At 67.6% G+C, this 44,530-nt stretch carries 47 protein-coding genes, 1 tRNA gene and 1 pseudogene; 41 read left to right on the top strand and 8 right to left on the bottom strand.

Annotated features, from left to right (window positions below):
- Positions 1 to 63 precede the first annotated feature (63 nt).
- Positions 64 to 513 (bottom strand): MarR family winged helix-turn-helix transcriptional regulator, encoded by a 450-nt coding sequence (locus tag ASE31_RS19025; protein ID WP_057203395.1) that lies wholly within the window; start codon positions 511 to 513, stop codon positions 64 to 66.
- Between the two features lie 219 nt (positions 514 to 732).
- On the opposite strand from ASE31_RS19025, the gene ASE31_RS19020 reads away from it, so the two are divergent.
- Complete coding sequence (locus ASE31_RS19020; protein ID WP_057203394.1) at positions 733 to 1,455, top strand: class I SAM-dependent methyltransferase; 723 nt, start codon at positions 733 to 735, stop codon at positions 1,453 to 1,455.
- A gap of 13 nt (positions 1,456 to 1,468) precedes the next feature.
- Positions 1,469 to 1,864, top strand: coding sequence for a VOC family protein (locus ASE31_RS19015; RefSeq protein ID WP_057203393.1), 396 nt, complete (start codon positions 1,469 to 1,471; stop codon positions 1,862 to 1,864).
- A 41-nt stretch (positions 1,865 to 1,905) separates the two neighbouring features.
- Here the strand turns inward: ASE31_RS19015 and ASE31_RS19010 are convergent, their stop codons facing one another.
- From ASE31_RS19010 to ASE31_RS19000, 3 genes are read right to left on the bottom strand one after another with little or no spacing between them, the layout of a single operon-like run.
- Entirely contained in the window at positions 1,906 to 2,298 is a 393-nt protein-coding gene (locus tag ASE31_RS19010; protein ID WP_057203392.1) for a hypothetical protein, read from the bottom strand.
- A 60-nt stretch (positions 2,299 to 2,358) separates the two neighbouring features.
- On the bottom strand, positions 2,359 to 3,390 hold the full coding sequence (locus tag ASE31_RS19005) for a tripartite tricarboxylate transporter substrate binding protein (protein WP_082604256.1): 1,032 nt from the start codon (positions 3,388 to 3,390) through the stop codon (positions 2,359 to 2,361).
- Between the two features lie 60 nt (positions 3,391 to 3,450).
- On the bottom strand, positions 3,451 to 4,596 hold the full coding sequence (locus ASE31_RS19000) for a M20 aminoacylase family protein (RefSeq protein ID WP_235514647.1): 1,146 nt from the start codon (positions 4,594 to 4,596) through the stop codon (positions 3,451 to 3,453).
- A 312-nt stretch (positions 4,597 to 4,908) separates the two neighbouring features.
- Here ASE31_RS19000 and ASE31_RS18995 point away from each other — a divergent pair, with 312 nt between their 5' ends.
- From ASE31_RS18995 to ASE31_RS18830, 34 genes are all read left to right on the top strand, one after another.
- Positions 4,909 to 5,883 (top strand): LysR family transcriptional regulator, encoded by a 975-nt coding sequence (locus tag ASE31_RS18995; RefSeq protein ID WP_235514623.1) that lies wholly within the window; start codon positions 4,909 to 4,911, stop codon positions 5,881 to 5,883.
- Between the two features lie 173 nt (positions 5,884 to 6,056).
- Complete coding sequence (locus tag ASE31_RS18990; RefSeq protein ID WP_157412561.1) at positions 6,057 to 6,869, top strand: SHOCT domain-containing protein; 813 nt, start codon at positions 6,057 to 6,059, stop codon at positions 6,867 to 6,869.
- Positions 6,870 to 7,044: 175 nt separating this feature from the next.
- A complete protein-coding gene (locus ASE31_RS18985; protein ID WP_157412560.1) occupies positions 7,045 to 7,557 on the top strand; it encodes a hypothetical protein in 513 nt (170 codons plus the stop codon).
- A 175-nt stretch (positions 7,558 to 7,732) separates the two neighbouring features.
- Positions 7,733 to 9,196 (top strand): hypothetical protein, encoded by a 1,464-nt coding sequence (locus ASE31_RS18980; RefSeq protein ID WP_057203388.1) that lies wholly within the window; start codon positions 7,733 to 7,735, stop codon positions 9,194 to 9,196.
- A 27-nt stretch (positions 9,197 to 9,223) separates the two neighbouring features.
- The gene (locus tag ASE31_RS18975) at positions 9,224 to 10,423 is read left to right on the top strand and encodes a hypothetical protein (protein WP_157412559.1); all 1,200 of its coding nucleotides are present in this window, start codon (positions 9,224 to 9,226) and stop codon (positions 10,421 to 10,423) included.
- Between the two features lie 59 nt (positions 10,424 to 10,482).
- Complete coding sequence (locus ASE31_RS18970) at positions 10,483 to 10,791, top strand: hypothetical protein (RefSeq protein ID WP_057203386.1); 309 nt, start codon at positions 10,483 to 10,485, stop codon at positions 10,789 to 10,791.
- Between the two features lie 243 nt (positions 10,792 to 11,034).
- A complete protein-coding gene (locus ASE31_RS18965; protein WP_057203385.1) occupies positions 11,035 to 12,123 on the top strand; it encodes a hypothetical protein in 1,089 nt (362 codons plus the stop codon).
- Between the two features lie 100 nt (positions 12,124 to 12,223).
- Positions 12,224 to 13,216, top strand: a complete 993-nt coding sequence (locus ASE31_RS18960) for a N4-gp56 family major capsid protein (protein ID WP_057203384.1) — start codon at positions 12,224 to 12,226, stop codon at positions 13,214 to 13,216.
- Between the two features lie 67 nt (positions 13,217 to 13,283).
- Complete coding sequence (locus tag ASE31_RS18955) at positions 13,284 to 13,625, top strand: hypothetical protein (RefSeq protein WP_057203383.1); 342 nt, start codon at positions 13,284 to 13,286, stop codon at positions 13,623 to 13,625.
- A gap of 18 nt (positions 13,626 to 13,643) precedes the next feature.
- Positions 13,644 to 14,342 (top strand): hypothetical protein, encoded by a 699-nt coding sequence (locus ASE31_RS18950; protein ID WP_057203382.1) that lies wholly within the window; start codon positions 13,644 to 13,646, stop codon positions 14,340 to 14,342.
- Positions 14,339 to 16,387: a hypothetical protein gene (locus tag ASE31_RS18945; RefSeq protein ID WP_057203381.1), complete on the top strand. Its 2,049-nt coding sequence runs from the start codon at positions 14,339 to 14,341 to the stop codon at positions 16,385 to 16,387. Before ASE31_RS18950 ends, ASE31_RS18945 begins: the two co-directional genes overlap by 4 nt.
- A 21-nt stretch (positions 16,388 to 16,408) precedes the next feature.
- Entirely contained in the window at positions 16,409 to 16,852 is a 444-nt protein-coding gene (locus ASE31_RS18940; RefSeq protein ID WP_057203380.1) for a hypothetical protein, read from the top strand.
- Between the two features lie 5 nt (positions 16,853 to 16,857).
- Positions 16,858 to 17,166, top strand: a complete 309-nt coding sequence (locus ASE31_RS18935; RefSeq protein WP_057203445.1) for a hypothetical protein — start codon at positions 16,858 to 16,860, stop codon at positions 17,164 to 17,166.
- A gap of 241 nt (positions 17,167 to 17,407) precedes the next feature.
- Positions 17,408 to 18,169, top strand: coding sequence for a beta-ketoacyl synthase chain length factor (locus ASE31_RS18930; protein WP_082604254.1), 762 nt, complete (start codon positions 17,408 to 17,410; stop codon positions 18,167 to 18,169).
- Complete coding sequence (locus ASE31_RS18925; RefSeq protein WP_057203378.1) at positions 18,162 to 18,938, top strand: 1-acyl-sn-glycerol-3-phosphate acyltransferase; 777 nt, start codon at positions 18,162 to 18,164, stop codon at positions 18,936 to 18,938. The genes ASE31_RS18930 and ASE31_RS18925 overlap by 8 nt, the downstream gene beginning before the upstream one ends.
- Positions 18,925 to 19,185, top strand: coding sequence for a phosphopantetheine-binding protein (locus tag ASE31_RS18920; protein ID WP_057203377.1), 261 nt, complete (start codon positions 18,925 to 18,927; stop codon positions 19,183 to 19,185). Before ASE31_RS18925 ends, ASE31_RS18920 begins: the two co-directional genes overlap by 14 nt.
- Positions 19,186 to 19,214: 29 nt before the next feature.
- On the top strand, positions 19,215 to 19,475 hold the full coding sequence (locus ASE31_RS18915; RefSeq protein WP_057203376.1) for an acyl carrier protein: 261 nt from the start codon (positions 19,215 to 19,217) through the stop codon (positions 19,473 to 19,475).
- A gap of 23 nt (positions 19,476 to 19,498) precedes the next feature.
- Complete coding sequence (locus ASE31_RS18910) at positions 19,499 to 20,050, top strand: hypothetical protein (RefSeq protein ID WP_057203375.1); 552 nt, start codon at positions 19,499 to 19,501, stop codon at positions 20,048 to 20,050.
- A gap of 54 nt (positions 20,051 to 20,104) precedes the next feature.
- Entirely contained in the window at positions 20,105 to 21,817 is a 1,713-nt protein-coding gene (locus ASE31_RS18905) for an AMP-binding protein (protein ID WP_057203374.1), read from the top strand.
- Positions 21,814 to 22,590, top strand: coding sequence for a glycosyltransferase family 2 protein (locus tag ASE31_RS18900; protein ID WP_057203373.1), 777 nt, complete (start codon positions 21,814 to 21,816; stop codon positions 22,588 to 22,590). Before ASE31_RS18905 ends, ASE31_RS18900 begins: the two co-directional genes overlap by 4 nt.
- Complete coding sequence (locus ASE31_RS18895) at positions 22,587 to 23,579, top strand: acyltransferase (protein WP_057203372.1); 993 nt, start codon at positions 22,587 to 22,589, stop codon at positions 23,577 to 23,579. Before ASE31_RS18900 ends, ASE31_RS18895 begins: the two co-directional genes overlap by 4 nt.
- 45 nt (positions 23,580 to 23,624) lie before the next feature.
- Complete coding sequence (locus tag ASE31_RS18890; RefSeq protein WP_057203371.1) at positions 23,625 to 24,065, top strand: thioesterase family protein; 441 nt, start codon at positions 23,625 to 23,627, stop codon at positions 24,063 to 24,065.
- A complete protein-coding gene (locus ASE31_RS18885; protein ID WP_057203370.1) occupies positions 24,062 to 24,715 on the top strand; it encodes an outer membrane lipoprotein carrier protein LolA in 654 nt (217 codons plus the stop codon). The genes ASE31_RS18890 and ASE31_RS18885 overlap by 4 nt, the downstream gene beginning before the upstream one ends.
- Positions 24,712 to 27,063: an MMPL family transporter gene (locus tag ASE31_RS18880; RefSeq protein WP_057203369.1), complete on the top strand. Its 2,352-nt coding sequence runs from the start codon at positions 24,712 to 24,714 to the stop codon at positions 27,061 to 27,063. Before ASE31_RS18885 ends, ASE31_RS18880 begins: the two co-directional genes overlap by 4 nt.
- Positions 27,063 to 28,340, top strand: coding sequence for an NAD(P)/FAD-dependent oxidoreductase (locus ASE31_RS18875; RefSeq protein ID WP_057203368.1), 1,278 nt, complete (start codon positions 27,063 to 27,065; stop codon positions 28,338 to 28,340). The genes ASE31_RS18880 and ASE31_RS18875 overlap by 1 nt, the downstream gene beginning before the upstream one ends.
- Positions 28,337 to 28,921, top strand: a complete 585-nt coding sequence (locus tag ASE31_RS18870; protein WP_082604253.1) for a DUF3261 domain-containing protein — start codon at positions 28,337 to 28,339, stop codon at positions 28,919 to 28,921. The genes ASE31_RS18875 and ASE31_RS18870 overlap by 4 nt, the downstream gene beginning before the upstream one ends.
- The gene (locus ASE31_RS18865) at positions 28,918 to 30,117 is read left to right on the top strand and encodes a beta-ketoacyl-ACP synthase (protein WP_057203444.1); all 1,200 of its coding nucleotides are present in this window, start codon (positions 28,918 to 28,920) and stop codon (positions 30,115 to 30,117) included. The genes ASE31_RS18870 and ASE31_RS18865 overlap by 4 nt, the downstream gene beginning before the upstream one ends.
- 17 nt (positions 30,118 to 30,134) lie before the next feature.
- Positions 30,135 to 30,605, top strand: coding sequence for a dehydratase (locus ASE31_RS18860; protein ID WP_057203443.1), 471 nt, complete (start codon positions 30,135 to 30,137; stop codon positions 30,603 to 30,605).
- A 62-nt stretch (positions 30,606 to 30,667) separates the two neighbouring features.
- Complete coding sequence (gene fabG / locus ASE31_RS18855; protein ID WP_057203366.1) at positions 30,668 to 31,438, top strand: 3-oxoacyl-ACP reductase FabG; 771 nt, start codon at positions 30,668 to 30,670, stop codon at positions 31,436 to 31,438.
- Positions 31,435 to 32,688, top strand: a complete 1,254-nt coding sequence (locus tag ASE31_RS18850) for a beta-ketoacyl-ACP synthase (RefSeq protein WP_057203365.1) — start codon at positions 31,435 to 31,437, stop codon at positions 32,686 to 32,688. Before fabG ends, ASE31_RS18850 begins: the two co-directional genes overlap by 4 nt.
- 3 nt (positions 32,689 to 32,691) lie before the next feature.
- Positions 32,692 to 33,114, top strand: coding sequence for a hypothetical protein (locus ASE31_RS18845; RefSeq protein WP_057203364.1), 423 nt, complete (start codon positions 32,692 to 32,694; stop codon positions 33,112 to 33,114).
- A gap of 84 nt (positions 33,115 to 33,198) precedes the next feature.
- Complete coding sequence (locus tag ASE31_RS18840; RefSeq protein ID WP_057203363.1) at positions 33,199 to 33,627, top strand: hypothetical protein; 429 nt, start codon at positions 33,199 to 33,201, stop codon at positions 33,625 to 33,627.
- A gap of 60 nt (positions 33,628 to 33,687) precedes the next feature.
- Positions 33,688 to 34,155, top strand: a complete 468-nt coding sequence (locus tag ASE31_RS18835) for a hypothetical protein (RefSeq protein WP_057203362.1) — start codon at positions 33,688 to 33,690, stop codon at positions 34,153 to 34,155.
- Positions 34,152 to 34,937, top strand: a complete 786-nt coding sequence (locus ASE31_RS18830) for a 4'-phosphopantetheinyl transferase superfamily protein (protein ID WP_057203361.1) — start codon at positions 34,152 to 34,154, stop codon at positions 34,935 to 34,937. The genes ASE31_RS18835 and ASE31_RS18830 overlap by 4 nt, the downstream gene beginning before the upstream one ends.
- Positions 34,938 to 34,979: 42 nt before the next feature.
- Here the strand turns inward: ASE31_RS18830 and ASE31_RS18825 are convergent.
- A tRNA-Arg gene (locus ASE31_RS18825) sits at positions 34,980 to 35,056 on the bottom strand.
- A gap of 179 nt (positions 35,057 to 35,235) precedes the next feature.
- On the opposite strand from ASE31_RS18825, the gene ASE31_RS18820 reads away from it, so the two are divergent.
- Positions 35,236 to 35,700 (top strand): hypothetical protein, encoded by a 465-nt coding sequence (locus ASE31_RS18820; protein WP_057203360.1) that lies wholly within the window; start codon positions 35,236 to 35,238, stop codon positions 35,698 to 35,700.
- A 13-nt stretch (positions 35,701 to 35,713) separates the two neighbouring features.
- On the opposite strand, the gene ASE31_RS18815 is transcribed toward ASE31_RS18820, so the two are convergent.
- Positions 35,714 to 36,283, bottom strand: coding sequence for a hypothetical protein (locus tag ASE31_RS18815; protein ID WP_157412558.1), 570 nt, complete (start codon positions 36,281 to 36,283; stop codon positions 35,714 to 35,716).
- 156 nt (positions 36,284 to 36,439) lie between these two features.
- Here ASE31_RS18815 and ybaL point away from each other — a divergent pair, with 156 nt between their 5' ends.
- Positions 36,440 to 38,179 carry a YbaL family putative K(+) efflux transporter gene (gene ybaL / locus ASE31_RS18810; protein ID WP_057203358.1) on the top strand — a complete coding sequence of 580 codons (1,740 nt, stop codon included), beginning with the start codon at positions 36,440 to 36,442 and terminating at the stop codon, positions 38,177 to 38,179.
- A gap of 282 nt (positions 38,180 to 38,461) precedes the next feature.
- Here the strand turns inward: ybaL and ASE31_RS18805 are convergent, their stop codons facing one another.
- Complete coding sequence (locus ASE31_RS18805) at positions 38,462 to 39,406, bottom strand: LysR family transcriptional regulator (protein ID WP_082604252.1); 945 nt, start codon at positions 39,404 to 39,406, stop codon at positions 38,462 to 38,464.
- A 50-nt stretch (positions 39,407 to 39,456) separates the two neighbouring features.
- Here ASE31_RS18805 and ASE31_RS18800 point away from each other — a divergent pair, with 50 nt between their 5' ends.
- The 3 genes and pseudogenes from ASE31_RS18800 to ASE31_RS31120 all read left to right on the top strand — a co-directional run bounded on the left by ASE31_RS18800 (position 39,457) and on the right by ASE31_RS31120 (position 42,802).
- Positions 39,457 to 41,100: an amidase gene (locus tag ASE31_RS18800; RefSeq protein ID WP_157412557.1), complete on the top strand. Its 1,644-nt coding sequence runs from the start codon at positions 39,457 to 39,459 to the stop codon at positions 41,098 to 41,100.
- Positions 41,101 to 42,493: 1,393 nt separating this feature from the next.
- Positions 42,494 to 42,592 (top strand): annotated as a pseudogene (locus ASE31_RS33160) (hypothetical protein); the annotation flags it as partial.
- A gap of 66 nt (positions 42,593 to 42,658) precedes the next feature.
- Positions 42,659 to 42,802 carry a hypothetical protein gene (locus ASE31_RS31120; RefSeq protein WP_369819473.1) on the top strand — a complete coding sequence of 48 codons (144 nt, stop codon included), beginning with the start codon at positions 42,659 to 42,661 and terminating at the stop codon, positions 42,800 to 42,802.
- Between the two features lie 640 nt (positions 42,803 to 43,442).
- On the opposite strand, the gene ASE31_RS18790 is transcribed toward ASE31_RS31120, so the two are convergent.
- The gene (locus ASE31_RS18790) at positions 43,443 to 44,468 is read right to left on the bottom strand and encodes a methionine synthase (RefSeq protein WP_057203354.1); all 1,026 of its coding nucleotides are present in this window, start codon (positions 44,466 to 44,468) and stop codon (positions 43,443 to 43,445) included.
- Between the last annotated feature and the right edge of the window lie 62 nt (positions 44,469 to 44,530).

Below are 44,530 nucleotides of genomic sequence, written 5' to 3'. Positions count from 1 at the left end.
CCCTCCCGACTCGCGCAGCGAGTCGAGAGAGGGGTGAAGGCGCGAAGCGACTCAGGGGGTGCTTCACTGTGCGGCGATGCGCGCCTCGATGCGCTCGAAGGCGCGCAGCATCGCCAGCGCGTCCTGCTCGCCGATGTCGGCCAGCAGCTCCGACTCGATGGCCTGCAGTTGCTTGCGCAGCGCGGCCACGGTGCGCCGGCCGGCGGGCGTCAGGTGCACCAGCTTCACGCGGCGGTCCTCGGGGTGGGGGCGGCGCTCGATCAGCCCGCGCTCCACCAGGATGTCGAGCAGCCGCACCAGGCTGGAGCCATCAAGCCCCACGGCCGCCGCCAGCGTGCTCTGCGATACATCGTTGTCGCTGCCCAGCTCGTGCAGGTGCATCAGCGGCGCCCAGGTGGCATCGCTCAGGCCGCTGGCGGACAGCCGGGCATCCAGCGCCTGGCGCCAGCGGCGTGCCAGGCCCACCAGGCGGATGCCGATGCGGTGGCGTGGGTCGGGCAGGGCTTCTTTCATAAGAAGCGATTTTACCACAATCATTTGAATTCAAATGATTGTGGTGCAATGGGGATTGCGGCCCAGGGGCCGACGCCTGTTACCGTTCCATGAACCAGGGGATAGGGGGCTGGGCCTTCTCTTGACCTATCATCTATTGGAGAAAAGCCGCCCGATGTGACAACTGTCCTCCGGCTCGCCCACCAGAACATCGCACAGGCCCTGCGCCAAAGCCCATCCATGCCTTCTCTTTCGTCCCCTCCGGCCGCAACACCGGCACACGCCTTTGTCCCCGAGACCCGCTTCGGCCTGTGGTTCCTGTCCACCGCGACCTGGCGCGTGCATGTGCTGCAGCGCGCCCTCAACGACCTGCAGCGCCTGGCACCCGACCTGCCCAAGGGCGGTGCCGTGCTGGACATCGGTACCGGCCTGGGCCACTCCATCCCGGAGCTGGCGGAGCGCTTTCGCCCCAGCCAGATCCATGCCCTCGATCCCGAGCCGGACTTTGCCGAGCGCAGCGCAGCGATGCGCCAGACGGTCAGCCCCCCCGTCACGCTGCACCATGCACATGCCGAGCACATCCCGCTGCCCGACGCATCGGTGGACCTGGTGCTGTGCCACCAGACCCTGCACCACATCGTGGACCAGCAGGCCGCGCTGGCCGAGATCTTTCGTGTGCTCAAGCCGGGCGGCCACCTGCTGCTGGCCGAGAGCACCCGCGCGTACATCCACAGCCTGGCCATCCGGCTGCTGTTTCGCCACCCCATGCATGTGCAGCGCAGCGCGCCAGAGTTTTTGGCGATGCTGGGCGAAGCCGGCTTCGAGGTGAAGCCCGAGCACATCAGCATGCCCTACCTGTGGTGGAGCCGCAAAGACCTGGGCGCCCTGGAATGGATGGGCTTTGGCGTGCCCAAGGATCGCGAGGAAACCCTGCTCAATGCAGTAGCGCGCAAACCGCTTTGAGGAGCTGACCACCATGCAGATCAAACTCGCCAGCGTCCTCGTGGACGACCAGGAAAAGGCCCTGAAGTTCTATACGACCCAGCTTGGGTTCGTGAAGGACAAGGACATCCCCATGGGCACCTTCCGCTGGCTCACCGTTCACTCGCCCGATGGGGTGGAGGGCGTAGAGCTGGTGCTCGAACCCATGGCTTTTCCGCCATCGGCCGTGTACCAGCGGGCCCTGTTCGAGGCGGGCATCCCGGCCACGGCCTTCATCACCAAGAACCTGGCGGGCGATTACGCGCGGCTCAAGGCCAATGGCGTGCAGTTCCGCGGCGAGCCCATGCGCGCGGGGCCGATCACGATGGTGCTGCTGGAGGATACCTGCGGTAATCTGATCAATCTCGTTCAGCCCGATGAGGCTGGCTGAACTGCACCGCAGGAAGCGCCCCTGCGAGCCCAGGTGCAGTCCTACCCCAGCGCCTTGATCACCGCCGCATGCGCCATCGCCAGCTCCGGCGAGGTGTGAAAGTGCCGCTGGTAGTGCCCTGAAAAATCCGCTTCGGCCGAATGCTCCAGCTTGAGCATCTCGCGCACGCGACCTGCCACGATGTGGGGTGCCTCGGCGGCATCGGCGTTGTCGGGCTCCATGGCCTCGTCGAGCATCACGATGAGGCGGCTCAGCGGCTCCAGCCAGCGCATGGACTCGGCATAGGCCATGACCTGCAGGAACTCGCCGGCCGACTGGCGGCCGTGGACTTTCTCATAGTCGCGCCGCTCCAGCTCGATCAGGTGGCGGTGCAGCGCCAGCAGCGCGGTGCGCAGGGCGGCGCATTGTTCGGGGGTGGCAGTAGTGGTCGTCATGGGCAGGCCGTTGGAAGAACAAATAGGTCTGCCGCATGATCGCACGCACTGACTAGGCGGTCAGTCTTTCATCTTGGCAAAGTCCACCAGCTTGGCGTACTGCGCCATGTCGTCACGCATCAGCGTGGCCAGGTTGGATTGGGGGGTGGGCAGCACCATGCCGGCGTCTTCGAGGCGGCGCCGCACGACCGGGTCCTGCAGGGTGGCCTTGAGGCCCTGGGTGAGCTGCTGGGCCAGGGCGGGCGGCAGGTTGCGCGGTGCGGCCATGGCGAACCAGCCGACCAGGTCATAACCCTTGAGCAGCGGGTGCTCGGCCAGGGCGGGCACGTTGGGCAGGGCCGGGCTGCGCGCGGCGCTGGTGATGGCCAGGGGCACCAGCCGGCCGCTCTGGATGAAGGGCAGGGCGGCGGTGGGCGACAGCATCGCAAAGTCCAGCGTGCCGCCGGCCAGGTCGCTGGTGAGCGAGGCGGTGCCGCGGTAGGGGATGTGCGTCATGAAGATGCCGGCGCGCTGCTTGATGAGCTCGCCCGCGAAGTGCAGCGTGGAGCCCACGCCCGAGCTGCCGTAGCTGAACTTGCCAGGGTTGCGCTTGGCCAGGTCGATGAACTCGGCCAGGGTCTTCACACCCGTCTTGGGGCCGGCCACCAGCAGCACGGGGGCGGTGGCGATGAGGCCGATGGGCGCCAGGTCCTTGAGCGGGTCGTACTTCTGCGCCGGGTTCACCAGGCCGGTGGCGGCCATCTCGTTGCTGGAGCCGACCAGCAGGGTGTAGCCGTCGGCCGGGCTGCTGACCACGCGCTGCGCGGCAATGGCGCCGGCAGCGCCGCCCTGGTTGTCCATGACCAGCGTGGCGCCGAGCCTGGGGCCCAGCGCGTCGCCGATGATGCGCGCGGCCTGGTCCACCGAGCCGCCCGGTGGGTAGCCAATGACGATCTTCACCGGCTTGGTGGGCCAGGCGGGCGCGCCCTGGGCCACGGCGGCGGGCGCATGGCACGCCCATGCCGCCGCAGCCACGGCAAGCCCGAGGGCGCCCCGGCGCGTGTGCCGCGCGGCGAGGAAGGGGGTCAACAGACGGGAGGTGGGCATGTACATGGTTGGGGGCCGTGGAGGTGAAGGGTTGCGAACAGGGTAAGGGGGCGAGGCAAGCAGGGATCAGGCCGGCGTTGCCAGGAAGCGCTCGGTCAGCTTGACCCAGTAGGTCGATGCCAGCGGCAGGCAGGCGTCGTTGAAGTCGTAGCCGGGGTTGTGCACCATGCAACCGCCGCTGCCATGCGCATCACCCACGCCGTTGCCCACGATGAGGTAGCTGCCGGGGCACTGCTCCAGCATGAAGGAGAAGTCTTCGCTGCCGGTCAGGGGCTGCAGGTTGGGCATGAGACCTTCATCGCCCAGCCAGTCGAGCGCGACCTGGCGTGCGAAGTCGGTGCTGGCTACGTCGTTCACCAGGGCGGGGTAGCGCCAGTGGTAGTCCACCTCGGCCTGCACGCCCAGCGTGGCGGCCTGGGCCTGCACCAGGGCGGTGATCCGCTCGCGCAGCATGGCGCGGATCTCGGGGCGGTAGGCGCGCACCGTCAGGCGCATGAGCACGCTGCCGGGGATCACGTTGGGGGCATCTCCGCCGTGGATGGCGCCGACCGAGATGACGGCCATCTCGCGGGGGTCGACATTGCGCGAGACGATGGTCTGCAGCGCCAGCACGATGTGCGCGGCGGCCACCACCGGGTCGGCCGCCAGGTGCGGTGCCGAGCCGTGGCCGCCGCGGCCCTTGACGGTGATGCTCACCGAGTCCGACGAGGCCATGAAAGGCCCGCCCATGAAGCCGAAGGTGCCCACCGGGTGGCCGGGCATGTTGTGCAGGGCGAAGATGGCGTCGCAGGGGAACTGCTCGAAAAGGCCGTCCTCGATCATCTTTCGGCCCCCGCCCAGGCCTTCTTCAGCGGGCTGGAAGATGAGGTGCAGGGTGCCGTCGAAGCTGCGCTCCTTCGCCAGGTGGCGCGCCGCGGCCAGCAGGATGGCGGTGTGCCCGTCATGCCCGCAGGCGTGCATCTTGCCCTGGTGGGTGCTGGCGTAGGGCAGGCCGGTTTCCTCGTGGATGGGCAGGGCGTCCATGTCGGCGCGCAGGCCCAGCACACGCGGGCTGCTGCCCAGGCGCAGCGTGCCCACCACGCCGGTGCCACCCAGGCCCCGATGCACCGTGTAGCCCCACTCGGCCAGGCGCTCGGCCACCAGGTCGCCGGTGGCGAATTCTTCGAATGCCAGCTCGGGGTGCGCATGGATGTGATGGCGCAGCGCCACCATCTCTGCCTCGATGGCGCGGATGCCGGGCAGCACCGGGTCGGTGGCGCAGGCGCTGCCGTGCGCATGGGCGTGCGCATGGACGTGCTGGTGCGGCTGCTGTTGTTCTTCGTTGTCTCGTTCGGTGACCTGGTTCATGGCGGTTCTTGGTGTGGTGTGCGGTATGCAGGCAAAGTCTAGAAACCGCACCCTCTCGGCGGCAGACAGGGGTTGCCTTGCACCGCATGGCGGTGCTTGTCTTGCTGTTGTCACGGGGTTGTGCTGGGGCGGGGGTGCAAGAGCGGCCGGGGCCTGCGGGCACCCATAATGGCCAGCATGAAACTGCACCAGATGCGCTACATCGCCGCGGTGGCTGCGCACGGCAGCATCCGCGCGGCGGCGCGTGCGCTGGGCGTGACGCAGGCGGCCGTCACCCAGGGCATGCGCGAGCTGGAGGCAGACTGCCAGCTGGCGCTGTTCACCCGGCACAGCGGCGGCATTGGCCTCACCCCCGCCGGGCGCGACCTGGTGCAGCACGCCCAGCGCATCCTGGAGCAGATGCACCAGGCCGAACAGGACCTGGCCCGCCACCGCGACGCGGGCGCACCGCAGCGCCTGTCCATCGGCATCACGCCCTGGGTGGCGCAGACCCTGCTGGCGCGCGTGCTGCCGCCGTTTCGCGCCGAGATGCCGCATGTGCAGCTGGAGCTGTTCGACGGCTTCTCGGCCTTGGCCTACCCCAAGCTGCGCGAGGGCAGCCTGGACCTGATGATCGGCCGCATCGCCGCGCCCGACGAGATGCTGGGCCTGCAGTCCACACCACTCTTTACCTACGAGGCCACGGTGATGGCCCGTGCCGGCCACCCGCGTGCGGGCGCATCGTCGATCCACGAATTGCTGGGCGATGACTGGGTGCTCAACTTCGGCCCTGGTGGTGAAAGAGAATTGATGGACCAGCTCTTCACCCAGCACGGGGCCGCCGTGCCGCGCCACCACATCCACCTGGCCCAGTCGGCCTCGCTGATGCTGACCCTGGTGCAAAAGACCGACATGCTCACCTTCTGCCCCTGGCCGCTGGCCGAGACCGCGTCGCTGCGCGGCAGCATGGTGGCGCTGCAACTGCGCGAGCAGTTCGCCCCGCGCACCGTGGGCATCATCCGCCGCAGCAACGAAACCCCGTCGCTCGCCGCACAGCGCTTCCTGGCGCACTTTACCGAGCAGGTGCAGGCCAGTGTGCAGTCGGACGACGCGGAGCTGCGGCGGGTGTTCTATTCGGTGGAAATGGCGCCAGGCGTGGGCGCCGGGGTGTGATGCCGGGCAAGGCGGGGTTGCCTCTGCATCGGCCCTGCGCGGGCGCGGCCTTTGTCCTTTTGGTTCCTGTGTCATCCGCCGCCGCATCTGTGGCGTTGCTGTAGGCAGGTTCTATGATCATGCGGCTGCCTGGTGAGAGCCGGGCCCACACAACAAAGTCGAGAGGGAGACCCATGCAGGGACTTGCAAGAAATCTGGCCGTGGCCACCATGGCGCTGTGCGCCGCTGCGGCCTTTGCCCAGCAGGCCACGAACATGGAGGCCATGAACCGGGGCGTGTTTTCCGATACGCCTGCACCGCCGCTCGGCGGCAGTGTGAAGGACTCAGCGGCCAAGAAGCGCGGAGCCCTCCAGCCGGGTACTGGCGATTTCTACCGCTTCGCCAAACTGGAGGCGCAGCCCGTCAGCCGCGAAGCCGGTGCGATGGACGTGCGGCGCTGGACACTGTCGGCCCTGGTAAGCAAGGCCACGGGCGACGTCGACTTTTACGTGCACTACTACGAGATCTACCGCGCAAGCTCCTGGAAGGCGCTCTCGGTGGCGCAGACGGATGCGGGCGAAAGCCTCAAGCTCGGCCGCCTTGGCGCACGGGTTGTGTCGTGCCGCAACGGCTGCTCCTACGCGGAAGAAATCTTCATCGACCTCACGCCCGCCGCCGTGGAGCGGGCCCGCACGCAGCCCCTGCGCATACAGCTGTCGGGCCTGGGCGCCAACCCCGCCCCGATCGAGATCGATGCGCAGGTGGTGAACGACCTGGTGGCCCAGGCGGGCGTGGAGGCTGCGAAGTACCGTAAGGTGGGTGCTCCGGCTGCGGCGGTGATGCCGGTTGCGGCACCCGTGCTGGCACCGCCAGCCGCGCAAGCGCCTGCCGCTGCGCAGCCGGTTTCGGTGGCCGATGAGCTGCAGAAGCTGGGCAAGCTCCGGGCCGATGGCACGATCACCGAGCTGGAATTCCAGAACCTCAAGGGCAGGCTGCTGGCGAAGTGAACTCGGGCGGGTGCGCCGAGCCGGCCATTGTTTTATTGCACCTGTGCCACCTGCCCCTATGATCCAGGGATGGCAGTAGATCGCATTTCCCACTTCACGCACCGTTGCACCGCACCCTCGCAGGGCGCCGTGCATGGGCTGCTGCTGCCAGCGCAAAAGAGGGCGGACACCTAGCATGCCGTCCCCGGTGCCCCCTGTGGTGCCCAAGCGTCTCAGTACCTTTCCGACGTTGTGGGCGTTTCTGTTCAGCCGCCAGCGCTTCGCCGACATGGCGGCCGCGCATGACCTGGCCATCATCATCCAGCCCGCAGACCAACTGGCGCGCTACAACGCGGGCGCATGGAGCACCGGCACCGAGCTGGAGGCCATGCGCCAGGCATCGCTCGCGCGCCTGCTGCGCACGCGCACCCAGTTCTGGCGCTCGGGCCTGGCCATCGTGGGGGTGTTCATGCTGTTGGTCATCATGTACTCGGGCCTGGGCCGGCCGCTGGAGCTGATCTTTCCGGACGACATGGGCAAGGTCCTGGCCGCCCTGGGCGCCATCTTCGCCACCTGGGGCTCGGTGATCCAGCTCACTGGCGTGGAGTCGTGGTCCGGCGAAAGCGCGGACGAAAAGCTGCGCAGCATGCTGTTCCAGACCATGTTCGTGCTGGGCGGGGCGTTTGCGCTGATTGGGGTGCTGTGGTGATGCCCGGCCGTTTGTGACCTCCGCCCTCAAGTAGCCCGCCCTGTGCGGGCTTTTTTTGGCTGTTTCCTTGGGGTAATGGAGGCCTTGCCCGCGCATAAATGCGGACCCTGTGCGGCCGGCCGGCCTGGGCAGACAGTGGCGATCCGATCCACTTGTTCCCGCCGAAGGGCCGCCGATGAACCTTTTCCAGCTGGCCTGGCCTGGCGCTGCCGATGACCAGGAGGATATGTCCGAGCAGCAGGTCATCACGTCGGCCCACGCCTGGCGCGGCGCCGGTGGAGGGCGGGGGGTTGCTTCGGGCATGCGGCTTGATACCGACGCTGGCCAGCGCGAACTGGCGCTGGAGCAGGAGGTGCAGCGGCTTGTGGAGATCAACCCTGCCAGCCGTGAGAGGCTGCGCGCGCTGGCGCAGTTCAACCTGTCCCAGCCTGCCATCGAGCACAAGCCTGCGGACCGGGAGGCGCAGTACATGGCGCTGGGCTATGCGGCTGCCGATGCCGCTGGCAACGCGCGGTTCGACGCCAATCTGGAACAGCGCCTGAATGCGCGGACGCAAAAGGCGCGCCCCGACGCCGTGACAGGCGAGCGCATCGTGCAGCGCTACAGCCCCAATTCTGAGCGCGAGCGCGTGGCCGCCGAAGAAAAGGAAATGCGTGCCTTGCGCGCCGATGCCCGCCAGCGCGCCGCAGCGCAGGAGATACCGTCCGTCGTACGAGGGCTGGCGCAGGGGGCGGGTGGGCTCTATGCCACCGCCATGGGCGCGGCCGGCCTGGCGGGTGAATTGACCGGGAGCGAGGAACTGCGCGATTGGGGTCTGGAGGGGTACCGGGAGACCATGCGCGGCGTCAACAACATCAGCCTTGCGCCGACCTTCACCGGTATTCGCAGTACAGGTGACGCGTTGGAGTGGGCGTTGGAAAACAGCGGCTACGCGGGCTTTCAGGCGGCAACCACCATTCTCTCGGCCGGCATGGGCGGCCTGATTGCCAACACGGTGGGCAAGAAGGCCCTGGGAGAGGTTGTTGGCATTGCCTTGAACAGCACGATGCAGACCTTTGGCTCTGTCTACGCCGATGCGGCCGAGGAGGCGCGCAGGACTGGCAAGCTGCTCGACCTGCCAACGATGCTGACCGGTGCCACGGTCTCCACGGCCATCGACACGCTCGCGAACAGGATTGGCCTGGATGCCTTGACCGCCAAGACCTTCAAGGGGAATGCACTGGAGCGCCTGGGCAAGTCCATGGGCACCCAGATGGCCGTGCAGGGCGGTACCGAGCCTGTGCAGCGTGTGCCCGAGGAGTGGGGGGCCGGCCGTGATCCGTATGGCCAGGGCCAGGTGGCTCAGTACCTCGACGAAGCTGCTGCAGGCGCACTGTTCGGCATTGCGTCGGGCGCCAGGGGGCGAAGGCGCCCCGGGAGTGTCGATGCTGTGGCGTCCGTTTCTGAAGACGATGTTCCCGGAGGTGATATTCCGCCCGAGACGCCGTATCAGCCATCGCCGCACCTGCCTGCCCCCGAGCGTGAGAGTTCGGCAGGACCGAAGGAGTTGGGTGGCCATGGCCGCAGTCGGCACGGTGGTCCCAATGAAGCACAAGGTCGTGAGGCAGGCTGGCCACGTACCGACGATCTGCCCTTCTAGGCGCCGCAGGCCGCGACAGCGAGCGCCATGAAGTCCACGCCTGTGCAGGCGGATTCGGTGCAACGGGAGCGGGGCGCGCAAGACTCGCCGTCTGCAATGGCCGCCATATCCCGGATGGAGGTGCTGGACAGCGGTACCTTGGCCGTGCGGGGGGACCCCGTCCTCGTAGGTGAAGCACTTCAGCAGGCGGGAATAGCGCTCTCGGATATCTTTGCAAGTCCAGGCGGGGTGATGGTGGAGCCAGGCAGCGCGAGGCGAGCGCAGGAGGTTTTGTCGTTGTTGCCTGGGAAGCTTCTTGCCAGCAGGCAAGAGGTGTCTGAGCCGGCCGAACGCTCCTTCGATCCGTTGGGCGGCGCCGACGGTGCTGCACCGGCGTTGCCAACGCGCATGAAGTTGCTCAGCGAAGGGACCCTGTCGGTGGTGAGCAACGGGCAGTCGGCATTGGCACGGCTGAGAAAGGCTGGAATCCCCGAAGGCGATCTTCTCGAGATGCCTGGCAACCAGCTGCATGTGGCACCACGCAGCGCGTCGCGTGCAAAGAAAGTGCTGGCTCAGGAACAAGACGTCCCATTACCCGCCTTTGCGGAAAGGGCTGCGCCCCTTGGCGCGCAGGTGGCGGAATCCATGCAGTCCGGCATGGCTGGTGGGTATGCTGGATCGGAAGATCTCGCGATGCCGGATGTGGGCGATAGAACAGGCCCATCGATTGAAAGCGGTGAGGCGCAAGCCGATTCTCGCAAGGCGTTGTGGCCCAAGATGGGGGCTGACGGATTGCCCTGGGCTTCCCACGCCTACACGGTAGCTTTCGAGATGAAGTTGAAGCTGGAGGACTTTGGAAGAAGCCGGGCGGTGCATTTCAATCGCGCCAATGCGGCCCTTGATGGCGCCTTTGTTCTCGATCCTGAGTTTGCACAGATGATGGAGCGGCTGATCCCGGGTGTGATGGGTGCAGTGTCATCGACGGGGGGGCGCAAAACTCCTGCGGGTTGGGTGTGGGAGCATGCCTCCAGGTCGGCTGCTCATGGCGAGGCCGGTGTGATGCGCTTGGTCCCTCAGGAGCAACACACCCCTGGCTCGCCATTTTGGCGAGCTCTTCACCCCGACGATGGAGCTCGGGGTGGCTATTCGGAATGGGCAATCCCTGCGGGCGCGCCAGCCAACAAAAAGAAAAAGCCGAAAAACCGTGGAGAAGGGCCAGTCAATGGCCAGGCTTTGCCGGAAAGATAGTAAAAACAAGGCTCCGCTCACGACAGAGCTGAACCCCGATAAACCCAAGGAGGATTGAGATGGATCGCTACGCAGGCAAGCCCTTTCTGAGGCTGCTGGACAGCTATTTTCTGGACGTGATCGGCCAGTTGGGAGAGGCACAGAACGCTGCGTTGGTTGCCATGCAGCCGCGACTGGCCGCAGTGTACCGCGATCAGGGGTCGTGGCAGGAGATCGTGGCCAGGCAGATGGATTTTCCACCGGGCGTGACCGATCGGGTGCAGATGTTCTGGAGGAGCTACCAGGAGGTATGCCAGATCGACCGGCTGCAGCCCGATGCGCTCGCCTTTGTGGAGTCTTTCGTCAGCCAGAATTTTCCCGACATCTGATGGGAATCCGATAAATCAAGCCCGCCGAGTGCGGGCTTTTTTTTCGCTTGGCGTGCCGTGAAACGCCACCATCTTCATCACTCCTCTCGACTCGGAGGGCCTCTGAAACGGCGGCATATATGCCACCCCTTCAGCGCGGTCGCCTCTTCGCGGACATTGCTTTCACGGGCGATGTGCCCGGTGTCAGCAACCACCACTGCCTCTGGCCCGCGCGGGCCATGCCGAAGAAGGATAGACCGCACCATGAACGCCACCGACAGCAGCAGCAACAGCAACCACTCCACCTCCGCCGCCAGCCTGGAACCCGGCGAGGGCGCCGCCAGCGCAATGGATGCCGAGGACCAGATGGCACAGGCGCTGGATGCGCTGCGCCAGGAGCGTGTGGAAACGGGTGGTGATGCACAGGTGCCCACCTCCGCCATGCCGGCAGGCCCCGATGGGGACTTGCCCGCAGCAACGGCGATGGGCGCCGAAGCCACGGGCACCGATGCCGCGCAGGCCCGTGCGCGCGCACCTGCATCCAGCGCCGCGCAGCACACCGAAAGGGCCGGCAACCCCGACCCCGCCGAGCTGCTGCGCCGCACGCAGGAAGAGCTGCACAAGGCGCGCAGCGAGATGGGCCGCGTGGGCCAGCTCAACCGCTACCTGAACCAGGCGCGGGCCGAGCGCGACCGCCTGCTGCAGGAGAACGCCCAGCTCAAGGGCAGCGGCAAGGCCGCGCCGGGCGCTGCCGCGGATGGATCCGCCGCCGCTGCCCGGCTGGCCGAGCTGTCCCAGAAGGTGCAGCAGTTCCCCGAGCTGCATGGGCTGGTGGGCGCCGTGCAGCAGGCCCTGCAGGCCGTGGATGCGCAGGCCGCGACGGTGGCCGAGCAGACCGCCGCCCGCATGGTCGAGCCGCTGCACGGCCTGCGCGCCGAGCAGGAGCAGCGCGCGCAGGAGCAACGCAGCGCCGCCTACGAGGCCGCGATGCAGACCTTCCAATCCACCTACCCGAATGCCGTGGAGGTGGTGCGCAGCACGGACTTCAGCGCCTGGATCCACACCCAGCCGCAGCCCATCCAGGCGGCCTTCTACCAGGGGCAGGACCCGGGCGAGGCCATCGCGGTGATGGACGCCTACGACGCGCACCTGCGCCGCGCGGGCCGTGCGCCCATTGCCCACTACCCCCAGCAGCCGGCCGCCCAGCGCGCGAGCGCCAATGCCGCGCGGCTGCAGTCGGCGGCGGGCCTGCCTTCGCGCGCCAGCGGCGCCAAGGGCGGCCTGCCCCCTGAGGACGACTTCGAGGCGTCGCTGGACTTCTTTAGGCGCCAGCGCCTGACGCGCGCGGGCTGACGCAAGGCCCGGCGCCCCCATGCGCTCCATAGACGGGCGCTGCGGCCACCCGCAGCGCCTGGACACCCACACCCAATTTTCCCGATGAGGAGCAATCGATATGACCGTTTACGGTGACATCACCCCCCGTACCGCCGCCTATGCGGTAGACAAGATGCTGGAGCGTGCCCAGCCCTCCCTGAACATGGCCAAGTTTGCCGTGGTGACTGCCGTGCCCAAGGGCAAGACCAAGGTGGTCAAGTGGCGCCGCTATGGCCGCCTGGCGCCCACCACCACGCCGCTGACCGAGGGCGTGACGCCCGTGCAGGGCAACATCACCAGCACCGACGTGTCGGCCAACTTGGAACAGTATGGCCAGCGCGTGCAGATCACCGACGTGATTGCCGACACGCACGAAGACCCGGTGCTCAGCGAACTGAGCGCCTCGCTGGGCGAGACCGCCGGCCAAACGCAGGAGCTGATCCTGTACAACACCATCAAGGCCGGCACGCAGGTGCTGTACGCCAACGGCGTGGCGCGCAACACGGTGAACACGACCATGACGGCCAACGTGGCGCGCCGCGCGATCCGCCAGCTCAAGGCGCAGGACGCGCGGGCGCTGACCACCGTGCTCAACGCCACCGACGGCGTGGGCACGCTGCCCATCCCGCCGTGCTACGTGTGCTTCGTGCACCCCAACGTGGAGATGGACCTGCAGAACCCCGCGTTCTTCCCGGCCGGCTACACGCGCATTCAGAACTACGGCACCTTCAAGCCGTTGTGCGAGAACGAGATCGGCTCGTTCGAGAACATCCGCTTCGTCTCGTCCACGCTGTACGCGCCGCTGGTCAACGCCGGCAATGCCACGCTGAACGGAATGCTGGGCGGCACGGCGGTGGATGTGTACCAGTCGGTCATCGTCGGCAAGGAGGCCTATGCCACGGTGAACCTGTCGGCATCGGGCTCGGGCCTCACGCCCATCGTGGTCAACCCCAAGCCCAGCGACAGCGACCCCATGGGCCAGCGCGGGCACGTCGCTTTCAAGATGTGGTCGGCGGCGGCGATCCTGAACGACGCCTGGATGACCCGCATCGAGCACGGCGTGTCCGCCTGACCTTCGCTTCACATCGCAACCCAGGGGCCGGCACGCTGCCGGCCCCTTCTTTGGAAGGAACACCCCCATGGCAAAAGCACAACCCAAGGCCGCCGCATTGGCCGAACCCACCGCCGGCACAGACACCGACATCGACGTGGCCGTGCAGCAGCACGGCTTCTCGGGCCAGACCTGCGAGATCAAGCTCTTCAAGGGCGAGTTGCACGAACCGCAACAGCCGTTCTTCGGGCTCAACAACTACCAGATCCAGATCCAGCGCGAGCGCTGGGTGCGCGTGCCGGTGGAGATGGCCGACCACATCGAAGGCCTGGCCTACACGGTGCGCGAGGCCGACCCCGAAGAGCCCGAGAACATCGACAGGATGCGCTGGGTGGACAAGCCCCGCTTCCCCCTGCAACGCAAAAGCTGAGCGGGGAGGGCGCGCACCATGAACTTCCTGCAACTGGCCCGGGCCGTCAAGCGCGAGAGCGGCTTGTCGGGCGGCCCGCCGGCCTCGGCCACTACGGCCAGCGGCGACGATGCCCGCGTGTTCGAGTGGGTGAACTGGGCCTGGCGCGACATCGCGCTGGCGCACGAGTCCTGGTTGTTTCGCCGCGGCGAGGCGCTGGGCCAGGTGGCGGCCGGTGCCCTGCTGATGGTGCCCGAGGCTGCGGCCCCCGGCTTCGCCCTGGCCGACTTCGCCGCCTGGAAGCCTGCGGCCGACGGCTACCGCCCCAGCGCCTGGCGCGTGGCCGACGGGCAGGTGAGCGAGCATGCGCTGGCCTGGCTCGACTACGAGGCGTTCCGCCAGCGCTTTCTGGTGGGTGTGCATGCGCCGGGCGCGCTGCAGTGCTGGAGCATTGCGCCCGGCGGCGAGCTGCTGGTGGGGCCCACGCCCGACGCGGCGCACATGGTGCGCGCGGCCTATGTGAAGGATGTGGTGGACATGGTGCTCGACGCCGACGAGCCGGCCCTGCCGGCGCGCTTTCACAACCTGATCGGCTGGCGCGCGCTGCGCGAGTACGGCGGCTTCGACGCGGCCAGCGAGGTCTACCAGCGCGCCGAGCAGAACTACAGCATGGGGTTTTCGGCGCTGGCGCAGTCGCAGCTGCCCAGGCCCGGCTTCGGTGCGAGGCCCTTGGCATGACCGGCGAGATGCGCATGCCTGCGCTCAAGACCCAGTACTTCCCGCTCGCGGGCGGGCTCGATGCCGAGTCGGCGCAGCTCACCCTGCGCCCCGGCATGGTCACGGGCGCGATCAACTACGAAAGCTCGGCTCTGGAGGGCTATGAGCGCATCGGCGGCTACGAACGCTTTGACGGCCGGCCCCGGCCCAGCGATGCGGCCTTCAAGTGCCTGCGCGCCGCCACCGCCTTCACGGGCCTAGCCGTGGGGCAGACGGTGGCGGGTGCCACCTCGGGGGCCACGGCCCTGGTGCTGGCGCTGCGCAATGCGGCGCAGATGGTGGTGACCAAGCTCACGGGCGCATTCGCCGTGGGCGAGCCGCTCACGGTGGCGGGCAGCGCTGTGGGCGTGTTCGATGGCGATGCCTCGGACATCGACGGTTTTGACGACAACGCCTTTGCGGCGCTGGCCGCCGACCACTACCGCGCGGCCATTGGCGCCGTGCCGGGGTCGGGGCCGCTGCGGGGCATTGCCGTATTGAATGGCACGGTCTACGCCTGGCGCGACAACGTGGCCGCCACGGCCTGCAGCATCTACAAAAGCTCGGCCACCGGCTGGATGCCGGTGTTCCATCACCACGAGCTGGCCTTCACCGGCGGCAGCGGGGCAGAGCCGGCCGTGGGCGCCAACATCACCAAGGGGACCGTGTCCGCGATGGTCAAGCGCGTGGTGGTGGAGTCGGGCACCTGGGCGGCCGGCACGGCCAAGGGGCGCTTCATCGTCACGGCGCCGTCGGGCGGGCCGTTCACCGCAGGCGCCTTCACGGCCGGCGTGGCCGCCACCGCCAGCGGCGCCGAGGCGGCCATCACCCAGTTGCCCGGCGGCCGGCTCGATGCCGTGGTCTACAACTTCAACGGCCGCGCAGGGCAGCAGCGCATCTACGGCGCCGATGGCGTGAACCGCGGCTTCGAGTTCGACGGCGAGGTGCTGGTGCCCCTGGCCACCGGCATGGCGGTGGACAAGCCCGTGCACTGCGTGGCGCACAAGAACCACCTGTTCTTCAGCTTCGAGGGCTCGGTGCAGCACAGTGCCGTGGGCGACCCCTGCCGCTGGTCCGCCGTGGTGGGCGCCGCCGAGATCGCGGCCGGCGATGTGGTCACGGGCTTCCAGGTGCTGCCGTCGGATGCCGAGGGCGGCGCACTCATGGTGTTTGCCGCCGAGCGCACCTGGGTGCTGTACGGCAGCAGCAGCGCGGACTGGCGCTTCGTGAACTTTGCCGACGACGTGGGCGCCCAGCGCGGCAGCGTGCAGAACCTGGGGCGCGTGCTGGTGTTCGACACCCTGGGCGTGGCCGTGGTCAGCGCCACGCAGGCCTTCGGCAACTTCGAGCGGCTGCCGCTGTCCTCGCGCATCCAGCGGTTGCTCAAGGCGCGGCAGGTCACGGCCTCGGTGGTCAACCGGGCCGACAAGCGCATGCGCCTGTTCTTTGCCACGGGCGAAAGCCTGAGCGTCACGCCCATCCCCACGGCCGACGGCGGCAGCGCGCTGGCCTTCATGCCCATCGACTATGGCCGCACGGTGCGCTGCACCTGCGATGCGGTGGTCGGCGGCGAGCCGCGCAACTTCTTCGGCAGCGACGACGGCTTTGTCTACGAGGCCGACCGGGGCCGCAGCTTCGACGGCGCGCAGATCCATGCCTACCTGCGCCTGGCCTTCAACCACACCAAGAGCCCGATGGAGAAAAAACGCTTTCGCCGCGTCGACCTGGAGAGCAAGAACCGCAGCGCCTGCCGCCTGCTGGTGCAGGGCGAGTACAGCCTGGGAAAGCCCGAGGTGGGCCTGACCGACGTGGTCAACGTGCTGCAGAACGCCGGCGGCGCCTATTACAGCGTGAGCAACTACGGCCAGAGCTACTACAGCGTGCCGGCCAACGTGCTCTCCAAGGTGCGGCTGGACGGCGTGGGCACCGACCTCAGCCTGAACATCGTGAGCACCGCGCGCGACGAGCTGCCGCACACGCTGCAGAGCGTATCGGTGGTGTACACGCCGCGGCGCCTGGACCGATAGCCAATCAAAGGAACCACACCCATGGCCAACACCTTCTACCACCGCGTCTTCAACCCGCTGCCCGGCCAGCGCGTGGACGAGCAGGTCCTCAAGGACGAGTTCCAGCGCGTCGAGCTGGGCTTCGACGGCGTGGCCGGGCAGACCGGCCAGCTCGCCACCGGCCTGGCCACCAAGGCCAGCCTGGCCGGCGGCAACGCCCTCACTGGCGACCAGTCCGTCACCGGCAACGTCACGGTGACCGGCACTGTCACCGCCGCCACGCCCGTGCCGCCGGGCGACAACAGCCAGGCCCTGGCCAGCACGAACTGGGTGCAGGCCTGGGTCAGCGCCCAGGCGGGCGGGGCCATCGGCCTGCCCGTGTCGCCGGTGCAGGCCCGGCCGCTGGCGCTGTTCGTGGTTGCCGGCGTGCACCAGTGGGCGCCGGTGCAGTCGCGCAGCAAGGTTTTCTTTCTTTCAGGAGCTTGATCGACATGGCCAACGGACGTCTTTTTGCGCTGGACCTGGCTGCGGCCACGGCCACCACCCTCTACCAGCCAGCCACGCTGACCGGCACGCTCACGCTGTCGCTGGTCAACCGCAACACCTGGGCCGTGCTGGCCCGGGTGGCGCTGGCTGCCGCAGCCACACCCACCGATGCGGAGTGGATCGAATATGACGTGTACCTGCCGCCCTCGGGCGTGCTGGAGCGCACGGCCATCGTGGTCGGCCCGGGCCAGTACCTCGTGGCGCGGGCCAGCGCGGCCGGGGTGTCGGCGGTGGGGTTCGGGTTCGAGGAGTAGGACGCAGCGGGGGGCAGGGTAGGGGTGGGGTGGCGCCCTGTCGCCTGTATGCAACGAAGCGGACCCCACCCGAACGGGTGGGTAATAACCCCTAAACCGTTGCGCCAGCACGCGCAACCCGCACAAGGGTGGGTATTTGTGCTCTTTTGTAACGGTAAAACTGTCGCCCCAAAGGGCCTTTCTGAGATAATTGAACCGTGTGCGCCGTGCACACGTTAACCAATGAAATCAGGAGAGGGCCGTGCGCGCTGCGTTCGCCGTTCGGGCGTGGGCTGCGATAGCACCGGGCCTGCAAAGTCAGGAGCAATGGCTGCAATGGGCCAAGGCCCCGGTGTGCCCCGTGGGGGATACGGCGGTCGAGCTGCCCCACGTGCCCGCCATGTCGCGCCGCCGCCTGGGCCACCTGGCGAAGATGGCCGTTGCCGTAGCCGACACCGTGTTGCCGCCCGCAGACGGCGCCGACATCCCCGTGGTCTGGGCCTCGCGCTATGGCGATGCCGACAAGGCACTGGCGCTGCTGCGCACCCAGGCCCTGGATGAACCCCTGTCGCCCACCGCTTTCGGCCTGTCGGTGCACAACGCCGTGGGGGCCCAGCATTCCATTTTGCGCGGCATGCGCGCCAACGCGGTCTGCGTTGCGTCCTCGCATTGCGCGCCCGAGGCCGGTGTGGTCGAAGCCCTGGGCCTGCTCAGCGATGCGCCGCAGGGTGCGGCCGAGGTGCTGCTGGTCTGCTACGACGAGGTGCTGCCGCCCGACTACGCGGCCTTCCACGATGAGCCCGCAGCCGAATACGCCTGGGCCGCGTTGCTGGCGCCCCTGCAGGCGGGCGAAGCAGGTTTCGTGCTGCAGGCGCTCGACGACGACGCGCCGCAGGGCGAAGGCCAGGCGGGCGCCTTGCCGCACGGGCTCGATGCGCTGCATTTTCTGCTGCAGGGCGAGCGGCAAAGCCTGGTGCGTGGCCATGCCTCGGGCCGATGGATGTGGGAGCGCGTGCATGCTTGAAGTGATCAACCGCGCCTGGCGCATCGTGGCCACAGGGTTCTGCTTTTCCGTGTTCGGCCTGGGCGGCATCGTGCTGGGTATCGTGGTGTGCCCCGTGGCCATGCTCTTCGTGCGCGGGGCCGCGCGCCAGCAGCAGCTGTCGCAGACCATCATCCACCACTGCTTTCGCGGCTTCGTGGGGCTGATGAACTGGGTGGGCGTGATCTCCTACGAGGTGCATGGCGCCGAGCGCCTGAATCGCCGGGGCCTGTTGATCCTGGCCAACCACCCCTCGCTGATCGACGTGGTGTTCCTGATCTCCTTCGTGCGCCATGCGGACTGCATCGTCAAGGCGGCGCTGGCAAGCAACCCCTTCACGCGCGGCCCCATCCGGGCGGCGGGCTTCATCACCAACGGCGATGGCGCGGGGCTACTGGAGGACTGTGTACGCTCGCTCAAGGACGGCAACAACCTCATCATCTTTCCCGAAGGCACGCGCACGCCGCTGCAGGGCGCCAATCGGCTGCAGCGCGGTGCCGCCCATGTGGCGGTGCGCGGGCGCATCGACATCACGCCCGTGCACATCCACAGCAGCCTGCCCATGCTGACCAAGGGCACGCCGTGGTGGAAGGTGCCCGTGCGCAAGCCACATTTCACCATCCAGGTGCAGCCCGACATTGCGGTGCAAGAATTCTGTGACTCGGCAGCCAGCGAAACGCTGGCAGCGCGCCATGTGACCGAGCACCTGTCCGTACAACTATTCAGGGGACCTGCCCGTGCTTCAACTTGAGCAAGAAATCAAAGAAATCATCATCTCCAGCCTGGCGCTCGAAGATATCGCGCCCGAGGACATCGACGCGGCAGCGCCGCTGTTCGTCGAAGGCCTGGGCCTGGATTCGATCGACGCGCTGGAGCTCGGCCTGGCCCTGCAAAAGCGCTATGGCCTGAGCATGTCGGCCGACTCGGAGCAGACGCGCAAGCACTTTGGCAGTGTGCAGGCGCTGGCCGCCTTCGTGGCCGCCAGCCGCACGCACTGAACCGGGCGGCCTTCACGGAAAAATCCAACATGAACAAAGAAGCCATCTACGAACGCATCGCCGCCATCCTGCGCGAGACGTTTGAAATCGACGCCGCCCGCATCACCCCCGAGGCCCGCCTGTACGACGACCTGGACATCGACAGCATCGACGCCGTGGACCTGATCGTGCAGCTCAAGCCCTGGGTGGGCAAGCGCCTGAACGCCGACGCCTTCAAGTCCGTGCGCACCGTGCAGGACGTGGTCGACGCGCTGCACCATCTGGTGAACGACGCCGCCCCCGCTTCCTGAGACGGTTCGGCAACCTGCCCGCCATGCACAAGATCGTGACCGCCGTGCTGGTGGTGCTGACGGTGCTGTACCCGCTGGGCGTGTACCTGGCCATGGGCCATGTGGCGCCGCAGTGGCTGGCCGTGCTGCTGGTGGCGCTGGCCGTGCTGCGCGCCCTGGTCACGCGCCAGCGCTTCTGGTGGGCCGTGGCCTTGGGCGCGGCGGTACTGGCCCTGGCCGCCTGGTGGCAGGGCGATGCGCTGGCCGTCAAGCTCTACCCGGTGCTGGTGAATGCCGTGCTGCTGGTGGTGTTCCTGGTCAGCCTGCGTCACCCGCCCACGGTGGTCGAGCGCCTGGCCCGGCTGACCGAGCCCGACCTGCCCGCAGCCGGGGTACGCTACACCCGCAAGGTGACCGCCGTATGGTGCGTGTTCTTTGTGGCCAACGGCGCGGCGGCGGCCTACACCGCCGCCTTCAGCAGCGATGCCACCTGGGCGCTGTACAACGGGCTCATCGCCTATGTGCTGATGGGCTGCCTGATGGGCACCGAGTGGTGTGTGCGCCAGTGGGTCAAGCGCCGCGGCGCGCTGGCCTGAGTTTGAATTTCCCGTCCCTGTCCAACAACTCCAAGAATCCAGGAATCGAGCAAAGTGAAAGCATTTTCAGCGCTGTCCGAAGTGGCCTTGCCGCAGGCACGTGCCGCCGTGCATGCGGTGGCGGCTATCGGCGGTCGTACGGTGCAGCACGCCGACTGGGTGCTGTCCGTGCAGGCCTGGTGCGCCGCCTTCCAAAAGGTGCAGGGCACCGAGGTGGGCCTGTATTTCGACGACCCGCTGGCTTTTGCCGCCGCGCTCTGGGGCGCCTGGCACGCGGGCAAGACCCCGGTGCTGGCCAGCGACCTGCAGCCGCACACCCTGGCGCACCTGCTGCCCCAGGTGCAGGCCACCGCGGGCCTGCTGCCCGGTGCCTTGCAGCCTGATGCAGCCGGGGCCCCGGCCGTGGTGCTGCAGCCCCTGTCCCTTCGCGATGCGCAGGTGGTGCTGTTCACCTCGGGCTCCACGGGCGTGCCCGAGCGCATCGTCAAGCAGCTGTCGCAGCTCGATGCCGAGGTGCACGCGCTGCAGGCAGTGTTCGGCCCCATGGCGCAAGCGCCCGGCCTGCGCACGCTGGCCACCGTGTCGCACCAGCACATCTACGGCCTGCTGTTCCGCGTGCTGTGGCCGCTGGCCGCCGGGCGGCACCTGGGCACCGGGTTCCTGCGCTACCCAGAAGAACTGGTGGCGCAGCTGTCGCAGCCAGGCCCTTGCGTGCTGATCTCCAGCCCCGCCATGCTCAGCCGCCTGCAGGACGCGCTCGACTGGGCGGCGGCATCGCAAGGCCTGCGCGGCATCTTTTCATCGGGCGGCCCCCTGCCGCCCGAGGCCTCGGCGCACTGCCTGGCATTGCTCGGCCATTCGCCCACCGAAGTCTTCGGCAGCTCCGAGACCGGCGGCATCGCCTGGCGGCGCAGGGCAGAGCAGGGCGATGCCTGGCAGCCCCTGCCGGGTGTGCAGGTGCGCCTGGCCGACAGCGGGTGCCTCTCGGTGCGCTCGGGCCACCTGCCCGATGCCGATGCCTGGTGGGAGACTGCCGACCGCGCGCTGCCGCAGGATGGCGGTGCCGGCTTCGTGCTGCAGGGCCGAGCCGACCGCATCGTGAAGATCGCCGAAAAGCGCATCTCGCTGACCGCCATGGAAAACGCGCTGCTCGCCAGCGACTGGGTGGCTGCGGCCCGGGCCGTGGTGCTCGAAGCGCCGCCCGCCGCCGACCGCGTGGGCATGGTGCTGGCGCTCAGCGACGCCGGCTGGATGGCGCTGCAGCAGCAGGGCCGCCGCGCCCTGGGCGCTGCGCTGCGCGCGATGCTGGAGCCCTGCGTGGACCGCGTGGCCCTGCCGCGCAGCTGGCGCTACGTGCTGCGCCTGCCGCAGAACGCGCAGGGCAAGACCACGCAGCACGACCTGCTGGCGCTGTTCCGCCCACTCATGCCGCAGCCGCTGTGGACGGAGCGCGGCGACCTGCGCGCCACGGCCACGCTGCAGGTGGACGCCGGGCTGCGCGTGCTCGACGGGCATTTCCCCGGCGCGCCCATCGTGCCCGGCGTGGCGCAGCTGCACTGGGTGGTGACCCTGGGCACGCAGGCCTTCGGCATCCCGGCGGCCTTCATGCGGGCCGAGGTGGTCAAGTTCCAGCAGCCCATCCTGCCCGGTACCAGCGTGCAGGTGCAGCTGCAATGGGTGCCCGACAAGGGCCAACTGCAGTTTTCACTGACCTCCCACCGGGGCCCGCACGCCAGTGGCCGCCTGGTGCAGGGAGGTGCTGCATGACGCACGCCGCATTCAACCCCGTGGCCATCATTCCCGTCTACAACCACCCCACCACCATCGCCCGCATGGTGCAGGGCGTGCTCGGTGCGGGCCTGCACTGCATTCTGGTCGACGACGGCTCCGAGCCCGGCTGCGCCGCCGTGCTCGACGCGCTGGCCGTGCAGCACGGCGCGCAGGTCACCTTGCTGCGCCTGCCGCAGAACCAGGGCAAGGGCGGCGCCGTGATGACCGGCATGCGCCATGCGCTGGCGGCGGGCCACAGCCACGCGCTGCAGATCGACGCCGACGGCCAGCACGCCGTGGCCGACATCCCCGCCTTCATCGCGCTGGCCCGGGCGCAGCCCGGCTCCATGGTCTGTGGCGCGCCGCGCTACGACGCCAGCGTGCCCAAGGCGCGCCTGTACGGCCGCTATGCCACCCATGTGTGGGTGTGGATCAACACCCTGTCGCTGGACATCGAGGATTCGATGTGCGGCTTTCGCGTCTACCCGCTGCGCGAGGCCATCGGCGTGATGGACGGCGCGCGCATCGGCAAGCACATGGAGTTCGACACCGAGATCCTCGTGCGCATGCACTGGAAGGGCGTGCCCTTCTTCACCCAGCGCACGGCCGTGACCTACCCGCAGGACGGGCTCTCGCACTTTCGCGTGTGGCGCGACAACGTGCTCATCTCGGGCATGCACACGCGGCTGTTCGGCGGCATGCTGCTGCGCAGCCCCCTGCTGCTGGCACGCAAGCTCGTGGGGCGGCGCCGTACCGGGCACGCGGCATGACGGCACCGGCGCCCGACGCCAAGGCTGCTGCCGCAGCGGCCGATGCACCGCACTGGGCGCAGATGGGCGAGAACACCTTCGTCGCCGGCATGTGGCTGCTGTACCAGGTGCACCGGTTTTTGGGGCGCTGGCCCTTTCTGCTGTGCCTGTACCCCATCGTCGCCTACTACTGGCTGGCCAGCCCGGTGGCGCGCCGCTCGTCGCTGCAGTACCTGCAGCGCATGCAGGCGGCCCACGGCCTGTGGCCTGCCGTGCCGGGCTGGCGCCAGAGCCAGCGGCACTTTCGCATGTTTGCGCAGGTGATTCTCGACAAGCTGCTGGCCCTCACCGGGCGCTACCGCTTCGACCGCGTGGCCTTCACCGGGCGCGAGCAGTTCAGTGCGCTGCTCAAGCAGCAGGGCCGGGGCGCCGTGGTGGTCACCGCGCACATGGGCTGCATCGAGCTGTGCCGGGCAATTGCCGAGCGGCACGCGGGCCTGCGCCTGAGCATTCTGGTGCACACGGCCCATGCGGAGCGCTTCAACCGCGTGCTGCAGCGCCTGGCGCCCGACAGCGGCGTGCAGCTGCTGCAGGTGACCGAGTTCAACGCCGCCACGGCCATGATGCTCGGCGAGCGCGTGGCGCGCGGCGAACTCATCGCCATTGCCGGCGACCGCGTGCCCGTGCGCGAGGGCCGCGTCACGCATGCCACCTTCCTCGGGCACCAGGCGCCTTTCCCCTGCGGGCCCTACATCCTGGCCTCGGTGCTCGAATGCCCGCTGTACTTCATGGGCTGCGTGCACGATGGCGCAGGCTACGCGGTCGAGTTCGTACCGCTGGCCGAGCGCGTGCTGCTGCCGCGTGCCCGGCGCGAGCAGGCGTTGGCCGAGTATGCGGGCCTGTTCGCCCAGCAGCTCGAACGCATGCTGCGCAAGGCGCCCTACGACTGGTTCAATTTTTTCCCCTTCTGGGATCAGGCCGCGCCCGCGCGCCCGGTCCCCGCTGCATGATTGCCTGCATGACCCCATTTTCCACGCCCGCCCGGAGGCTGACGCATGTCCACTGAGAAAGAGCTGGCCTCACGCGAGCGGCTCAGCCATGAGATCGAGATCACCCCCGCGTTCTACGACATCGACGTGATGGAGATCGTCTACCACGGCCACTACGTGCGCTTTCTCGAGCTGGCGCGCAGCGCGCTGCTCGCAAAATTCGACTACGACTACCCGCGCATGCGCGAATCGGGCTATGGCTGGCCCGTGGTGGACATGCGCCTCAAATACGTGCGCCCGGCCACCTTCGGCCAGGTGCTCAAGGTGCGCGCCACCATCACCGAGTGGGAGAACCGCCTGCGCATCGACTACCTGATCAGCGACGCCGCCACGGGCCAGAAGGTCAACAGCGCCCACACCATCCAGGTGGCGGTGGACATGCAGACCCGTGTCATGTGCTTCGTCTGCCCGCCCGTGCTGTGGCAACGGCTGGGGGTGGCGCCATGAGCCTCATCGCCTGGACAAAAAGAACCGTGTTGGGGGCCGCACTGTGCGCCCTGGCGCTGTCGGCTACGGCTCAGACTGCTCCCTCAGCAACGCCTGCTGCGCAGGACCTGCTGGCCCAGGTGCGCCAGCGCGTGCACGACGCGCCCGTGGTGCGCGGCGGCTTTGAGCAGCTCAAGACCGTCAAGGGCTTCAAGCAGCCACTGCGCTCCAGTGGCGACTTCGTCGTGGCGCGTGGCAAGGGCATTGTCTGGCATGTGCTTCGGCCCTTCGAGTCCACGCTGGTGGTGCGGCCCGACAGCCTGCAGTCGCGCGGCAGCGACGGCAAGCTCACCACGCAGATGCGCGCGCAGGACGAGCCCGTGCTGCGCACCGTCAACGCCATGCTGTTCGCCGTCATGTCGGCCAACCTGGCCGAGCTCGCCCAGCACTTCGAGGTGACAGGGCAGGTGGCCGCCAAGGGCTGGTCGCTGCACCTGGTGCCGCGCGACCCTACGCTGGCCCAGTGGCTGGCCTCGGTGGAGCTGCAGGGCAACCAGTTCGTGCAGGAGGTCAAGCTGCAGGAGGCACGCGGTGACAGCAGCCTGATCCGCATCCTCACGCCCGTGGCCGAGAACGCGCTGCGCCCGCAGGACGCGGCGCAGTTCGAATGACCGCGCACACCCCGGTGCAAGACGCACCCCCCGGCTGGCTCTGGCGCACGGCCGCGCTGGCCTGGCTGCTGGTGGTCATCGCCGTGGGCGTGCACCAGTGGCAGTTCTGGAAGCACGACGGCATCGACACCGACGTGATGGCCTTGCTGCCCGTGAACGAGCAGGCACCCGACGTGGCCCTGGCCACTGAGCAACTGGTGGGCCAGATGTCGCGCCAGGTGGTGGTGCTGCTGGGCGCCAGCGAGTGGGCCGATGCGCTTGCCGCCGTGCAGGTGTTCCGCCAGTCGCTGGCCACCGGGGCCGGTGCGCGCCTGCGCGAAGACCCCATCGCGCAAAAGACCTCCATGGAGGCTGCGCTCGGCTTCTACCAACCCTGGCGCGAGCGTTTGCTCACGCCCGCGCAGCGCGCCATGCTGGCCGGCACGCCCGATGCCGCGCTGGTGCAAAAGGCGCTGCAGGACCTGTACCAGCCCGCCGTGCAGGCCCGCCTGTCCGACTGGGTGAGCGACCCCCTGGGCCTGTGGACGCAGTGGTGGGCCGCGCGCGGAGCGCAAAGCCAGGCCCGCCCGCGCGACGGCGAGCTGTGGGTGGCGGCCGACGGCCAGCAATGGGCCGTGCTGCAGTTCACGCTGGAGGGCTCGGCCTTTCGCCTGTCGGGCGAGCCGGTGCTCGATGGCGCCTTGCAGACTGCGCTGGCCCAGGTGCGCGCGAAGTTGCCCGGCGCCCGCATGGTCACGGCCGGCGTGCCCCTGCACGCCGAGGCCGCCGCAGTGCAGGCCAACTGGGAGATCAACACCATCGGCTGGGGCTCGCTGGCCGGTGTGCTGCTGCTGGCCTGGATGGCGTTCCGCTCGCTGCGGCCGGTGGCGCTGGTGGGCGTGTCGCTGCTGGTGGGCTGCGCGGTGGCGTTGTCGGTCACGGCGCTGTTCTTCGGGCAGGTGCACCTCTTGACTCTGGTGTTCGGCGCCAGTCTGGTGGGCGTGGCGGAGGACTATGGCATCCACTACTTCGCCAGCCGCCAGGGCGCGCCGGCGCGTAGCCCGCATGGGCTGATGCGCGGGCTGATGCCGGCGCTGTGGCTGGCCCTGGGCACCAGCGCCATCGCCTACCTGGCGCTTGGGGCGGCGGCCTTTCCGGGCCTGCGGCAGATGGCGGTGTTCTCGGTGGTGGGGCTCACGGCGGCCATGCTCACCGTGGTCTGCTGGTTCCCCTGGCTTGACCGCGGCACCATGCCGCACAGCCCGGTGGCCCAGCGCATTGGCCAGACGCTGATGGCCTGGCCGCGCTGGCGCCATGCGCTGCCCGGCTCGGTGGCGGTGTGCGTGGCCATGGCGCTGCTCCTGTGGCTGCTGGGCGGCCTGCGTGCGCAGGACGACGTGCGCCAGCTGCAGAACGCATCCACCCCGCTCGTGGCCCAGCAGCGCCAGGTGGGCGAGATCCTGGGCCTGCCCAGCCCCGCGCAGTTCTACCTGGTGCAGGGCAACTCGCCCGAGCAGGTGCTGCAGCGCGAAGAAGAACTCAAGGACCGGCTCGACGCGCTGGTGGCGCGCCAACTGCTGGTGGGCTACAGCGGCGTGTCCGACTGGGTGCCCTCGGCCCGGCGCCAGGACAGCGATGGAGAGCTGGTGGCCCGCGCACAAGAGGCCGTGTTCAAGGGCGTGAACGCCGAGCTCGGCGAAAGCTTTGCCCGGCCCGCCATGCCGCCGCCCGCGCCCATCACCGTGCAGGCCTGGCTGGCGCAACCCATCTCGGCCGCCGCGCGGCCGCTGTGGCTGGGCGAGCGCGACGGCAGCTACCGCAGCCTGCTGATGCTGCGCGGCGTGAGGGACCTCGCATCGCTGCCCGCGCTGGCCGGGGCTGCCGAGGGCCTGGAAGGCGTGGCCTGGGTCGACAAGCCGGCCGAGATATCCGCCCTGCTGCAGCGCTACCGCATCTCCATGACCGAGCTGCTGCTGCTGGGCCATGTGCTGGTGCTGGCCGCCCTGTGGCTGCGCTTTGGCCGCAAGGCCTGGCGCGCCTGGATGCCCACCGTGCTGGCCAGCCTGGTGGTGGTGGGCGTGCTCACCGCCTTTGGCGCGCCCTGGCAGCTGTTCAACGTGCTGGCGCTGATGCTGCTGCTGGGCGTGGGCATCGACTACGGTATCTTCCTGCAAGAGCACGAGGACGACCCCCATGCTTGGCTGGCGGTGGTCATCGGCGCGGGCAGCACCTGGCTGTCGTTCGGGCTGCTGGGCCTGTCGGCCACGCCGGCACTCAAGGCCTTTGGCCTCACCCTCATGCTGGGCCTGCCGCTGGTGCTGGTGCTGGCACCGCTGTTTCGCAGTGCCACGGACAACAAGGAACATTGATGCAACAACGCCGACTGGAACAGACCGAGGTGCTGATCGTGGGCGCGGGCCCCTCGGGCGCCGTGGCTGCCGGCCTGCTGCGCAAGCAGGGCCGCCAGGTGCTGGTGCTCGAAAAGGAGACGTTTCCGCGCTTTTCCATCGGCGAGAGCCTGCTGCCGCAAAGCATGGCCTATATCGAAGAGGCCGGCATGCTGCAGGACGTGGTGGAGGCGGGCTTCCAGTACAAGAACGGCGCGGCCTTCGCCAAGGGCGACCTGCGCACCGACTTCGATTTTCGCGACAAGTTCTCGCCCGGCTGGGGCACCACCTACCAGGTGCAGCGCGGCGACTTCGACAAGGTGCTGGCCGATGCCGCCGCCAAGGCCGGTGCCGAGGTGCGCTACCGCCACACGGTGACCGCCGTGGACGTGTCGGGCGAGCAGCCCGAGGTGTCGGTCACCTCGCCCGAGGGCGAGGAGTACACGGTGCAGGCGCGATTCCTTCTGGACGCGAGCGGCTTCGCGCGCATCCTGCCGCGCCTGCTGCAGCTGGAGCGCCCGTCGGACTTCCCCGTGCGCGGGGCGCTGTTCACCCACATCGAAGACGGCATCGCCCATGGCGACATGGACCGCAGCAAGATTTTGATCACGGTGCACCCGGTGCACCACGAGGTCTGGTTCTGGACCATCCCCTTTGCCGGCGGCCGCTGCTCGCAGGGCGTGGTGGCCACACCCGAGTTCCTGGCGCGGTATGAGGGCAGCGAGGTCGAGCGCCTGCGCGCCATCATTGCCGAGACGCCGAGCCTGGCCCACGTGCTGCGCAACGCCGTGTGGGACACGCCGGGCCGCTCCATCACCGGCTATGCAGCCAACGTCACCGCGCTGTGGGGCAAGGGCTTTGCGCTCTTGGGCAATGCGGGCGAGTTTCTGGACCCGGTGTTCTCCAGCGGCGTGACCATCGCCGTCACCTCGGCCAGCCTGGCCGCGCGCTGCATCGCGCGTGCCTGGCGCGGCGAGGCGGTGGACTGGCAGCAGGACTATGCCGTGCCGCTGCAGGCAGGGGTGAACACCTTTCGCGCCTTCGTGCAGGGCTGGTACGACGGGGGCTTTCAGGACGTGATCTTCCACGAGCAGCACAGCAACCCCGAGATTCGGCGCATGATTTCCTCCATCCTCGCGGGCTACGCCTGGGACGCAAAGAACCCCTATGTCGCCGAGCCGCAGCGCCGCCTGCAGGTGCTGGGCGAGGTGTGCCGGCAGCAGCGGCAGGCGCCAGGCCAGGGGGCAGTGCCTGCATGAACCCCGCGCGAATTCCTGGTGCTCTGGCCGCCGCAATGTGTGCCGTGCTGCTCGCAGGCTGTGCATCGCTGGGCGCCCCCGATGCCACGCGCAGCCCCTTGCTGGCCCTGGCACCCGCAGCCCTGCGCTGCGAGGTTGCCGTGCAGCAGCGCCTTACGGTGGAGGTGCCCGGCCGGCCCGCGCAGCAGCTCGAAGCCCTGCTCGAAGTGGATGCCGAGGCCGTGCGCCTGGCCTTCTTCGTGATGGGGCAGGGCATGGGCACCCTGGTGTGGGACGGCTGGCAGTGGGACAAGCAGCTCTCGCGTTACTGGCCCGCGCAGCTCGCCCCCGAGCAGGTGCTCAGCGACCTGCAGCTCGCCTTCTGGCCCGCACGCGCCGTGCAGCGCGCCGTGCAGCCGCCCTGGAGCGTGGAAGCAGGCCCCACTGGGCGCCGCCTGCTGCGCGACGGCCGCGAGCAGGTGCGCGTGCAGTTCATCGGCAACTCTGCCGTCGAGATCATCTACCCCGGCGGGCCCTTCACCTTGCGCGTCGAATCGCCCGGGGGCTCCCAACTGTGCGCCCCGGCGCAGGAGCCTTCGTGACCACCCGCCCGCATGTCTATTTGAACGCCGCGTCGGCGTACAGCGCGCTGGGCCTCAGCGCGCAAGCGATGCGCGCCAACCTCTTGTCCGCCACCGACCCGCAGACCCTGCAGCGAACCGACCGCTACTCCCCCGGTCGCACCCTGCCGCTGGGTTGCCTGCCCGAGGGCGCGGTGCTGCCTGACCTGGCCTTTGCGCCGCCGCACCAGCGCTCGCGCAACAATGCGCTGGCCTGGGGCGCCCTGCAGGCGCTGCAGGGCCCGGTGCAGCAGGCCATTGCCCGCTGTGGCCCCACGCGCGTGGCCCTGGTGGTGGGCACCAGCACGGCGGGCATCGAAGAGGGTGAGGCGGCAGCCCGCCACCTGGCGCGCGAAGGGTGCTTTCCCCCCGGCTTCGAGTACCCCGTGCAGGAGATGGGCAACGTGGCCGCATTCCTGGCCCAGCACCTGGGCATCCGCGGGCCTGCGCACACCATCTCCACCGCCTGCTCCTCGGGCGCCAAGGCCCTGGCCTCGGCCGCGCGGCTGCTGCAGTCCGGCATGGCCGATGCGGTGGTGGCCGGAGCCGTCGATGCGCTGGGCCGCTTCACCGTGGGCGGCTTCAGCGCGCTGGAGGCGGTGTCTGCCGAGCGCTGCAACCCCCTGTCGGCCAACCGCCGGGGCATCAACCTGGGCGAGGCGGCGGCCTTCTTCGTGCTGAGCCGCGACGCGGGCCCCGTGCGCCTGGCCGGCTGGGGCGAGTCGCAGGACGCGCACCACATGTCCGCCCCCGACCCCACCGGCCAGGGCGCCGTGGCGGCCATGCAGCAGGCGCTGGCGCGCGCGGGCATGCAGCCGGCCGCCGTGGACTATGTCAACCTGCACGGCACGGCCACGCCGCACAACGACGCCATGGAGAGCCGGGCGGTGCAGGCCGTTCTGGGCCTGGATGTCGCGGTAAGCTCCACCAAGCCGCTCACCGGCCATGCCCTGGCCGCCGCCGGCGCGCTGGAGGCCGCCGTGGCCTGGCATGTGCTGCAGCTCAATCGGCAGGGCGTATTGCCTGTGCACTGGTGGGATGGCGTGGCCGACCCGGCCATGCCGGCCCTGGCCGCCGTGGCGCCCGGCATGCAACTGGGGCGCGCGGCGCGCGTGGTGATGAGCAACTCCTTTGCCTTTGGCGGCAGCAACAGCACCTTGCTGTTCGAGGCTGCCTGATGAGTGACGACAAGCCGATGAGCAGTGAACTTCTACCCATAGAGAACTACGTGCCCCACCGCAGCGCCATGCTGCTGCTGGACCGCCTGCTGGCCGCCGACGAAGAGAGTGCCATCGCCGAGGTCACGGTGCCGCGCGACGGGCTTTTCATGCATGACGCCGGCATGCCCTCGTGGGTGGGCATCGAGTACATGGCGCAGACGGTGGCAGCCTGGGCCGGCTGTCGTGCGCTGCAAAAGGGCAGGGCGGTACAGATCGGTTTTCTGCTCGGCTCGCGCCGGTACGAGACGGCGCAGCCCTTCTTCGCGCCAGGCACCCGCCTCACCATCAGCGTGCGCTGCGAGCTGCTGGGCGACAACGGCCTGAGCATGTTCGACTGCCGGATCGAAGCCGATGGCGCGAAAGAATTGGCAACCGCGCGCATTTCCGTCTTTGAGCCGGTGGATGGGAACGCCTATATTCCCCCATCGCCCGCCACGGGCCAGTGACCGGGCCGCCATACCCAAGGCAGGTCCACCTCCACACAGACAACAGGCCATCGATACCGAGAATGAACGAGCTGACGAAGACAACCCCACCACCAGCGCCCACTGCTGCCACCACCGTGCTGGTGACGGGCTCCAGCCGTGGCATAGGCCGGGCCATCGCACTGCGCCTGGCGCGTGACGGCCATGACATCGTGGTGCACTGCAGGAGCGGCCTGGACCAGGCGCTGAGCGCCGTGGCCGAGATACAGGCCCTGGGCCGCAGTGCGCGCGTGCTGCAGTTCGACGTGGCCGACCGCGCCGCCAGCGCCGCCGCGCTGGAGGCCGACATCGAGGCCCACGGTGCCTACTATGGCGTGGTCTGCAATGCCGGCATCGCCATGGACAACGCCTTCCCCGCCATGACCGGCGAGGAGTGGGACCGCGTGGTGCACACCAACCTCGACGCCTTCTACAACGTGCTGCACCCGCTGGTGATGCCCATGGTGCGCCGGCGCAAGCCCGGGCGCATCGTCACGCTGGCATCGGTCTCGGCGCTCATGGGCAACCGGGGCCAGGCCAATTACAGCGCGGCCAAGGCCGGCGTGATCGCCGCCACCAAGTCGCTGGCCATCGAGCTGGCCAAGCGCGACATCACCGTCAACTGCGTGGCCCCGGGCCTGATCGACACCGAAATGGTCAGCGAAGAGGTGCTGGAGCACGCGCTGGCGATGATTCCCATGCGCCGCATGGGCACGGTGGACGAGGTGGCCGGCGTGGTCGCCTTCCTGCTGGGCCCCGAGGCCTCGTACATCACGCGCCAGGTGATCTCGGTCAATGGGGGGATGGTCGGATGAGCACTTCAACAACAACAGGCAAGAAGCGCGTGGTCGTCACCGGCATCGGCGCCCTGAGCCCGCTGGGCAACGACTGGGCCACGGTGCGCAGCCAACTGCTCAGTGGCCGCAACGTGATCCGCGTGATGCACGAGTGGGAAGGCTACGAGGGCCTGAGCACCCAGTTGGGCTGCACCGTGGCGCCCTTCGAGCTGCCCGCGCACTACAACCGCAAGACCATGCGCAGCATGGGCCGCGTGGCGCTGATGGCCACCCGCGCCACCGAGATCGCGCTGGAGAACGCAGGCCTGCTGGGCGACCCCTTCGTCAAGAGCGGGCACATGGGCGTCTCGTATGGCTCGTCGGCCGGCACGCCGGCCGCCATCGGCGACTTCGGCCGCATGATGGCCGAGAAGAGCACCGAAGGCATCAACGCCAACACCTACATCAAGATGATGTCGCACACGGCCGCGGTGAACATGGGCGTGTTCTTTGGCGCCACAGGCCGCGTCATCCCCACGTCCAGCGCCTGCACCTCGGGCAGCCAGGGCCTGGGCTATGCCTACGAGGCCATCCAGAGCGGCAAGCAACTGGCCATGCTGGCCGGTGGTGCCGAAGAGCTCGACGCCACCCAGGCTGCAGTGTTCGACACCCTGTTCGCCACCAGCACCAAGAACGGCACGCCCGAGCTCACGCCCCGGCCGTTTGACGCCCACCGCGACGGCCTGGTGCTGGGCGAGGGCGCCTGCACCTTCGTGCTCGAAGAGCTTGCGCACGCCCAGGCGCGCGGCGCGCAGATTCTGGGCGAGATCATCGGCTTTGCCACCAACTCCGACGGCACCCACGTCACGCACCCCAACCCGGTCACCATGGCCCAGGCCATGCGCATGGCACTGGCCGATGCCGGCCTGGCGCCCGAGGCCATTGGCTACATCAATGCCCACGGCACGGCCACCGACCAGGGCGACATCGCCGAGAGCAATGCCACGCACGCGGTGTTCGGCAACACCGTGCCGGTAAGCACCCTCAAGGGCTACATGGGCCACACCCTGGGCGCCTGCGGCGCACTGGAGGCCTGGATGACGCTGGAGATGATGCGCGAAGGCTGGTTCGCCCAGAACGCCAACCTCACCGAGCCCGACCCGCGCTGCGGCGCGGTGGACTTCATCATGGGCCAGGCGCGCCAGCGGCAGACCGACGTGGTGATGAGCAACAATTTCGCATTCGGCGGCATCAACACATCCTTGATTTTCAAACGTTGGAGGGAGTAAGTAATGGGAACTGAGAAATCCTTCGCCCGGGGCAGCGCCCTGGCCATCGGCGCCGTGCTGGCGCTGGCCTTGCACAGCGGCGGTGTGCATGCGCGCGCCGAGGCACTTGTCGATGCACCGCAGGTCGTCTTCACCAGCGCCTACGTGCCCACCCCGGCGCAGGTGCGCGACCGCATCATCCTGGCCGGCCAGTCGCTGGGCTGGGCGGTGACCCGCGAAACCCCGGGCACGGTGGAGCTGCAGTACGACAAGAACGGCAAGCACATGGCAGCCATCGTGGTGCGCTACGACCACACAGGCTACAAGATCGACTACCTGAACAGCTACAACCTCAACTACGCAGATGCGGGTGAGGGCCGCCGCATCCACCCCAACTACAACCGCTGGATCCGCAACCTCATGCAGCGCATCAGCGGCGGTGTCTGAAGCCCGGCGCGCAGCGCCGGCGCAAGCAAACAAACCATTCGCAACCGCCCCTCCCACGCGGAGAGGCACCACAGGAGAATCCGCATGAAACAATGGATCGTGGCACTGGCCGCGCTGTCGGCCTTGGGCGCGGTGCACGCCCGCAATACCGTTCTGACACTGCCCCTGGACGAGGTGGTGCGCATGGGCGTGGAGCAGGGCAAGCTTGACGGCAGCGTCAAGTTCTACCTCTCGGGCGCCAAAACGCCCCGGGTCAGCGCCCGCCTGGGCGAAGACATCGCCAACAAGAAGACCAACGGCGTGGGCAAGGACGATGCCTATGGCTGCAAGTGGGCGGCGCTGTCGGCGCTGATCGCTTTCCAGGAATCGGCCAAGCAAAAGGGCGCCAACGCCGTGGTCGACCTGCACAGCTACTACAAGCGCGCCACCGTCAAGGACCCGGTCACCTACCAGTGCCATGCCGGCGCGGTCGTGATCGGCGTGACGCTCAAGGGTACCTTCGCCAAGGTGTGAAGCCATGCCGCATGCGCACATGCATCGCGTGCATCCATACATCCCACAGGGAAGAAACACATGACCATGAAGACAAGCACCGCCAGGCAATTGACCCTGGCTCTGGCCGCCCTGGCGGCCTTGGCCGCCACGCCCCTGGCGCAAGCGCGTGACAAGGTCTCGCTGTTGCCGCTGGAAGAGGCCGTGCGCCTGGGCATCCAGGAAGGCAAGCTCGACGGCAGCGTGAAGTTCTACCTCTCGGGCGCGCCCACGCCGCCGGGGCAGGGCGCGGCCCTGGGCGAGGAGCACGTCAACCGCCGCACCAGCAACGGCGGCAAGGAGCCCGTGTTCGCCTGCCACTGGGCCGCCCTGTCCGGCCTGATCGCCCTGCAGGGCAGTGCCAAGGCGCGGGGCGCCAATGCCGTGGTCGACCTGCACAGCTTCTTCAAGGAAAAGACCTTCAAGGACCCCGTCAACTTCGAGTGCTACACCGGCAACATGATGACCGGCGTGACCCTGAAGGGCACCTACGTGCGCACGGCACCGTGAGTGCGCAGCGGCCGGTCGTCCCCGGCCGGCTGCACCTGCTGTTGGCCGCACAAGCCCCCCTGGCCGCGCGCACGCAGCACATGTCCCCCGGCTGGCTGAGCGCGGGCGAGCAGGCCCGCCTGGCCACCCTGCAACACCCGGCCCGGCGTGCCGAGTTCCTGGCCTGCCGCCATGCCCTGCGCCAACTGCTGGCCCTGGGCAGCAACACCAGCGCCGACCACTGGCGGCTGGACGCCCCCGAGGGCCGTGCGCCGCACCTGAATGCGCAGCACCATGGCGAGCAGGCTGCCGCATCCACCCACCTGTCCCTGTCCCATAGCGGCGCGTACCTGGCCTGTGCCATGGACCACAACCAACCCGTGGGCATCGACCTGGAGGTGAAAGACCTGCACGCCAGCCGGCGCGATGTGCTCGCCCTGGCCGGCATGGCCTGCACGCCAGGGGAGTTGGCGCAGCTGCAGGCCCTGGACGATGGCACTGCACGCCAGCGCCACTTCCTGCAGATCTGGAGCCTCAAGGAGGCCTATTTCAAATGCACGGGGACGGGCGTGGATTTCGCGGCGATCCGGCGCATCGAGTGCCAGCCTGCGGGCCTGCCCAGCCAGGGCCAGGTTCTGGCGCATGCCAGGGCATGGCACGGTGCCACGGCGGGTGGCCATGGAGTGCTGTTGTCGGTGTGCGTGCTGGGGGCCGGGGGCTTGCCGCCGTGCTCGCCGGCTGTCGATGCGGACGTCGCATGGCAGGGCGAAGGCGACTGGCGTCTGGTGGCGTTGCCGCGCTGACGGCTGCGCGCGCGCGGCGCCAGTATGGGCGTATGAGGAATGTGGCCTGCCCGGAGGGACTCGAACCCCCGACCTATAGCTTAGAAGGCTATTGCTCTATCCAGTTGAGCTACGGGCAGACAGCGCCAACCTTGCGTTTGGCGCTACTATTTTGATGGTGTTCGCGGGGCGATCCGCGAATCCAAGCTGTGCAGGTACCGAATGATACCCGTTCGGGCACGCTGGATCGGCCAAACGGCAGGCCGTGCTGCGCTGCCCAATCCGCAAGAACATTGAATGATTGATTGAAGGAGGGTGCATGCAAGGATCGGAAGACAGCTGGGCTGCGGCCATGAAAGAGGCGGAGTCTCCCGCAGACCGGGATCCGGCGCTGTGGGCCAAGTGCTTTGCCGAAAGCGAAGGCGACGAGCAGCGCGCCAAGGCGGCCTACATGCGGGCCAAAGTGGCGGGCAGCACGCCGCCATCCGCTGCGGCGGCTGCAGAAGAGCCGACAGCCGCCAAGCCCCGCAAGAAGCGGCTGTTGCCCTGGTGGGGCTGGGTCCTGCTCGCCCCGGTGATCGCCATCGGGGGCCTCATGCTGATCGGGGCCCTGATGCCGAACAACCCGGACCGCGATGCGCGCTGGCGGGCACAAGACGCCGTCAAACTGTGTTGGAGCGAGCAGGGCCGCAAATCCCTGGACGCGTTGACGGCGCGGTTCGTTGCGGGCGCCTGCGAAAAGATGGAGCGCGACTACGAAGCCCGTTGGGGGCGCAAGCCCTAACCGATCCGCCGCGCTACCATCCGCCCCGCACACTCAGGCAGCTCACCTCGTTCTTGGTGTGCAGCAGCTTGCTCGGCGGTACCACCACCACTGCCTGGGCGTTCTTGCGCAGGGGCTTTCTGAGCAGAACATGCACGGTATTGGGGGGCTTCGCCTTTTGGGAGCAGCTGTCGACCCAGAAGTCCAGCACCAGGCCCGTGATCGTGCGGCCGGTGCCGTTCTCGATGTGGACGAAGGTGGTGTCGTCCTCGTACTGCCACCAGGTCTGTGAGTCGTTCACATCGTCCACGTCGAAGACCTTGCGCTCGGTGGTGGGGACGATGCGAGCGCGGATTTCGGCGAGCTTGCCCTCGTTCACCTGGTCCTGCAGTTCCTCCACGCGATCATGGTAGCTCTGGGTGAGCTTGGGCGCAGCCTTGGCTGCCGGTGCCGCCGCCGGCTGGGCCCAGGACGGTGCGGGCGATGCCAGCACCAGCGCCAGCGCGAGACCGGCCATGGCCAGGAATCCATGAGGGTGGCGGGAGAGGGGACCAGCGGCATGCCCGGCGGGGCAGGGCAGGGGGGTGGTGGTGAGTGGGAGCATGGGGTGAATTTCAGGGCGCAGCATTGCCCTTGATTTTTGCACCGCGCGTGCTTGCGGTTATAAGATTGCTGACCGCTTGTGTGAACTAAGGCACGCTATTTGCCTGCGTGTTCCAGGCAAGCACCCGCCCAGTTTTTTCCACCGCCTTTCACCACCATGCCCCACAGCGTCAACCTCATCCACACCATCGCAGCCGCGCTCGGGCTGGCGCTGGCGCTGGGGTTTGTCGCCACGCGGCTGCGCCTGCCGGCGCTGGTGGGCTACCTGCTGGCCGGGGTGGTGATCGGGCCGTTCACGCCGGGCTTCGTGGCCGATGCGGCCATGGCCAGCCAACTGGCCGAGATCGGCGTGATGCTGCTGATGTTCGGCGTGGGTCTGCACTTTTCTCTCGGTGACCTGCTGGCGGTGCGCAAGATCGCCGTGCCGGGGGCCGTGGTGCAGATCATGGTGGCCACGCTCATGGGCATGGGCCTGGCTTACTGGTGGGGCTGGGGCCTGGGCGGGGCGCTGGTGTTCGGCCTGTCGCTATCGGTGGCCAGCACAGTGGTGCTGCTGCGCGCGCTCGAAACCCTGGGCATCCTCGAGACGTACACCGGCCGCATCGCGGTCGGATGGCTGGTGGTCGAAGACCTGGTCATGGTGCTGGTGCTCGTGCTGCTGCCGCCGCTGGCCGGCGTGCTGGGCGGCAACGGGGCCAGTGCAGATGCCTCGGACCTGGCCAAGACCCTGGGGCTCACCCTGCTGCAGGTGGGCGGTTTCGTGGTGCTGATGTTGGTGGTGGGGCGCCGCGTGTTCCCCTGGGTGCTGTGGCAGGTGGCGCGCACCGGCTCGCGCGAGCTGTTCACCCTGTGCGTGGTGGCTGCGGCCGTGGGCATCGCCTTCGGCTCGGCCGCGCTGTTCGGCGTGTCGTTCGCGCTGGGGGCCTTCTTCGCCGGCATGGTGATGCGCGAGTCGGAGTTCAGCCACCGCGCCGCACAGGAATCCCTGCCCCTGCGCGACGCCTTTGCCGTGCTGTTCTTCGTCTCCGTGGGCATGCTCTTCAACCCCGCCGTGCTGTGGGACCGCCCCCTGCAGGTGCTGGCCGTGGTGGCCATCATCATGGTCGGCAAGACGCTGGCGGCTGCGGCGCTGGTGCTGTCGTTCCGCTACCCGCTCAACACCGCGCTCACCGTCTCGGCCAGCCTGGCGCAGATAGGGGAGTTCTCGTTCATCCTGGTGGGCCTGGGCGCATCGCTGGGCCTGCTGCCGGCCGAGGGCACGAGCCTGGTGCTGGCCGGCGCGCTGATCTCCATGGCGCTCAACCCCATGCTGTTCCACGCCATCGCACCGCTGCAGGGCTGGCTGCGCACCCGCTCGGCCCTGGCCCGCCGGCTCGAAGAACGCGACGACCCCCTGGCCGAGCTGCCCATGACCACGCACGCCAAATTCCTCGCGCACCAGGTGGTGCTGGTGGGCTACGGAAAGGTCGGCCGCCGCCTGGCAGCCGCCCTGGCCGCCAACGACGTGCCCTTCGTGGTCGCAGAGCAAAACCGCGAGCTGGTCGAAGCCCTGCGCGCCAAGGGCATCGCCGCTGTGTTCGGCGACGCGGTGGAGCCCGCCGTGCTCATCCAGGCCCACATCGCCCGCGCCGCCATGCTGGTCATCGCCACGCCCGACACCTTGAAAGTGCGCCAGATGATCGCCACCGCCAAGCTGCTCAACCCCATGATCGAAACCGTGATCCGCAGCCACAGCGAACAGGAGGCGCGCCTGCTGGAGGAAGAGAACGGCAGCACCGTCTTCCTCGCCGAAGAGGCCCTGGCCCAGGCCATGGTGCGGCATGTGATCGACCGGGCGAACGACATGGCGCGGCATGGGACGGCGACGACGCCGGCGCGCTTGCATGGGTCGGGGTGAGGGGCTGTTCTGGTGCTGTTGCGCGATCCAGTGATGGATGGCAGGTTTCGGCCAGAAGCTGTCGTTCGATAGTTCACCCCCTCTTGAGGGGATACCTCAACGGCCACACCGAGATCATGCGCTGTGGGCCGCCAGACGTCGATCTTTGAGCACGTCGGAACATCGAGCGTCTTACGCGTGTTTTCAGCGTGACCGTTGGCACCGAGAATGAAAGCGCTGAAACCCATTGCTGGCCCTGACCCAGACAAGTTGCGTCACCCGGTCAATGCAACAGCGACGCGCTCAGCCCCGGAAAGACAAGCCTGCACTGTCAAGGACAGCTTGGCGCAGCCATACATGAGGCGGATCGCGTTCCAGACGGCGTGGCCAGATCATGGACACGGACGATCCGCGCACGCGCAGTGGCACTTCACCCAGCTCCATTGACAGCAGGTTCGAGGCAGCGCGCGCCACCGGGCTGGGCAACGTGGCCAGCAGTGGGCTGTTGGCGGTGATAAAAACAGCTGCCGAAAAATCGGGCACCGTGACTTGTACCCGGCGCGTTGCCCGTCCCCGCTTGCGCAACGCTTCATCCACCTGATTGCCAAAGGCGCGTTCGATGTGAACTGCCACATGTGCCATTTGCAGGTACTCCTTCAAAGTGGTCGGCAGCGGTTCGCCTTTTCGCCGCACGCACATCCAGGAGTCCTCGATAAAAGGGGTACTCGCACACCACCCAGGACAGAACTCTTGTGGACCGAACATGATTTCGGCCTCGCCACTGGCAAGCAGGTTCTCGGGATTGCCCGTAACAGGGAGCAGAGAAATATGCACATGGGGTGCATGGTCGTGCAGCCAGCTGACGATGGAGCCCATCAGCGCGACCGCTGCGTAGTCCGAACTCACAATGCGGAAATGCGCCTTGTCCCGCAACGGATCGAACGCACGCGGTGGGTTGAACAACTGCTGAACTTCGCTCAAACTCAATTTCAACGGCCCACGCAACGCGATTGCACGCGGGGTGGGCGCGAGTCCTCGCCCATGGGGAACAAACAGCGGGTCATCAAAGCATTCCCGCAGCCGCCCCAACATCCTGCTCACCGCTGGTTGGGACCGATGGAGCCTTCCTGCGGCTGCGCTTACAGAACCGGTGTCCAAAAGCGCATCCAGTGCAATCAGCAGATCCAGGTCCAGTCCTGACAGTTTCATATTCTGAATGGGTTCATCTGAAATATGCAATAGACGCATTGATTCTAGATCTTGATGATTGAGCCATCAAGCACTGATGAACCTCCTTCGTGAACACTCTCAAACACACCTTGCCGGGATCTTCCGTCCTGACAGCAGCACTGACACCCAATGCATCGGGCAATTCAATGCCCGGACCCCATCGCGCAATACCCTCCAGCGACAGTTGGCCTGTTTCTGAGCAGGACACACAGATCGTGACACTGACAGCGTCTGAATTGGCACGCAAGATCCAGGCACGGGAGCTCAGTTCTGTTCAGGTGGTGCGGGCGTTTGTCAGTCAGATCGCGCGTTACAACGAAGATTTCAACGCTATCGTCGTGCTGGATCTGAACGCCGCAATGGAACGTGCACAGGCTGCGGACCAGGCGTTGGGGCGCGGTGAGATCTGGGGCCCGTTGCATGGAGTTCCCGTGACGGTGAAGGATACCTATGCAACACGCGGGCTGCGCACGACTGCCGGCTCATCTGATCTGGCCAACTACGTTCCCGAAAATGACGCCGTTGCGGTGGCTCTTTTGCGCCAGGCGGGGGCCATTGTCCTGGCCAAAACCAATGCCGCAACGCTGGCGATGGATATGCAGACGACCAACACCCTGTTTGGAACCACCAACAACCCCTGGAATGTGAAACTGACCACAGGCGGTAGCAGCGGTGGGTGCGCTGCCGCGGTCGCCTCGCACATGTCGCCTCTTTCCTTCGGCTCCGACTTGGCGGGCTCGATCCGCCTTCCCGCCGCTTACACCGGTGTCTGGGGCTTGCGGCCAACCCATGGTGTTGTGTCGATGCTTGGCCATATCCCACCCAAGCCCGACGAGGTGGACGGCATCAGGACCATGGCTGTGTTGGGGCCTTTGGCCAATAGTGTCGAGGATCTCGAACTGGCCTTGTCGGTGTTGGCGCGAACCTCGCCCGAAGACGCAACGGTCGCTCCGCTGCATCCTCGATCCGCCCAACCGGTAGCGTTGACAGGTCTGAAGATTGCCTATGCGGTCGAGTTGGGGGGAATGCCTGTCGGTGTGGACGTCAAGAAGGCCATTGAACAGGTGGTGGACGCGCTGCGCGCAGCAGGCGCAATTGTCGAAAAGGCCGAACCCCAAGGCTTTTCGTACCAACGCACCTGGGAAACCTGGGGGGCACTTGTAGGGATGCAAGGCGGCTATGAGCGCTCGAACCTTGCACGCCGCATCGGGCGCCTGTTTGCAGGAAAATCGGTAAAAGATATCCCCCACCAGCGCAGGATCCTCGACCCGATCTCCGTTGAAAGCTACATGCGAGCGCTGACAGAGCAGGCGCAGCAAACCAATGCAATGGAGCGATTCCTCATTGGCTATGACGCATGGATCGTCCCTGTCTCGCCGGTGCCCGCTTTTGCGCACCACAAGCACAGCCGGACATTCGGAATTTTCAATGTGTACGATGAGCCGCTGTCAGTGGATGGCAAGGCTGTGCCGTACTACAACGTCACGCAGTCCTACACGACATTGTTCAGTGTCACAGAGGGCCCCGTGGTCTCCATACCCGCATCTCAGACCGCACAAGGATTGCCCGTCGGCCTTCAGTTGGTCGGCCGCCGCTTTGACGACTGGCATTTGCTGTCTGTCGCCAAAGCAATGGAGCCACTGCTGGCAAGATTGCGGCCCAACCGTGGAGCCAACGGCATTGGCGCACTCGGCGCGGCGATAAATGAATGAATAGCTGAACTCTGGCCGTGGCCGACAATTGGGCCGTGACCTGCGCATTGCCGCTGCGCATCACGATCAGGCTCAGGGCCAGTGCAAAGCCACCGCCCTGGCCGCACCCGGGCATCACGGCCTCCGGTCGCGCTGCTGCCCAGACCGCATGGGGCCCATGGGCATGCGCCACTGGACAATTCGTCCAGTGCGGCACGAGAGGCACCATCTATCATCGCGCTAAGAGCGGCTAACAAAACTCTTCTGGCGTCGTTGCAGCGTCTTGTCGTACTGCTCGTACTGCCTGCGACGCAGCGCCTAGCCAGAACCGCTTCACTGAGTTTTGTTAGCCGCTCGAAGGCATCCCACCTTGGCCGACCATGCACCGTGGGCACCACACCCATCAAGACAACAGCCAGACCCACAGACTTCATGCAAGACGCTTCTTCGTTCATTCAACCCGGCACCTTCCGTATCCGCCAGGCCGATCAGGCCGCCGCCTTGCAGAACCTGCAGCGCGGGTGTCCAAAACACATGGTGATTGCAGACTATCTGAAGAACCCCGAGGAGTTCGCCCGCACCCGCTACCTGGCGCGCGCGTTCGAGCTGCTGGGCATGCAATGCGATGTAGATGGTGGCGACCTGCTGCTCGTGCCCTTCGAGGGCGGCGAATCGGTGGACCTCTCGGCCTACTACTGGGATTTCATCGAAGATCTGGCGCACGAAGAGACTCCGGGCTCCATGGCCCACGGCACCAAGGTCGCGTTTCACGAAGCGGGCATCGATGTGGAGGATGACGACGAACACCAGGAGGTCAGCCAAGAGGCCGACGACTTCATCCGCGAGATGAGGCACCGCATGATTGGCTTGGCTGAACTCGACGCTCTCATCGCCCGCGAAGGCAGCGTGGACTTTCGCGACAACTACAACGGCAAAACGCCTTTGCTGGCGGCGTGCGAAAGCTACCGCTGGGCCATTTCGCAGCACGCCGATGCGCAGATGGAAGACGACAGCGATGAAGGCCGCGAAGCAAAGGCCGACGCCGCAGCAGAGCTGGCGGTGCATGCGCACAACCTGCAGACCGTGCTGCAGCGCAACCCGGACATGGCCGCGCGCACCAGCGACGGCACCGACGCGCTGGGCTTTGCCACCGAGTCGGGCAGCGTGGATTTCGTGGTCCAACTGCTTGCGCACGGCGCAACCGTCAACGCGGGTGCGCTGCAGGGCGCGGTGCAGAGCCTGTCGGTGGACATGGTGCGCAAGCTCGCCCAGGGCCATGCCCACCTGGTGGGCCCTGACTTGCTGGTGCACGCCTGCGTGGCCCACAGCGCCATGCCGACCAAGCTGGAGATGGTGCGCTACCTGGTCGAAGACCTGGGCTGCAACGTCAACGACCCCGTGACCGGCACCATCCATGAAAGCCTGGGCAGCGTGCGCCGCATGGCCACGCCGCCTGATGGCGGCCGCGTTGACGGACGACCTGGCGGTTGTGCAGTACCTGCTCAAGGCCGAGGCCGACATACACGCTGTAGATGTCTACGGCAATACGGCCCTGCATTACTGCAGCGGCGAGACCTGGGTGTCCGAAGATGGCCCGCTCTGGTTTGCGCAGGATGACAACCCCAAGGTGATCGACCTGCTGCGCCAGCACGGCGCTGATGACGGCGCCACCAACGTGGCCGGTAGAACGCCAGCCGACCTGTTCGCCAGCCGGCGCGCGTAAGGGACTTCGGCCTGGTATTGGCTTGCACCGATGCAGCAGTGGAAGGTCTTAGAGCCGGGTGCAGGAGCTGCTTTTACCGGAGGTTGGCTGTGCGCTGAAGGGCCTCGGCCCGTGGCTGTGGGAAACGTCGTTAGACGACTTTTGCAGGGGTACTTCGCCCCTTTCTCGTATCGATATCGTGCGTCGTAGGGCGATCCGAGCAGTCCATTTCTGAGCGGATCGTCAAACCGAGGGCGCAACGCGCGTTTTCACACAGCCTCGGCCGGTCCCTGTCATCGCAGCAGTGGACTGCGCGCAGTCCGAACTGGCCACGCTGGTCGGGATGATGTCAACCAAGGGCGCCCAAGATGCCCAGATGGCACGCGCTCCAGTTCCCATCGAAGCAAGTGTTCATCACATCGAATCCATGAACGCACCGCCCAAGCAGGCGGTACCAAGAGCGCCACCGCAGCAGCACAGCCGAACGCAACCGATCAGGCCCAGCCCCGCAATGGGTTGGCCTGGGCTTGGTTCGCCGCGCACGCAGATGTCCCACACCGGCGCCGGCCCCTGGCGGCGCACGGCGGCTTGCGCCGCTTGCCATGCCGCAGGGCGGTCGCCGAAACGCGGGGCGCAACGCACGGCCGTGCGGGGGCGTCAGTCACGCCGTGGCGAAGCGTTCCTTTGCCAGCCTGGTGCCTTCGGCCAGCGCTTGCAGCTTGCGCCAGGCCACGTCCCGGGCCATGGGGGCCAGGCCGCAATTGGTGCACGGGAACAGCCGCTCCTTGGGCACGAACTCCAGCGCCCGGCCTATGGTGTCGGCCACTTCCTCGGGTGTCTCGATCACGTCGCTGGCCACATCGATCACGCCGACCATCACGTCCTTGCCGGCCAGCAGCTTCATCAGGTCGGGCGGCACATGCGAGTGGATGCATTCCAGGCTCACCTGGTCGATGCTGCTCCTGGCCAGCGCGGGGAACACCGCCTCGTACTGGCGCCATTCATCGCCCAGGGTGCTCTTCCAGTCCGTATTGGCCTTGATGCCGTAGCCGTAGCAGATGTGCACCGCGGTGGTACAGGTCAGGCCCTGCGCCGCGCGCTCGAGCGCCTGCACGCCCCAGTCGGCGGCGTCCTTCATGTAGACATTGAAGGCGGGCTCGTCGAACTGGATGATGTCCAGGCCGTCGGCCTGCAGCGCCAGGGCCTCCTGGTTGAGCAGCTCGGCGAAGGCAAAGGCCATCTTGACCTTGTCGCCGTAGAAGCGGTCCGCCACCGTGTCGACGATGGTCATCGGGCCGGGCAGGGTGAACTTCAGCTTCTTCTTGGTGTGCGCGCGCGCCAGTTGTGCCTCGAACGCATGCACGCGGCCCTTCAGGCGCAGGGCCGAAACCACCTGCGGCACCATCGCGTCATAGCGGTTGTCGCGGATGCCCATCTTCACCTTGTGCTCGAAGTCGATGCCCTCGACCTGCTCGAGAAAGCCGTGCACGAAATGCTGGCGCGATTGCTCACCGTCGCCCACGATGTCCAGGCCAGCGTCTTCCTGGGCCTTGATCCACAGCAAGGTTGCATCGGCCTTGGCTTGGCGAAGCGCATCGCCTTCGGCCATCCACTGAGGCCAGAGCTTGTTGGTTTCAGCCAGCCAGGCGGGCTTGGGCAGGCTGCCGGCGATGGAGGTTTCAAACATCTGAGGATTCCTTTAAAGCAAAGATGGGGTGGCAAGCTTAGAGCGGATAACAAAACTCAGCA

Source organism: Acidovorax sp. Root217, from assembly GCF_001428645.1.
Lineage (GTDB): Bacteria > Pseudomonadota > Gammaproteobacteria > Burkholderiales > Burkholderiaceae_C > Acidovorax.
The sequence above is the reverse complement of the archived record's forward strand: the minus strand, read 5'-3'. Positions and strand labels throughout refer to the sequence as shown.

Coding starts and splice junctions, on each gene's coding strand:
- ASE31_RS18835 (WP_057203362.1), top strand. CDS start 33,688: ATGACCATGAAGACAAGCACCGCCAGGCAATTGACCCTGGCTCTGGCC.
- ASE31_RS18955 (WP_057203383.1), top strand. CDS start 13,284: ATGGCAAAAGCACAACCCAAGGCCGCCGCATTGGCCGAACCCACCGCC.
- ASE31_RS18945 (WP_057203381.1), top strand. CDS start 14,339: ATGACCGGCGAGATGCGCATGCCTGCGCTCAAGACCCAGTACTTCCCG.
- ASE31_RS18840 (WP_057203363.1), top strand. CDS start 33,199: ATGAAACAATGGATCGTGGCACTGGCCGCGCTGTCGGCCTTGGGCGCG.
- ASE31_RS19015 (WP_057203393.1), top strand. CDS start 1,469: ATGCAGATCAAACTCGCCAGCGTCCTCGTGGACGACCAGGAAAAGGCC.
- ASE31_RS18850 (WP_057203365.1), top strand. CDS start 31,435: ATGAGCACTTCAACAACAACAGGCAAGAAGCGCGTGGTCGTCACCGGC.
- ASE31_RS19000 (WP_235514647.1), bottom strand. CDS start 4,596: ATGGTGGCGCTGCGCCATCACATCCATGCGCACCCCGAGCTGGCATTC.
- ASE31_RS19020 (WP_057203394.1), top strand. CDS start 733: ATGCCTTCTCTTTCGTCCCCTCCGGCCGCAACACCGGCACACGCCTTT.
- ASE31_RS18885 (WP_057203370.1), top strand. CDS start 24,062: ATGAGCCTCATCGCCTGGACAAAAAGAACCGTGTTGGGGGCCGCACTG.
- ASE31_RS18940 (WP_057203380.1), top strand. CDS start 16,409: ATGGCCAACACCTTCTACCACCGCGTCTTCAACCCGCTGCCCGGCCAG.
- ASE31_RS18925 (WP_057203378.1), top strand. CDS start 18,162: ATGCTTGAAGTGATCAACCGCGCCTGGCGCATCGTGGCCACAGGGTTC.
- ASE31_RS18895 (WP_057203372.1), top strand. CDS start 22,587: ATGACGGCACCGGCGCCCGACGCCAAGGCTGCTGCCGCAGCGGCCGAT.
- ASE31_RS18980 (WP_057203388.1), top strand. CDS start 7,733: ATGAACCTTTTCCAGCTGGCCTGGCCTGGCGCTGCCGATGACCAGGAG.
- ASE31_RS18900 (WP_057203373.1), top strand. CDS start 21,814: ATGACGCACGCCGCATTCAACCCCGTGGCCATCATTCCCGTCTACAAC.
- ASE31_RS18965 (WP_057203385.1), top strand. CDS start 11,035: ATGAACGCCACCGACAGCAGCAGCAACAGCAACCACTCCACCTCCGCC.
- ybaL (WP_057203358.1), top strand. CDS start 36,440: ATGCCCCACAGCGTCAACCTCATCCACACCATCGCAGCCGCGCTCGGG.
- ASE31_RS18910 (WP_057203375.1), top strand. CDS start 19,499: ATGCACAAGATCGTGACCGCCGTGCTGGTGGTGCTGACGGTGCTGTAC.
- ASE31_RS19025 (WP_057203395.1), bottom strand. CDS start 513: ATGAAAGAAGCCCTGCCCGACCCACGCCACCGCATCGGCATCCGCCTG.
- ASE31_RS18790 (WP_057203354.1), bottom strand. CDS start 44,468: ATGTTTGAAACCTCCATCGCCGGCAGCCTGCCCAAGCCCGCCTGGCTG.
- ASE31_RS18915 (WP_057203376.1), top strand. CDS start 19,215: ATGAACAAAGAAGCCATCTACGAACGCATCGCCGCCATCCTGCGCGAG.
- ASE31_RS18880 (WP_057203369.1), top strand. CDS start 24,712: ATGACCGCGCACACCCCGGTGCAAGACGCACCCCCCGGCTGGCTCTGG.
- ASE31_RS18870 (WP_082604253.1), top strand. CDS start 28,337: ATGAACCCCGCGCGAATTCCTGGTGCTCTGGCCGCCGCAATGTGTGCC.
- fabG (WP_057203366.1), top strand. CDS start 30,668: ATGAACGAGCTGACGAAGACAACCCCACCACCAGCGCCCACTGCTGCC.
- ASE31_RS18860 (WP_057203443.1), top strand. CDS start 30,135: ATGAGCAGTGAACTTCTACCCATAGAGAACTACGTGCCCCACCGCAGC.
- ASE31_RS18950 (WP_057203382.1), top strand. CDS start 13,644: ATGAACTTCCTGCAACTGGCCCGGGCCGTCAAGCGCGAGAGCGGCTTG.
- ASE31_RS18960 (WP_057203384.1), top strand. CDS start 12,224: ATGACCGTTTACGGTGACATCACCCCCCGTACCGCCGCCTATGCGGTA.
- ASE31_RS18805 (WP_082604252.1), bottom strand. CDS start 39,406: ATGCGTCTATTGCATATTTCAGATGAACCCATTCAGAATATGAAACTG.
- ASE31_RS18845 (WP_057203364.1), top strand. CDS start 32,692: ATGGGAACTGAGAAATCCTTCGCCCGGGGCAGCGCCCTGGCCATCGGC.
- ASE31_RS18970 (WP_057203386.1), top strand. CDS start 10,483: ATGGATCGCTACGCAGGCAAGCCCTTTCTGAGGCTGCTGGACAGCTAT.
- ASE31_RS18995 (WP_235514623.1), top strand. CDS start 4,909: ATGAAACTGCACCAGATGCGCTACATCGCCGCGGTGGCTGCGCACGGC.
- ASE31_RS18990 (WP_157412561.1), top strand. CDS start 6,057: ATGCAGGGACTTGCAAGAAATCTGGCCGTGGCCACCATGGCGCTGTGC.
- ASE31_RS19005 (WP_082604256.1), bottom strand. CDS start 3,390: ATGTACATGCCCACCTCCCGTCTGTTGACCCCCTTCCTCGCCGCGCGG.
- ASE31_RS18820 (WP_057203360.1), top strand. CDS start 35,236: ATGCAAGGATCGGAAGACAGCTGGGCTGCGGCCATGAAAGAGGCGGAG.
- ASE31_RS18815 (WP_157412558.1), bottom strand. CDS start 36,283: ATGCTCCCACTCACCACCACCCCCCTGCCCTGCCCCGCCGGGCATGCC.
- ASE31_RS19010 (WP_057203392.1), bottom strand. CDS start 2,298: ATGACGACCACTACTGCCACCCCCGAACAATGCGCCGCCCTGCGCACC.
- ASE31_RS18985 (WP_157412560.1), top strand. CDS start 7,045: ATGCCGTCCCCGGTGCCCCCTGTGGTGCCCAAGCGTCTCAGTACCTTT.
- ASE31_RS18935 (WP_057203445.1), top strand. CDS start 16,858: ATGGCCAACGGACGTCTTTTTGCGCTGGACCTGGCTGCGGCCACGGCC.
- ASE31_RS18975 (WP_157412559.1), top strand. CDS start 9,224: ATGAAGTCCACGCCTGTGCAGGCGGATTCGGTGCAACGGGAGCGGGGC.
- ASE31_RS18890 (WP_057203371.1), top strand. CDS start 23,625: ATGTCCACTGAGAAAGAGCTGGCCTCACGCGAGCGGCTCAGCCATGAG.
- ASE31_RS18875 (WP_057203368.1), top strand. CDS start 27,063: ATGCAACAACGCCGACTGGAACAGACCGAGGTGCTGATCGTGGGCGCG.